Below are 42002 nucleotides of genomic sequence, written 5' to 3' on the forward strand. Positions count from 1 at the left end.
AACCAAAATTGGGACGTATTCTCCGCTTATAAAGCCAGTTTAGGCTTTGTTTGGGCTTAAAATTTGTTTAAGTCCCGTTATTACGACATTAGCAAACTGGTTGGTGACGGCATTTTAAAGCCGGGGGAACTGACATCAACCGATACGTTAAAGTTTTACAATCCTCAAGGAGTTCAGTTTAGTTACGATTTAGTATTTTTAAGCCAGTTAAATCAAGTTCCACAATTTAAGGCGACACCAAATACGGAAGCTTTGGTGGGTAAAAGTTACGTTTATACTGCAATTGCCGTTGATGCCGATGGGGATGCGCTGACTTATTCCTTGTTGGAAAAACCGTTGGGGATGGAGATAGATGCTCAAACCGGAATTATTAGTTGGAATCCGGTTGCCGGAGATATTGGAAATCACGCGGTGACGGTGGAAGTGGTAGATGGGAAAGGTGGAGTGGCTAAACAAAATTATACGCTTTCAGCTATTAATCCGCCGCCAAATCGACCGCCGATTTTTACTTCGACGCCTGTTGTCGATGCAGCCGTCAATACACCTTACCGCTACGATGCCGATGCCAAAGACCCAGACTCCGATACCCTAACCTACAACTTGGTACTCGGCCCAGAGGGAATGAGGGTCAACCCAGAAACGGGAATCGTCCAGTGGACGCCGCCAGCAGCAATGGTATTTGGCGACACCGTACTGGGGCGAATTGGCAATCAAGGAGAACAAGATATCTATACTTTCAGCGCTCTCGAAGGACAGCGACTGTACTACGACTCTCTTAGGAGCACTCCTGGACAGACATTAAAGTTGTACAGCCCCAGCGGCTTGCTGGTACTCGATAGCAATACAAGCTATCAAGGCACAAACTATCAAGGCCCTCCAATCAACCTGACCGAAACTGGCAACTACCGCTTAGTCATTGACGGTGCTGCGGGAGAATACGGCTTCAGCTTAATTGACATGGAGCAAACACCCGTTGCACCTTTCGACAGAAACGTGACGGGTGTGCTGAGTCCCGGCTCAGAAGATGACGCATATCGCTTCAACGGAGCCAAAGGACAAAGGCTGTACTTTGACCAACTCAGCACCAACTCCAACCTGAACTGGGTACTATATGATGGAGAGGGCAGGCAGGTAAGCTCCTGGGTTGACGGAAAACAAGGAAACTCTTGGTACGTAGGCTGGTACGACAACGAGATCGTCTTGCCCAGCGACAGCGAGTATACTTTGGTAATGCGGGGCAGCGCGCCCTTCTTCGGCAGCACTTCTTATACCTTCCGAATTGTTACACCCGACACGATTACTTATCCGCTACAGTTGGGCAACAACGCCAACCCCAACACTGTCAGTGCCGCGATTACCGAAAAAGGCGAACAGGATATCTATACTTTTGGTGGCACGAAAGGGCAGCGCCTTTATTTTGACTACTTGTCGAGTAATTCCCAAGTAAATGCCTCCGTAAAGCTGGTCAGTCCCAGTGGCTCCATTGTACCCCAGCTTAACAACATCGGCTTAGGCTCAGATACAGAACCATTTACTATCAACGAGACGGGCACTTACCGCTTGGAGATTGACGGTTACTCCGAAAGCACGGGCAACTACAGCTTCAACTTGCTGGATGTGGGTCAAGCCACACCCATTAACTTAGATGCAGATGTCACCGGACAGTTAAGTCCCGGTTTTGAAACCCACTTTTATTCCTTTACCGGGGACGCCAGTCAGCGCCTTTATCTCGATTCAGATATCAATCCGGGGGGGCAAACTGGACGCTTTACGGGCCTGGCAATCAGAGGATTGCTACGGACAGCAAGACAACCTTTGGCGGCTCCAACACTTACGAAGGCTACAACGGTAACAGTGTGGGTAGCGATTTTGAGGTTGTGCTGCCATCAGCCGGCAGCTACGTGCTGGCAGTCCAGGGGCGCAACGCTACTCCTGTGGATTACAAATTCCGGGTAATTACCCCCCAAACTCAATCAGCAGCAACGCTTACACCAGATGTGTGGGGCAACTTCAGCCTCTCTGGCAGCATCAGCGAAAAAGGAGAAAGGGATGTCTACACCTTCAGTGGCAGCGCCAACCAGCGACTGCTAATAGACGCCTTGGTAGAGACACCTAACACTTACGTTCGATTAATCAGTCCCAGCGGTATTGAAGTCTTTAATACCAATGCATCCAGTGATTGGGCGAAAACTGTCCCATATATTCTCCCTGAAGCTGGAAATTATCGGCTGATTGTAGACGGGTATGTCGAATCCACAGAAAATTACAACTTCCGGCTGCTCTCTTTAGCAACAGCACCGACATTGAACCTGAATGCTCCTACCAGCGGTACTTTGAGTCCGGGGTCGGAGACGGACGTTTACCAGTTTACAGGTACCGAGGGATCTCGCCTGTATTTGGACACCCTCCTTTCCTCGTCCCCGGGCGGTTGGAATCTCTATGGACCCGGCAACCAGTTAGTGACCTCTAATTACCTGTGGAGCGACATAGAGACAGTGCTGCCGGGAAGCGGAACGTACTACATAGTCTTGCGCGGGGACGGCACTCCCGCGCCAGGCGGCAATGGCACCGCCGCACCTATCAACTACAGCATCCAGCCATTTTTCTCAACTGCCAACCCTACCCCCCTCACCTTGGGTTCCGTCAACAGTGCCAGCATCAGCAAACCTGGAGAACAAGATGTTTACACCTTTACTGGCAGCGTCGGACAGCGACTGTACTTTGACCCCCAACTCGGCAACGGCAACATCACAGCTAAAATCACCAGCCCCAGCGGTCTGGAAATCTTCAGCGGTTACACAAGTGCTGACGGCCTGTCCAATACTCTCACCGAAAGCGGCACTTACCGCTTGACAATTGACGGCAATTATGATAGCTCCGGCAACTACAGTTTCCGCTTGGGGGATGCAACAGCAGCCCCAACCCTGTCTTCGGGAACGGCAACCCCAGGCAGCTTGCCCCCAAACGCAGCAGTGCTGTATCAACTCAGCGGAACGGCAGGAGAGCGAATCCAACTCGACAGCTTGTCACCTGCGGCATCGGGTGCAAGCTGGGCGCTGTACGCTCCCGGTTTTCCAAACTTTTCGTCACAGATAGGCGGCTCTGGGCTAAACAGCGATTTTGAAGTGTTGCTGCCCGTTACAGGTACTTACACCCTAGCGTTGCAGAACCCATCAAGCAGCAGCGTCAGTTACAACATCTCCGCGAACAACATCACCCCCCCGCCAGTGGCGAACTCGGGTTTGGGGATAGCACGCAGCGGTACGGTTTCGCCAGGAACCCCGGCCAACCAAACTTTTACTGCCAGTGCGGGTACGTTAGTTTACTTTGACAGCCTTGATACGGATGGCGATGCTGTCTCCGTCACGCTGTTGAACCCGAGCGGCTCTGTTGTCTCTGCCCTCAATGGCTCCAGCGCCAGCACAGATTCCCCAAGCCCGATTCAGTTGCAGCAAACGGGAACCTACACTTTGCGAGTAGAGGGAACTGGCGACTACGGCTACTCCTTGCTCGATTTGGCAGCATCCCAAACGCTGAATTTGAATACGACTGCGAGCATCCCGTCAATCCCAGCTTGGGGGACGACGGCTTACAAGTTTGATGGCGCGGTGGGTCAAAAGCTGTATTACGACGGGCTGACCAATAACCCAGGCGTCTCGCTTAAGTTAATTTCCCCCAGCGGCAGCCAAATCGCTAACTTTACAGCAGCAGAATATTGGACAAACTACGCAACAGATAGGCTCGACACCTTAACCGAAAGCGGCACTCACTACTTGCTGGTGTCTAACGACCAAGCAACACCAACCGCCAACGTCAGCTTCAGCCTCCTCGACAGAACGAGCGCTACCCCCTTGGTTCTGAACGCAGATATTGAAAGCACCTTTGCCCCCAGCCCCTTTGAAACCGACTTGTACCGCTTTAACGGGCAAGCCGGTCAGTATTTGTACTTTGACGCATTAGATGGTTCGTGGTCTAATACGTGGACTCTCTACGGGCCGGGAGGACAGACAGTCATTAACAGAACGCAGGCACTTAGCGACTTAGAGTTAGCGTTACCCGGTGATGGCGAGTACCTGTTAGCTTTGCAAGGATACAACGGCAGCCCGCCTACCTATAAATTCCAAGTCGTGACACCGACAATGCCCGTAGCATCCCTTCCCATTGGCACCCCAACCCCAGCAAACAGTACCATCAGCGAGCCTGGGGAACAAGACATTTACACCTTCAATGGAACGGCAGGCCAGCGTCTGTACTTCGACGGCATTGCAGATAGCGGTTCAAAAAACGTTCGGCTTCTAAGCCCCAGCGGTGTCGAAGTATTCCCCAACATATCGACATCCTGGAACCGCGACTTGTTCGCGCTTCTGGAAACGGGTACTTACCGCGCTGTTGTCGATACCCCTACTACAACATATATCCCAGACACCACCAAAACAGGCGCTTACAGCTTCCGCTTCTTAGACGCTTCTCAAGCAGCGCCAATGGTGCTAGACGCCCCCGCTCAAACTTGGACTGTAGCAGCAAACGAAACGCGGTTGTTGCAGTTTACAGGTACGGCAGGGCAAAACGTCTACTTTTTTAATGATGGCAGCAACTGGACGCTTTACGGGCCTGGCAACAGCATCCTGAAACCGAATGGGGCGGGCGATGCAGAATTAACCTTGCCTGCCGACGGCACTTACACCGTAGCGCTCGTTAACCCACATAACAGCAGCGTAAATTACCCATTCCAAGCAGTTACTTCTGAACGGACAACAGCCCCCATCGAATTCGGGAACGCGGCAACGGGTGCCATTGGGAAAATGGGGGAACTGGACACCTACACTTTCACGGGTACAGTAGGTCAGCAGCTAGTCGTAGATAGCCTCGTCGCTAATGACCCTTATTTGCGGACGAAAATTTTTAGTCCTAGCGGCAAAGAGATTTACCAACAGCAAACAACAGCAGAACAGAAACCAATAACCCTAGAAGAGGCGGGTGCTTACCGAGTTGAAATTGATGGGGATTGGAGAGGCACGGGCAACTACAGTTTCCGCCTCCTCGACACGAAGAGTACCAACCATCCCAGCGTCTTCGACTTGCCCTTTGACCAAAACCTGTCGGGTACTTTAGCTAATGCCCGAGAGCGACAAGTTTATCGGTTTGAAGGAACAGAAGGGCAACACCTGTATTTTGACCTAGCAGGAAGCTGGGACGGGAATAAGGGTACGGGTTGGACGCTTTACGGGCCTGACAACCAAGTGATACCTGCGCCCCTCAGCGGGCTGTCGCCGGACTTAGAAGTCAGGCTGCCGGGGAACGGCACTTACACTCTGGTGATGGGTGGCAGCACTAACGTTACCGCCCCAGAGAGTTACCAATTTAAAGTAACGACACCCGAAACAACTGTATCCCCTTTAACTTTGAGTTCGCCCGTCTCTAGCAGCATTAACGAACCTGGAGAGCGGGATATCTATAAATTTAACGGCAAGCCCGGTCAGCGGCTGTTCTTTGACCGCATCAGCGGCGACAGCAACTTCACTGTTAAGCTGTTCTCGCCCAGCCATCCTACCGATACGGTACTCAACGACCCCAACAGCCCCAGCATCAACAATTATTGGAGCATTCAGCCGACGTGGAGCAGCAATTTGAATGCTGACATGACCGCCCCTATGTTTCTGCAGGAGGCAGGCGAGTACCACTTAGTCATCGACGGTACCGACAATACGACGGGCAATTACAGTTTCCGTTTGGTGGATGTGGAAGACCCGCAAGCAGTACCGCTTTTAAATCTGGATGCCGATATTTCCAATACCCTCGCACCGGGAACCGAGATAGATTTCTACCAATTTAAACCTGCTGTTGGGCAGCCGCTTTATTTCGATTTAGCAGCCAGTACCGGCAGCGACGTTCGCTGGGTGCTTTACGGGCCGGACAACAAGCCTGTCCCGGCAGCGGGGTGGACTGGTTCTGACTTTGAAATAACGCCGTCAGTTCCCGGCACTTACGTCCTTGCCCTTCAGAACAATTCCGCAACTCCCGCTAACTACAGTTTTAAAGTTGCTACCCCTCCCATAGCTACCCCCACTGCCTTGGAACTGGGCAGTACCGTATCGGGGACTATTGCGGAAGCTGGGGAAAGAAACGAATATACTTTCGCGGGAACTCCGGGACAGCGGGTATATTTCGACAGTCAAGGTGCCAGCAGCGGCATCCGCGCTAAATTGATTAGTCCCAGCGGTGCTGAATTTACCAACAATACCTGGAACGCAGCCAGTCCCACTGGCAACTGGATTGCAGCCAATGCTGACTGGGTGCCGACAACTCTTACCGAGTCGGGAACTTACCGTTTGATTGTGGATGGGGATGACAGTGCGACAGGTAGTTACAACTTCCGCTTGCAGGATGTGGCAGCAGCAACTCCTCTACCTGTGGCAACCCCGACCCCAAGCAGGCTCGAACCGGGCAATGAAACCGAGCTGTATAAATTTACGGGTACGGCGGGACAAACGCTGAATTTTGACGCGGCTGTGCCTTTTAGCAGCAGCGCTAGCTGGATAGTCTACGGACCAAACGACCAAGTGGTTCCTCAAACTGGCGTGTCTGGGTCTGACTTTAACTTGATGCTGCCGGCAAACGGGGAGTATGTCTTAGCAGTTCGCGGTAACAGCGCAACTCCCGTTGACTACAGCTTTACGGTAACGGACTCTACACCGACACCCGTTGCCACAACTGGGCTCGGCAGCGTGCAAAGTGGAAATATTGCAGAGGGACAGGTTGTCAACCATACCTTCACAGCTAGTGCTGGCACTCGCATTTACTTTGACAGTCAAGACTGGGACAACGACCCAGTTGAGGTCAAGCTGTTCAACCCTGACGGCAGCCCAATCATCCACATTAACGCCAGCAACGACTGGGGTCACTATCAACTGCTGCAAACGGGGACTTACACTGTGCGCGTGCAGGGGAGCAATGCCACCAGTACGGGTGACTACCGCTACCGCATTCTAGAGTTGCCGTCCGTTACTCCTGACCCCCGCGACAATGAGAACTCCCTGCAAATGGGGGTGACGGTTAGCAAAACTCAAGACCCCGGGCGAACTGCTGAAGTTTACAGCCCACATTCCGCAGATGTGGGTTTGATTTTTTTTACCAGTTGTGAAAACTGGGAACCCAAAAACTTTTGGGTTGAACCTATGCGGTTTTAGGGGGTGCATCTCACTTTGGCAAATACATCAAATTGAAAGTTGACCGTTGAGATAGGCACAGCGAAGAGCAAGGATAGAGGAAACGTTCTCAATATTCCATTGCGCTCCCGATATTTTCACCCTTAATCCAATGCGTTTAATTATTGATTCAACTGTTCCCGAACCTATCGAGCTTATGGATTCTTCTTTGTAGTATTGGTAATTAACTATTCGGCAGCGATGGGTCTCTAAATAATTGCAAAACGTTTTAAATGCTTGACCTTTAAAGTCTTTAAATAAATTTATAACTTCATCAACTTTGCCTTGCCACAACATAGTTTCTGCTAATTTTAATCGTTTTATTGAACCCCCTACCTTGTAGAGATTTTCTTTCAGATGATACCAATCTAAGATTTCTTGTCTTTGTTCATTGTCTCCAATTTCTTTAAATATGTTCCAAATTCCAGCATGACCATCTCCTAAACAATACATAGGGTGTAGTAATTTTTGGGTATTAGTCCAATCAATTAAATCTTGATTATTTTGAAAAAATGCTCCCGAATAAACATTATCTAAACATACGGCTTTGTAGTCTTTCCAGTAACAGCTCTCGCCCTTGGTTTCGTTGCGTAGTCTAACTTTACCGCCATCTAATGTAATTTCTTTGACTCCTTGTTTAGATGTAGGCAATTCAAATTCTTGTCTCTTGACTAATCTTTGTAATGTACTGTGAGAAATTTTGATTCCCGTAAATTTCTCCAAATCTTTTTCTGCCATTTGATAAGATTCATTGGCACTTATTAAAAGACAACAATTTTCCATGAGTGGACTAAATTGACTGTAAGCTTTTAAGTCAAAATATTTTGCCTGATTATCTGTAATGTCGAGCGAGCCGATTATTGATTTTATTTTTCGGGGTTTTCCTGTTTGAATTCCTGATACTGCTGAAAAAAAAAGCTACCTAGTTCTGGACCAACTTCTGATAATATTTTATGGCGCAGGGATTTTTCTATACTTTCAAAACTTTTTAACTCGGTTGGATCTGTATTTCTGTAAAAAATTTCTGCTACCGCTTTTAAGTGGGCTTTTAGCTGTTGTTGGTCTGAGGGTGTCATTTTCTTTACCTCATTTTTATTTAACGATTTTACTAGCTTTTTCATTTTAACCCTTTTTTGACATATTCGCAAAAGTGAGATGCACCCACTCAAACGACTTAAGGTTGGCGAGACAGTTGTTGTCAGAAAACTTAAATTCAAAAAAGGAACAAATGCTTTTAATACCCAAGCATCAAATGATGTATTTGTTACTGAACTACAGGCTGATGCAACCAGCGGTCAACTTAATCAAGTTGGTGTATTTGGCGATAGGCAAAATTTCGTAATTCAGTTTTCCGGAGACGAAATGATGGAGAGAAATGGGATACTTGTAAGAGGAGCAATGCTTTCTAATGGTGGAAGTATCTTTTCAATACCTGCTGCTGGTCGTCAATTACATGGTCAATTTTTAGTTACTAAGGTTCGGGAATGAACAGATTCAATTTAGAGTTAGTTTTGGAAAATTTGGGTTCCAGCAAAATTGACAAGCAAGTTCCTGCTGTAGAGCAAGCTGCTGAAATTATTGATGCCCTTGCAGCCAAAGCTGTAGGTGCTTTAAAGAAAGGACCTCACCGTCTTCTTGTGGCGGAACGCCTATCTCGTCTTGGTTCAAGAGCCATACCGCATTTAGAAAAACTTTTCACCGTATCTAATGATTCAGAAACAAAAATTTTAGCTGCGCTCGTACTTTTAGGCTTGGGTTCAAGTTCTGGTGTTCCCATCCTTTTAGATGCAATCGTTGAAGATAATATCTATCACTTGATGGCAGCTCATCACTTAGCTTTAGAAGGAATTAAAGAAGTTATTGAACCTATTATAAAACGATTGCTAAAAACAGAAATAACTGAAGTTGACTCGATAACTTCTCTCCTAACTTCGCTAGAAGAAATAGGTGGTAATATTCCTCTTGAATTGAATTTACGATTAGATTCACCAGATGCTCCTTTAGGGATTCGTTTTGCTCTTTGGAAACTTCGCACGAATCACACAGGGGTTTGCGATATAAATGAATTTAAAAAGATGTTTGTCTCGCAAAATCATCCCTCAGAATAAAGTGAAAAGCGAGCGTGTTTTTTTAAAACTAATTATAGCCTTTCTCACCGAGATGAGGTACACCAGATGCTATGAATGTCGGGACTTTGGACTTTCGAGTTTTTATCTGTACCTCATTTACCTGATAAAGGCTATACCACAGATTTTGAGACCGAATGCGATGAAAGATTGTTACAACTACGCATTAATCAGAGACACAAATTAAGCAATAATAGAAATGCAAAATATTTTTATCTAACTGCTGCGTAAAAGATAATAAGGTAGGGGCGACAGCTTTAGCAACTTACCGGATGGACTCAAACATCTCCAACCAACCCCATTTATCAAGAAGTAACAGTCACCGCTAACAATACAAAGTTTGGAGTAGATTTTGCAGCCACAAATTCCAAACTAGCAGGCCCCAATATTGACCCCGAATTTACCAGTACCCCGCCAACAACAGTCAAAGCAGGAGAAAGATTAGTTTACAGGACATCTGCAACTGACTTAAACGACGACGACTTAACCTTTGAATTGGTACTAAAACCCCAGGGAATGGCAGTTGCCCCCAACGGCACGATTTCTTGGCGTCCCCCACTCAATGCTGTCGGAATTCACGATGTCATTGTCCGAGTCAATGACGGCAGAGGCGGCACCGACTTACAAGCCTTCAAAATCGAAGTTACCCCCGGAAACAACGCCCCCGTTTTTACATCCCAACTACCACAAAACATCAATCCCGCCGTCAACCAACCATTCCAATATCAAGCAAAAGCCGTAGACTTAGACGGAGACACAATTACCTACTCCATAATTCCCAATTCCAGCAAACCTGTCACCCCCACTAACGCCACAATCAACCCCACAACCGGAGTAATTAATTGGACTCCTACAACCGCACAGCAAGGAGGTGCATTCAATTGGGCATATGCCGGCGAAGTCGAACCTTGGGAAATCTTAATTAAAGCAACAGATAACAAAGGGGGAGAAGCATTCCAAAGAATCGAATTAACCGTCAGCCCAGCCGCCCCCAATCGCCCGCCATCCATCACCTCAACTCCCCGTACAAATACTCGTTTGGGCAAGACTTATTTCTATCAAGTAGAAGCCACTGACCCCGACGGCAACCCTTTAACATATACTCTATTAAATCCGCCCTCCGGCATGGCATTTGCAACGCCAGCTTCGACGCCCGCCGGCATGACATTCCAAGAAGGATTGATTAGTTGGACTCCCGAAGTATCGCAGCAGGGAACTTATCCAATAACGGTGAGAGTTAGCGACGGCTTGGGAGGTATTGCCACTCAAACGTTTAACTTAACTGCGGATAATGTCGCTTCAAATCGCGCCCCCAGTATCGATTCTACTCCCGAACAAATTACCAATCTCGCCAAGCTTTATCAATACAATTTGACGGGTAGCGATGCAGATGGAGACAGGTTGCTGTGGAGTTTGGACAAAGCACCATCCGGGATGATTGTTGACCCCCAATCTGGTTCTTTACGCTGGCAGCCTAACGCAGAACAAATTGGCGAACATACTGTTTCTGTAAGAACAATTGACGGCAACGGCGGTTATGCAGTCCAAGAATTTACGCTGGCTGTCAGGGGAATAAACACGCCTCCGGCTGTGGTTTCAACTCCTCCATCAAAGGCAGCAGTAAATCAAGTTTACGCTTATACAGTTGTCGCGACAGACTTGGAAAATGACCCGCTGACTTTCAGTTTGAGTAAGTATCCAGTCGGGATGGCAATTGATAGTAACGGTGTTATTCAATGGACGCCGAATGCTACTCAAATTGGGCAGCATTCTGTAGAGGTTGCCGTGACTGACAAGCAAGGGGCAATTGCTACTCAAACTTTTACTGTCAATGCCGCAACTACTGCTATCAACCTTTCTCCAGCAATTACTTCCACACCTGTATTTACAGCCTCACCAGGACGCCCTTATACCTACCAAGTAACTGCGGCCGATGCTGACGGTACTATCTCGCAGTACCAGTTATTGCAATCTCCTCCGGGAATGACAATTAATTCGGCTACTGGTGCGATTACTTGGAACAATCCTACTGCTGGAAACCATCAAGTGGTAGTCGGGGCTGTTGACAATTCCGGTACGGGTGCGGCCCAAGGTTTTGAGTTAAGTGCCAGGGCGAATTCTACGCCTGTTGTTCCTCAGATTCCGCCTCAATCTGCGTCGCCTGGTCAAAGTTACCGCTACGATTTGAAGGCGACTGATGCTGATGGAGATTTGTTGACTTTTGCTTTAATTCAATCTCCCAGCGGGATGACTGTTGATGAATTCGGCCGCATTAGTTGGAAGCCCTCGGCTACTAATATCGGCAATCATCCGGTTGAGGTTAAGGTGACTGATACTTTTGGAGAAAGCGTTACTGTTTCTTACAATTTAAGTGTTGTTGCCGATACTGTTGCGCCGAAAGTAAGTTTAATTGCTAGCAACAATACCGTCGATGTTGGGGATTATGTCACGTTTACTGTGAATGCTGTTGATAACGTAAAAGTCGAATCTTTGGGCTTAACTATTAACGGCACTCCTGTTGTTTTAGATGCACAAGGTCAAGCAAATGTCAAGTTAAATAATTTAGGCACTATTACGGCAGTTGCGACAGCTAAAGATGCGGCTGGAAATGTGGGGAATGCGACTGCTTCTGTGGCTGCAATTGATACTAGCGATGTCAACGCGCCAACTATCAACATCAGTTTAGAAGATGATGCAGAAATCACCGCGCCTGTCAATATCACCGGCACAATTAGTGACAGCAATTTAGCTTACTATACATTGGAAGTTGCTCCGGTTGGTGGCGGGCAATTTCCGGGCGATGGCGGAGGATTTAAGGAGGTTTATCGGGGAACTGCTGCTGTCAGCAACGGAACGATTGCGACATTTGACCCGACTGTTTTAGCTAACGGCGCTTACGTTCTCAAATTCACTGCTTTCGATACCAACGGTAACGGTTCGACTACTGAAAGGACGGTGAATGTTGCTGGTGATTTGAAGTTGGGCAATTTCCGGTTGTCGTTTACTGATTTATCTGTTCCAGTTGCGGGTATTCCGATTAACGTGACTCGGACTTACGATTCTTTGAATGCGAATAAGGGCGATGATTTTGGTTACGGCTGGCGGATGGAGTTCCGAGATACGGATTTGAAGACTTCGCTGAAAGCTGACCCGATTTACGAGGAGTTGGGGATTAATACCGTACCGTTTGACAGCAAGACTAAGGTGTTTATTACCTTACCGGGGGGTAAGCGGGAAACCTTTACTTTTAAGCCGACTCCGCATCATCTGAATCAGTATTTGGGGGCTGCTGGGCCGGGTGCTCAGATGTACAAGCCGGCTTTTGAGTCTCAGAAAGGTTCGACGATGACTCTGACGGTTAAGGATGCGAATTTGATACGGAATGAGAACGGGTATTACGGGGTGAACGGACAGCCCTTCAATCCTGAAAATCCGGCGTTTGGTGGGGTTTATGTGTTGACGACGAAGGAAGGATTGGTTTACGAGATTGATGCGGCATCTGGGGATTTGCTGACTGCTACTGATGCTAACGGGAATAAGCTGACTTTTAGCGATGCGGGGATTGCTAGCAGTTCGGGTAAGTCGGTGACTTTTGAGAGGGATGTTGCTGGGAGGATTGTCGGTGTTGTTGACCCGGATGGGAAGAAGGTTAAGTACGAATACGATGCGAAGGGGGATTTGGTTGCCGCCACCGACCAAGAACAAAATAAAACAGAATTTGTTTACAACACCGACCAATCTCACTATTTAGAAAAAGTCATCGACCCGCTAGGAAACACGGGAGTCAGAACTGAATACGATGACAAAGGTCGCTTGAAGAAAATAATTGACGCAGACGGCGATCCCGTAGAGTTGATTTACGACCCAGACAACTCAATTCAAACCGTCAAAGATGCTTTCGGCAATCCCACTACCTATGTCTACGATTTGCGCGGCAATGTTGTCAAACAAGTCAATGCGTTAGGTCAAGAAACTAACTTCAAGTACGACGATAACAACAATTTAATCGAAACAAAAGATGCCGCCGGATTGGTAGCAAAATACACCTATGACGCTAGCGGCAATCTCTTATCCCGTACCGAACCCTACTGCGGCTGTCCGGGTACGGTGCCTGGAATCACTAACTACACCTACAATAAATACGGTCAGCCTACCTCCATTGTCATGCCAACAGGGGCATCCATAAAAATGGAGTACGATCGCGCTGGCAATATGCTAAAAATGCAGGATGGACTCGGTAATGTCATCCAATCCTACGTCTACGATTCCCAAAGTCGAGTCGTTCAAGAAACCGATACCTTCGGCACTACTTATTACGGCAATTTCGATGCTTTTGGCAACCCCCGCTGGATAAAAGATGCTGAGGGGAACGAAACAACAATGACTTACAACGCTAAAGGTTTGTTGGAAACCATGACTGAAAATGGCGTTACTTCTACTTTCCAATATGACGGACTGGGACGGCAAACGAGAGCAGATTACGGTGGCGGTTTGTGGGTAGAATACGATTATGAAGGAGCTGGAGCCGATTGGACGAGCATAGAAGCCCCAACTATCGGCCGTATCGAACGCAAGTTTACGGATGATGGCAAGTTGGGAGGTTGGGTAACGAACGGTGGCGGCGAGATTAAATTTACATACAATGAAGCAGGTCAGTTGGAAACTGAAACTGACCCTAGCGGTAGCGTTACCCGGTACGGGTACGACCAAATTGGCAGGGTTAAAAGTGTCAAAGATGAATCGACGGGGGTGGAAACTATCTACCACTATGACACGCTGGTAGGCGTTGACCCAGATCCCGGCGTAGCAGATAATTTGATAGGCAAGCTAGCAGGAAAAACTGTCGTTTTGGATGCTAACACCCGCTACACGACCAGCTATACTTACGACTCTAACGGTCGGATGAAAACTACGACTGACCCGCGCGGTCATATCTGGAAATACCGCTACAATTCTAACGGAACGACAGTTATCGACCCGTTGGGAAGGGAGACAACTTCAATACAGTCTCCTAATTACTTGCCCGTTGAAACGATTTATCCCGACGGAACCAAGTCGAAAGTTGAGTATCTTTTCAGCAACAACTTGCAGGAAGCGAAAGACTATCCGACTCGAATTATAGACCGGGGCGGCAATGACCGCAAGTTTACTTACGATGATTTGGGACGGTTGAAGACGGTTACGGATTTGGGCGATGCTGTCTATACTTATCACTACGGTGAAAGCGGGTTGGAACGAGTGACCGGACCGAATCAAGCAACTTTGCTGTCCTATCAGTACGAGGATGGAAACCTCAAGAAAATTATCTATCCCGATGGCGGTGAAAAGGAATTTATTTACAATTCACTTACCAACCGCCTCGAACAAATGAAGTTGCCCAGCGGAGTAACTGTAAGTTACGAGTATGATGCGGCGGGACAGGAAAAGCGCAGGGTTTCCACATTGGATGGAGAAGTTGTTTCTAACTGGGATGCAGAAACCGGTCAGCTTTTAAGCGTGACGGATGCTGCGGGAACGACTGCGTATCACTACGACCCCGATACTGGTGCGTTTGCAGGCTTGGATTATCCTAACGGCGGCAGCATTCGCTACGAACGAGATGGTTTGGGTCGAGTTGAGAAGGTTGCGGTTAAAGCTGATAAGACTGCGCCTGATTCTACTGCTTACATAACTGAATACAGGTACGATGCGAATGGCAATGCGGATAAAGTGAAGGCAACTTCTCCCGGCGGTCAAGTGTTAGAAACTGCGATGGTTTACGATGCAGTAAATCGTCTCAAAGAACGGACTTTGCCGAATGGGGTGAAGACGGTTTACCAGTATCAGGATAAGACGGATTTGGTTGAGAAGATTACTCATTTTGCTCCTGATGGGGTGACGGTGTTGGCGTCTGTTGCTTACGAACGAAAAGGGATTGGGGAACCGACTAAGATTACAAGGGAAGATGGTTCTTACGTGAGGTTGGAGTACGATACTGCGCTGCGGGTGGATAAGGAAACTTATTACAGTGCAGCTGGGGTTTTGTTGCAGGAGATTGATTACGGTTACGATGCTGCTGGCAACCGTCAAGTTGTATCGAGTGGTTTGGCTGCGGGGACTTACAGTTACGAGAATGTCAATCAGCTTGCTTCGGTGACGAATGGGTCGAATGTGGATACTTATACTTATGATGCTGGGGGACGGGTGGATGTTGTTAATAGAAATGGGGTGATTCGGGATTTTGATTACAATACCGATAATTTGATTTCGCAGGTGAAGGATGCTGCGGGAAATGTGTTAGTTGAGTACGATTATGATAGTTCTGGTCGCAGGGTTGAGGTGAAGAGTGCGGCGGGTGAAAGGGATTATCTGGTTGCGCCTTCAATGGGTGATGGTTTGGAGTCGCCGCAGTTGGTGATGGATGGGAATGGTAATGCTTTGGGCGCTTATGTGTATGCAGGAAATCAACCGTTGATGCGGTTTGATGGCAGCGGGAATCCGGTTTATTATTTGACTGATGCGATGGGTTCGGTGATTGGGTTGGCGGGTGCTAGCGGTCAAGGTGTTGCTAAGTTTAATTATGATAGTTTTGGCAACCTAAAAAGTTCGTCTGGGACAGCAGCTTCTTTACCTGGGAATGCAGGTGGGGATTTCCGGTTCCAGGGACAGTGGTTGGATGATGCGACTGGTTTGTACAATTTCCGGGCGCGGTATTACGATCCAGAAACGGGGCGGTTTATGAGTTACGATCCGATCGATTTGATTGAGATGGAACCTGAGAGTAGCAATCCCTATCAGTTTGTTTACAACAATCCTCATGTTTATAGCGATCCTACGGGGATGTTTTCGATCGCTGAACTTAATTCAACAATAAATACACAAAGTGCCTTGGCTGCTATTAACACCTACGCAAGAGCTGAAGCAAAAGACTACGTTTTGGACAAATTGGGAGAAACCACAGGTAATATTGTAATGAGTGCGTTCGGCAATTTTATGCCGGGTACAAACCTGGCAAAAGATCTTCTTAAAGCCCGTGATGGTAACATATTTGAAGACTTCTTAGACGACACAATCTGCCAGTATTTTGATTTTGAGGGTCTTCCTTTAATAAAAAGTTTACGGTTTTTCCCACAAGTACAGACAAATGGAGATGCAAGGAGTGGCTTCGATTGTTACAATTATAACGACCCCCAGACTCGTAGAATCGTAGAAGAGAATAGGGGGGGTGGTTCTCGCCCAGACTTTGTATTTATAGAAGGTAACTATGCACCGAAAAATCCAAAATCATATCTCATCGGTGATATTAAATTGACTCAAGCTGCTGTACGAAAGGATATAAAAGAAAACGATAACCAATGGCAAGCTATGTCTAACTACGCCGCCAAGAATCAGCTTTTACCGTTTGTTTCTTATATCTCATTACTAGAAGCTATGCCGGGAGAATCTGGTGAGCGTGGTCGCGGTATCTCAAAAACAGATAAGCAAATGATGGCGAAAGAAGCATTGAAACAAGGAGTAATTTTAGTTCTTGCTAACTTTATTGACTGAATTTAAGTTTTTTGTTTTCAGGGTGATATCTAGATTGTTTGATGAGCAGAGTCCACACAAACTAATAGTTAAAAAAGATAATTGCTATCTTTTTAAATTATTGTTGTTAATAACACTTGTGATTTTATGCCTAATAATTACGACGAATATCATACATTTCAAATACCCGGTCTCGAAAAATATAGTTTTCATATCAACCGAGATTTGTCTTACGGATACGATCGTAAAGGGGTTATTTGGCAGGAGCCAGAACTTACAGAAATACGGAAAAAAGGAGCGATAGTCAAAGAATACCCTTATAAAGATATTTTGGGTAAAGGGGGATGTCTTGGGTGTATACAAGAATGTTTGGATGGGTCTTGGTTGGCAAGCACTGTATATTTTGAACCCATAATAGAAACTTTGGGCTTTATCAATCAATTTTATGCAGTGCGATTTCTCCATCAAACAATTAACGTAAAATACCCGCAAACAGCAGGCGATGTTCCTTATTTGCCTTCCGAGCTAGAAAAAACAGACCTAGCAGTAAAAAACGTAATAAACTTTACCCCAGAGCCTCTTGAAAATTACACTTTTACATTAACTCAAGAATTGGACTGCGGATATGACCGAGAAGGAGTTATTCGGCAGGAACCAGAGCTTGCGGAAATGCGTAAAAAAGGGTTAATAATTACAGCCATTCCTCGCGAAAGAGTTTTTTTTGAAAACATACTTTTGGGCTATTTACAAGAATGCCTAGACGGTACTTGGTTGGCGCATAGTCCCTATAATGCTTTCGATTTAGGAGATACAGCAGTTTTTGGCTTCATCAATAAGTTTTATGCCGTTCGATACTTGCATCTAGTAGTAAAAGTACAATATCCAGACGAGATAGGGGACATTCTTTATGTTCCTTGGGAAAACAAAGAAGATGAAGGATGCGGAAGGATAGGATATAATATGGCATCTCGTGGGTTCAAATTGTCTGTGAGCGATTTGCAATTGATGGGAGATTGATATTAGTAAGGTGTGGCTCAGTTAGTTAAAGAAGATAATTGCTATCTTTTTTAATTATTGTAGTTAATAATACTTGTGAGTTGATGCCTAATAATTACGACGAATATCATAAATTTCAAATACCCGGTCTCGAAAAATATAGTTTTAAGTTTTACAGAGAATGGTCTTACGGATACGATCGTAAAGGGGTTATTTGGCAGGAGCCAGAACTTACAGAAATGCGAAAAAAAGGGTCGCTCGTCAAAGAATACCCTTATAAAAACATTTCCTGTGAAGGGGTACGTCTTGGGTGTATACAAGAATGTTTTGACGGCTATTGGCTGGCATGCACTGCATATTTCGAGCCCATAATGGAAATGTTGGGCTTTATCAATCAATTTTATGCAGTGCGATTCCTGCATCAAGTAATCAAAGTAAAATATCCACAAGGAGTTTGCGATGTTCCTTCTCTTCCTGCAGAGCCAGAAAAAACAGACCTAGCAGTAGAAGACGTAATAAACTTTACCACAGAACCTCTTGAAGATTACACTTTTACATTGACTCAAGAATTGTCCTGTGGATATGACCGGGAAGGAGTTATGCGACAGGGGTCAGAGCTTACGGAAATGTGTAAAAAAGGGTTAATAATTACATCCAGTCCTCGCGAAAGCGTTTTTTTTGAAAACATACTTTTGGGCTACATACAAGAATGCCTAGACGGTACTTGGTTGGCGCATAGTTGTTATAATGCTTTCGATCTAGGAGATACAGCAGTTTTTGGCTTTGTTAATAAGTTTTATGCCGTGCGATACCTGCATCAAGTAGTAAAATCACAATATCAAGACGAGATTGGGGATTTTCTTTATCTCCCTTGGGAAGACAAAGAATTGGAAGGATACGGAACGATAGGAAATAATATAGCATCTCGTGGGTTCAAATTGTCTGTGAGCGATTCGCAATTGACTGTAGACTGATATTAGTAAGGTGTGGCTCAGTTTAACTACGATAGTTTTGGTAATTTGCGAAATACTTCGGGGACGGGTGCTTCCTTGCCTGGGAATGCTGGAAGTGCGACTGTTTTTGTAGCAGCAATTGACCCCACCGATGTCAATGCCCCAACTCTCAACATTACTCTAGAAGATGATTCAGAAATTAGTGCGCCTGTCAATATAATTGGTACGATTTCTGACAGCAATTTGGCTTACTACACTTTGTCTGTAGCCCCGGTTGGTGGCGGGGAGTTTAAGGAGGTTTATCGGGGAACGACTGCTGTCAGCAACGGAACGGTTGCGACATTTGACCCGACTGTTTTGGCTAACGGCGCTTACGTTCTCAAATTCACGGCTTTCGATACCAACGGTAACGGTTCGACTACTGAAAGAACGGTGAATGTTGCGGGCGATTTGAAGTTGGGCAATTTCCGGTTGTCGTTTACCGATTTGACGGTTCCGGTGGCGGGTATTCCGATTAACGTGACTAGGACTTACGATTCTTTGAATGCGAATAAGGGCGATGATTTTGGCTACGGCTGGCGGATGGAGTTCCGGGATACGGATTTGAAGACTTCTTTGAAACCTGACCCGACTTATGAGGATTTGGGGATTAATACTGTTCCTTTTCAATCGGGAACTAAAGTGTTTATTACGTTACCGGGGGGTAAGCGGGAGACATTTACATTCAAGCCACAATCGCATCATTTGAATCAGTATTTAGGGGCTGCTGGGCCGGGGGCTGCGATGTACAAGCCGGCTTTTGAGTCTCAGAAAGGTTCGACGATGAATTTGACGGTTAAGGATGCGAATTTGATACGGAATGAGAACGGGTATTACGGGGTGAACGGACAGCCCTTCAATCCTGAAAATCCGGCGTTTGGTGGGGTTTATGTGTTGACTACTCAAGAGGGGTTGGTTTACGAGATTGATGCGGCATCTGGGGATTTGCTGACTGCTACTGATGCTAACGGGAATAAGCTGACTTTTAGCGATGCGGGGATTGCAAGTTCGACTGGTAAGTCGGTGACTTTTGAGAGGGATGCTGCGGGGAGGATTGTCGGTGTTGTTGACCCGGATGGCAAGAAAGTCAAGTACGAATACGATGCGAAAGGGGATTTGGTTGCTGTTAAGGATAGGGAGAATAATGCAACTCGGTTTGAGTATGAAGATGAGGACAGACCGCACTTTTTAACTGAAGTTATTGATTCGTTGGGACGGAGTGGAGTTAAGACTGAATACGATGATTCCGGGCGTTTGAAGCAGATGGTTGATGCCAACGGTGCGGCGGTGGAGTTGATTTACGATCCGAATAATTCGATTCAGAAAGTTAAGGATGTTTTCGGTAAGGAAACGACTTACGTTTACGACAGTCGGGGGAACGTTTTGACTGAGATTGACCCGTTAGGTAAGCGGATTGACAGGACTTACGATGCGGATAATAACGTTTTGACTGAGACTGTTATAGCCACTGAGTTAAATGCGGCGGGGAATTCGGTTGAGGTGCGGCAAAAGACTGAGTGGACTTACGATGCTAAGGGGAATAAGTTAACTGAAAAAGATGCTTTGGGGAATGTCAGTCAGTGGACTTATAACAGTCGGGGACAGGTTTTGACTGAGACTGATGCTTTGGGGAATAGTGCGAGTTATACCTATTCTCCGAGTGGGAATTTGCTTTCGACTAAGGATGCGGCGGGGAATGTTACTAAGTATAGTTATGATATGAGGGGAAATATTCTAAGCCTCACCGATGCAGCTAATAACATCACCCGCTTTCAGTACGATGGTGGAGGTAACGTAACTAATTTAGAAGACGCATCCGGCAACAAAGCTACCTACACCTACGACAGCAACGGCAATATGCTGCGGGAGACAATGAAGGTAGCAACTCCCACTGGAGAAAAAGAATTTGTAACAGAATGGACTTACGACCAAGAAGGGAAAATTAAGTCAATTACCCAATCTGGGCGCACTACAACTTACGAATACGACAGCAATGGCCGCCAAAGTGCCAGCATTGATGGGAATCGCCGAACCGAGTACCGCTACAACTCCGAAGGTAAGTTAGTTGAAACTATTTATCCTGACGATACTCTCACCAACTCCGACAATCCCAGAACGATTACTGTTTACGATAAAGGTGGCCGTCAAAGGGCTACTATCGACGGTGACGGACGAGTTACTCACTACAAATACGACGACGCGGGACGGCTGACTGAAACTGTTTATCCCAACGAAACAGCCAATCAAGTACAGCAATTGCTGAACGCTATTTCTCCGGGTACAACTCTTCAATCTGTTGACTGGACAAATATCGTTTATCCCGAGAGTACCCCAGCTTATTTAGCCACCAATTCCCGTACTAAAACTGAATACTACAAGAACGGGCAAGTTAAAGCAGAAATTGATGTTGATGGCAACCGTACCGAGTACGAATACGATGCAGCAAATCGCGTTACCCTCACTCGTTTTGATGCCAACAATTACATCACCTATACCTACGATGCAGTTGGCAATCGAAAAACTGAAACTGTTTTTGCTGGGGGAACTTCGACTACTACTACTTATGATAGTAAAGGTCAGGTAACAGCAACGACTGACCCGAATGGCAAAACTACTAAGTTTGAATACGATGCTAACGGACAACTGAAAGCTGTTGTCGATGCTTTGCAAAAGCGTACTGAATACGGTTACGATAGTGCGGGCAATTTGACAAGTGTTAAGGATGCTTTGGGTCAGGTAACGGCTTATGAATACGATGAGAAAGGTCGCCGCAAGGCGGTAATTCGACCGGATAGCAAGCGTTCTACTTTTGTTTACGATGATGTTGCTAACACTGTCACGATTACGGATTTCAATAACAAGACGGTTAAGTATACTTACAACGACCAAAACCAAGTTATTGCTAAGCAGTATCAGAATGTTAGCGGTGCAACTGTTAGCGTTACTTACGCTACAAATGGGTTGGAAGAAACTATTACTGACAGTCGGGGTGCAACTGTTTATAAGTATGACAGTTTGGGGCAGGTAATTTCTCGTAAAGACCCGGTTGGTCCTTATCTTGCTAGCGGGAATTCGATTGAATATAAGTATGAATCCGGGCAAGTTAGTGAGGTTAAGACTCCGACTCGCACGACTGGCTATACCTATGATTCAGAGGGGCGTTTGAAGACGGTTAGTACGCCGGATCTGGGGACGGTGACGTATGATTACGATTCTCTGGGGAATCTCTGGAAAACTTCGTATCCGAACAATTTAGTTGAGACTCGCATCTACGATAGTTTGGGTCGTTTGGATTTGGTGAAGACTGTTAAGGTTGACCCGATTACTCAGCAGGAGTTGCAGGTAATTTCTAGTTTCGATTATGCAGTCGATGCTGTTGGCAATCGCAAGGAAGTAGTCGAACAAAATGGGCGGAAAGTTGAGTACGAGTATGACGATTTGAATCGGTTGTTGGAGGAGAAGGTTTCTAACGATCCGAATGGCAACAATCGGGTTCTGGGTTACACTTACGATGCTGTTGGCAATCGGCTGACGAAGACTGATTCTGTGAGTGGGGTAACGACTTACACTTACAACAATTTGAATCAGCTTGACTTCTTGAATGCGTCGGGGGTGGTTACTGATTACACTTACGATGACAGTGGGAATTTGATTTCTGAGGTAACTGGGAATAATTCTACTGTTTATCGGTGGGAGAATGATGGCGAGAATCGGTTGGTGGGAGTGACGGTTACTGAGGGTGGAATTACTCGGAATGTTGAGTATAAATATAACGATCGAGGGATTCGAGTTGGTAAGGTTGTTGATGGGGTGGAAACTCGGTATTTGATTGATGAGTTGCAGCCTTATTCTCAGGTTGTGGAGGAGTACGATGCTGCGGGGAATCCGAAGGCGTCTTACGTTTACGGGTACGATTTGGTTGGGAAGTTGCAGGGGAATCAGCCGTCGTTTTATCATGCTGATGGGTTGGGCTCGACTCGGTTGCTGACGAATGGATTGGGTGGCGTTACTGATAGCTATTCTTATGATGCTTATGGCAATTTAATTGCTGCAACGGGTGGTTCTAATAATGCTTATTTGTTTGCCGGAGAACAACGGGATACTGAGACTGGGTTGGATTATTTACGGGCGAGATATTATGACCCGTTTTTAGGGCGGTTTGTTTCGGCTGATGCTTATGAGGGCACTCTGAATGACCCGATGAGTTTGCATGATTATCAGTACGCTCATGCTAATCCGGTTGTTAATACTGACCCTAGCGGGTACATGACCAACATAGGCGAATTCTTGAGTAATATTGCGACTCAAGCTGTGCTGGCAAGCATGGCTTATGTTACCGGGTACGCTACGGGAACTCAAATTATAGGTGGGGATGGACTCGCAATATACGATCGATTTTTAGCTGGGTTTGCTGATGGAGCTAGCGGGGGACTCAGCACCCAATATCGGGCGCAACAGTACGGGGAGGTAGCGACAAGAAATCACCGGGGAGCATTCTTTAATCTGGGTCGAGTGATGGGGAACGTGGCTACTATTGGGCTGGGTTGGGGAGCGCCTCAATCGTTGGCTGGGGTTAGCTGGGGACAGAGGGTGGCGCAACTTTACTCAATGTTCTCGACAGCAAGTGGATCTTACCAAAGCACGCGGGAAATCTTAGAAGGCCGTTCTACTGTATGGGATTGGTTAGTTTTCTTGCCTTTGCTTACCAAAGCTGGCGCAGTTTTTTGGAAAGAGTTAGCTAGAAGAAGTCTACGAATACGGTCAAACGTTAATATATATGATGGAGAAGGCAAACTAAGAATTCTTGAAGTAGAAGAGTTAGATTCAGCAGCCAAGCAACTGAGGGAACAGTTCATAAATCGCCGAAATGTACTTGCAGTGGGTCGGATTGAAAATCCAGATGGTACTGTAACAATGGTTGTATCCGTTAACCGTGATGGGGCGTTGGGTACACGGTTGCGCGAATTAGTTAATAGGTCTGGCTGGGAAGCACCTCCTAGACTAGGTAGTGACTTTTTTCATGCAGAAACAAGGATGATCAGATGGGCTGAACTAAATAACAAAAAGCTCGCGGCAATTGGAGTAAGCCACGGCGATGGTATTTGCCTGTCTTGTTATACAGATATGTGGCTGAGAGGCATATATCCAGCGAGTCCTATTAATTTAGTTTTTTCGATAGATGATATATTACAGAAAATGGAGCAATGGCAGCAAACAAACAGGGAGTAGTGAGACTATTTAGTTTCCGGTCTATCGCGACAACCAATATTATTAACAACTTTGCTTATGATTGAGGTAGCTTATTATGAATCTAGATATTTATAACTTGGATGCTATGGAACAAGCTCTAGCAAAACTTTCTACTTTTCATCAATTAGCTTTTGCAGCATCTTGTTGCGAGAGACTCTTACCTAATTACAGAGCTTTTTACCGAGAAAATCAACATGGCAATCCAGATATACTTAGAATTGCGCTAGATGAAGTGTGGCAATTTATTCAAGAAACTTCAATGGACTTTACCAGGATTCGCCAGCTAATCGCAGATTGTGATGACGCAGTACCTGACATAGATGGAGGAATTTATATTTACCAAGCAGAGTGTGCTGCTATGGCTATTTACTACACTCTGCAAGCCTGCCTCGAACCAATGAATATCAAGTTAATGGTCAAGGTAGTAGAGTGCGTCGGGAACACAATTGATGAATTCATTAGGCTCCAAAAAGATATTACTGAGCCTAGTTGGTTTGAAAAGTCTTATGAAGAACAGAAAGAAGAAATTGCCCATCATCCTTTTACAGTTCGAGAAACAGCAAAGCAAATTGAAGACTTGCATCGGTTGAAGGAGGTGGGAATCTTAGATCGGAGCTTTCTGGAGTCGTTACGCACCTCTTTCGACAACGGTGGTAGAAGTTTAATCGACCTATCTTGAGTAAAAGCTTGCAGGCTATGGCAAACATACTTTCCAATTCTGAAAAAGTGGAAGATATCGAAGCAGTACCAATCGATAATTGTCCACTGCACGATCGCTGCCATTACGTAAAATTAAGTCACCCGCAGAAACCGACATTCCCATGAAACCAATCCCGCAATTTGAAGAACTGGCGATCGCCCTTATCGCCCCAAACCTCAACCCCACTCATTTTACCCCTGAATTCCTCTCCTACAGCGGCATCGTCCCTCCTGATTGGCAACTAGCCCAACAGCCTGAGGGCGACTCCCACATGACAAAAATTACCTTTACCAACGGCGCGATCGCATCTTTTCACAACGTGACAGCCACTTTCTCCGAAACCCTAGAATCCAAATCTCTCAAAGACGTACAAATACCAACAATGGTTCGCAAATATGCGGATACTTTACCCAACGCTAACTATCAAGCTGTAGAAATCAACCCCAGTATATTCCTAACTTTTGATGCTGGTACCAACTCAAATGCGTACTACATAACCACCGCACTGTTATCAAAGGGTGCTTGGCAAGAATTCGGCAGCACTCCTGTCAGGAGCACGCTCCAACTAGCATATACTATAGGGAACCGCCAACTGAACTTAAAAATCGACGATATTCTGTTGAGAGGGGCTAACAACCAACCCGAATTTGGTGCCTTATTTTCTGGCAATTTCTATTATCCCTTAACAGGCAATACTCTCGGACAGCGGCTGCAACAGTTGCACCGATTGGTAGATAATTGGTCTGATGACCTCAAGGTTTTTCGAGAATTAGTTAAAGGACGGTTTTTGGGCATATCGGTTAACTAATTTTAACTCGTAAGTGCTATTTGGAATAGGGTAAATTTGCTCGCGCGGCATACGTTTATAAAAATGGAGGGACCGGGACGATCGCACTTTCAGAAACCGCGGCTCGATCGTTCCTAACGGAACTTCCCTTTTTTGGGGGTCGTTCCGTTGGCTGTATTTCTTTTGGAATATAAGTTTGGGCGATTTGAGCGTTAGACATCTGCAGTCATGTATTTAAGATTTTCTTAATCTGTGTCACAGACCTCTTGTGGGATAGTGGAATTGAGCCAAAATCCCGCTGCATAAAGGTTTCCAGAACTTGTAGATATGTATTTTTTTTCCCAAACCGGGAAAGTCTTACTCCCGTATTGGTTTGAACCGGAACGATAGCGAGCAAGGGGGGTAAGTTCCCTCATAACCAGAATCGGCGATCGTCCGATTATGTTCGAGCGATCGCTAATAACTAACTGTGCCTTAAAAATCTTGTTCTTGAGCATGGCGTGCACGCGCTACCAGCATCCAAGTACAGCCGATTTGAACCGCCGACAAACGAGCGAGCATAAAATTTTACCTTTAAATACAATTTTTCAAGGTTCCTCAGCAAATGCTGGCCATCCTCGAACGCTCGCAAAAACTCAATATTCAACGCAAACTAACCTTCGCCTTCCCCCCTGTACAAAGACAACTTGTACAGTATAAAATTTAACATAATACTGCTCTACCAACAGTCATGATACCCACACTAACCATCCAAGAACTAGCCTTAACCCTAACAGCCAAAAACCACTCCCCAACCCTCCTCAACTCAGACTTCCTCAAATACAGTGGCATCGTTCCATCCGATTGGGAAGTCGCTCGCCCCCCCATTTTCAGTCCCCAAATCTCTCAAGTCGCCTTCACCAACGGCATCAATATCGTCGCTCAATCGAACGCCATCACCTTCATCGAATCCCTGAGTGCAAAGTCAACAGAAGACACCAAAATTCCCGCCATCATCCGCAAGTACGTTGAAGCTTTACCCCGCACAGACTACCAAACTTTAAGCATCAATCCCAGAAGCTTCGTCACCTTTGAAGGGGGAGATGAAAATGCAGCCTCGGAGTACATTACCTCCACTTTACTCTCGAAAGGCACATGGTTTGATGTTGGGAAAGCTCCGGTAAAAGCTGCTGTCAATTTAGTTTATTCTCTAGGACGAGGAGAACTCAACTTAAGCGTTGCCGAAGCTTTATTGCAACTGCAAGATGCTGACCCAACTCCCGCAGTATTGTTCTCTGGTAGCTTCCAGTACGAGGTTGCAGGAGAATTAGAAGGCGACAAACTGCAGCACTTGTACCAGCTTCTAGAGAATTGGCAGCCTGATTTAGAGGCTTACAGAGAAATCGTCAACCAACGGTTTTTGGGCAAAGAAGTTGAAAAGTTGCCGTCTGTTGCATAGAGGATAAGACGCTAGGGGCGATCGCACAGCACAAACAATTTCCAGTTGTGCGATCGTCCGAACGAGGGGTGACTGAATAATTCGTAATTAAAGGTACAAGCTAATGGTTAAATAATTCAGAATTAAAGAACTCGATCGCTAATTACGAATTTAGTGCCAGTAAACGAGAGCCTCATTATAAAGCCTGCTCGATCGCCCGCCGCGCCAATTCCACCTGTTCTACAGCATCCAGATAAGCTAGCGCTGCTGCATCCCAAACCACTTTTCTCTGCATCCTGTTCAAGACGATTTTCCCAAACTCGTACACCGTGCCAAAGCTTTGCAGCCTAAGAATTCGCTCAGCCCGATGAGCAAAAACTCGGCGTTGGGTTCAATATCGCCACCACATCCGAGTGAAAGAGCGACACCACCTCTGAACCCATATCGACTTTCAAAGTCGCTCCAACTTCCACAATCCGGCCCCAAAATCCATTCCACTTCCTTTGGGCTATTTTTTATTTAGGAATAAAAGGGATTTTGACAATAACCCAGGAAAGAGCGCTTTACGTCAAGTAGGCTAGCTGGCTTCTATTCTTTGATGGCAAACAAAATCTGGCTCAATCTTTTTCTGGACAATCGGAGGCGCTTGTTGCAACTCACTTCCCGCTTATTGCTATTCAACTGACTCGAATTCTCAGGAAAGTTGATAAGCGGCAAGGTAGCGATCGCGTCGATGAGGTCTCTGAAGGTAACAGGTTTTTGGGCGTTCATAACACCGCGCCACCAAGAAAATTATTAGTAACTAATCTAATTATACTATTGTTTGATTCTACCTGCAACCTTTTTTGCTGGCTGGTTATATTCTGAAGAACAAGTCATCAATATTCTCTAATAGTTCTTCTACTTCCCGGTGTGGTTCGATTTGGAGACGTTTGTCGATCGTCGCACCTCGCTGACGAAAGCAACTACACCTTTACTATACCAGTCTGCTGCAACCGGACTTGACATCAACGCGATTGGGCGGTATCTCAAAAAACTGATAGCCTAGCCAGAGTAGGGCTTTGAGAATAGTTGGTCAAATATAGATTCCAATTGATTGATTTAAGGAAATATCGCGCTGCAATTTCTTTATCAAGAAATTGGCCTAAAAACCTATCAAAACAAATCTGTTGCAGTCGATGCACAGTTGAGAACTCATGTCAATCTCAAAAGGAAAGCGAGATTTGATTTCGGGCCTGCCACTAAAACAGTTGAAGGATATACCACCTTCAACTGAGTTGCCTGCAAATTTTGCCCAAATTCATCCCCCGCGCTTTGAGTGTGGCGAGATGGTGCGCTGGACTGATGTTGGTGAAGAAGGTGACTGGGGAATAGTTATTGGCAAATTTTACAACTACGAACAGCGCCGTTGCTGTTGGATGTGGTGCTACGTAATTTGGCTGGCTCCTAATTCCAAGAGTACAGCTTGGTGTCAATTTGACACGGCGTGGGAAGAAGATTTAGAGAGGTATGAGGTTGACACTCAAGCGGGCTGAAGCCACTGAGATTCTGCTGACAGAATAGCTTTAGTTATTACTAAAGTCTGATTCTCGCTACGGTGGCCAAACACCGTCTACCCAGTCGGTTAAGTTTTACACCTAACTTACTGGCTACTTTTCTAAGAATATTAGCCGACCCATTTAGGTCTGCATTGATTACAGTTCCATCAGCAGAGCGATACAGTCCACGTTTAATTCGTTTTCGAGATGCTTTCCACTCAGGCGGTTTTTCACCGTACCTGGGTAGGGAGTCTCCATCAAGAAAACTACTTTTGGACGTATATGCTTCTTCTGTTTCGGTGAACTTAATGCCGTGCAAGTTGCACAGTTGGCTCAAGCGATCTTTCAACTTTCCTAGTGGCATTTGAACAAATTTTTGATTGTTCAGTTTACCCATATCGACATTATTAGACTTAAAGCCTTGGTTCCATCCAATTACCAGATTGCCGATACCGTGTTTCAAACAATGGTCAACAATTAGCTTCGCAGCTTTATTGATGCCATCGCGCATCTGGTGATTGCGCTTGCGGGTTACGCGGTCTAGCCAACTATCCCAGTAACCGGCAGGCTTTCCTTCCTTTCTAGTTGCTACTTTCTTGTTCCAAAGCTGATTCATCGCTTTCATGGCGCGAGCATCAATCAAGAAGGAATTTCCGAGCGTATCAACGCAAGCTGCTAAATTGTCAGCAGTTCCCAAATCGATTGATAAAGCTTGGCTGCGATCGAAATCGGGCTGCTGCAATTCTACTTCGTAAGACATTTCCAAGTAGAAAGCACCATTCTTAGGAAGGATTGTAAATTCTTTAACCTTTGAATAGTCAATATTTGACGGCATGGGCAGAAAGAATTCAGAAATTCCAAACCAGCGCCTAACTGTCAAACCCAAAGAAAATCTTAACTGGTTGCCGACAAGTGCTGGCTTTAATCCTCCAGAATTTGGGTAAGCAACTTTGAACAACTTCGAGCCTTTTAAATACCCCGGAGGTTTAGGTCTAAAATGCAATTGACCTTCATTGTATAAGGCTTTTAGCTCTTTGAAGCTCTTAAACGCTTCCGTGACCGACATCAAAGTTTGCTGCATGGGTGTTGAAGGCAACGACTTCGCAACCATCGACTTTGCGATTGACGGTTCAAAGGATAAATCGAACTTCCCTGTCAGCAACTTTCCAGTTTTGAAAAATGTTTGTCGAGCAAAATAGACAGCGCTATTGTAGAGCTTTCCAGATTGCCGACAAAGATAGTGCAATACTGCCTCAACTTCTTTGGTGGGAGACAGTAATACTTGCTGCACTCCCATTGTTTTTTTAAATTTAGCCACCTCTTTTTCCTGAAAATTAGTGGATTTGTTTAGTTTAGGTCAGTATAGTGGACGAGTCAAGCCACAACAACAAAACTTTATGTTACCTCTTCCAGAATATCAAGCCCATAACCACGTCAAACTTTCCAGAATTAAAAAAGTTGCCGTCTTTGTGGACGAGCGGCTATTTTGTTAGTACCGCAGGCAATATTAGTAGTGAAGCTGTTAAGAGATACACAGAAGATTCACATCGCTCTGTAAATCAAGAAAGACACGGGGGTTGAAATCCCCGCGTCGCTTTCCACGAGCGGGCTAAAGCCGCTGAGTTTCCCGCTTCCCGTATTGTTTTTATGAAAAAGCCGCATACTTTGACAGATAGAGAACGCAATTTGATTGCCATTTACAGCCAATGCCAATTGGGAATGACGCCGAAACAGTTTTATGTCAAGTGGGGGGTAAGTTACGAGCAAATTGCCTCCATTTGTTCCCGCTCTGATTCGACGGTACAGGGTTGGTTTAAGCGGGGAAAAAATCGAAGATTTCCTACTGCTGTTGATTTGCGCCATTTGGCAGTAATGGATTTTCTGCTGGAACACTTTGAGGAGATTCCCGACGTACTGGCGAACTTGCTGTGTCCGCATTCCGAAGATAAGAAGGTGCGTTAGAAGAGAATTTGAGCAGGTGAAAGCACAAACCTAATTAATTGTCAAGGTCAGCGTGACCTGTCTTGAAGAATATTCTCTCAACTAGCGTAATGGCAAGCAAGGAAAAAAGAACGCAACCTGTTACTGTCGCTGGTGAGGTTAAAATGACTTATTTTGAGAGATTGCATCCGTGGTGCATCATTAAGCTGCTTCCTAATTGTCAGCGTATTGTTGTGGCACGATTTCGCAGGAGGAGGGATGCAGACGATCATTTTCGGGTTTTGCAGCGGTTTGTCAAAGAATTCACATTTGTGATTGTTTTTGACATCCCACCAAAGCCTACTTTGCCTAAAGAATAACGACGCAGCTCTGTTTGAAATCGAATTAATCGAGATACCTGCGTTAGATTAATATATCCGCTTTCGGGCGAATTACCCCAGCTACAGCTCCTACTGATAGCTGGGGTAATTTTTTATCGACTGAAGGCTGTTAACTGGAGTAATAGATTGTCAAAACCGGGGTTATTAAAGTGTACTAACTAGAGCTTGTTATTAGACTTTTAATTGACGCAAAGGAGCCATCGCATTTTGTATCGATTTCTCTAACTATATGAGTAATAATCCTCATGTTGATAGCTGTGCGAGCGTTAATCTGGCTGATACCAGTATAGTTGGCGATTGCAACAGAGTCTCCCCTCTAACAACAGCTAAGTCATTTCCGGCAATTGGAGCAAGAACCATTGGTTGAGCAAATCTCTAAATTAATTAAAAGCTATTCCCTAGCGGGAGAAGTTGAGGGATAACCAACTTCTTGCTGTTATGAACGCTAACAAGTCTATTATAAACCCCCACAAGACTTTTCCTGAATCAGCTAGCCAGCACTTCCCTCAAGCCAAAGAAGTAGTTGCAGTAATTTTTCCTTTCCTCATTCCCGCACCTGCTGAAGAACATCCCTTCAGGTTAAACGATATCGTAAAAACAGGCAACCAATACGGTATTGTTACTTCTCTCAACAAAACTGAAAAACCTGTGACAATTACTTGGGACGCAAGTCCCGGCGAAGATTCATTTTCTTGGACTTATAACCTCGACGAAATCCGCGCCCTCACAATCTCCATCGTGCCTCAGTTTATCCCTCAAAAGACTGCTGGAAAACTTCCAGCTTGCACAACAATCGTACTCGCTAATTCCGAACAGATACAATTTAGTAACGCAACTCGTTTCAAAGTAGAATCGCTCACTGAACAGCACATTATTATCTCTACTATTGACCAATCTTATCTCTTTCCCATCAACTTGTTTCCCGGTTACCCGACAATTTGTACCATAGATATCCCGACACCCCAGCAATTAAAAGCCGCCAGCTATTTATCTGTTACCGATATCAGAATCAGAGCTAAAACGCATTTAGCTCTCGAAGTACCCGACAACTTTTTAGAATTCGCTATGCCAATCTACAAACAGCAGTTAAAAGAAAAAATAGCTCAACAATTGAGCGAAGAAAATTACCAACTTCTCGACTTTGACATAGCTTGGGAAGAAGCCTGGAAGCAGCAGTTAGAAAACCTAACAAAGAAACAAGGCTTCTACGGATTTAGAGAGGGAGATTGCATTTTACAGCACCGAGAAGGATTTCAACGAATGGGGAGAGTCCAACACTTGAACGTTGAAGAGCCACGTCCATTTCACATCCAGTGGAACAGCGGAGAACTCCTAAGTTACAGCTTGAGAGAACTCAAAGGTTTGGGTATTGCCCGCATCGAACCTATTGTTAAATTATCGCCCAATGTGGCTTATCAAATTAGCGAAGACGGCTCCTACTTTACAGCTTGGATTGGGTTTCGTACTAAAGCACTAGCTAAAGCGTGGCTAATACCTGTCAAAAAGCTAGTCGGCCACCTTAGCAATTTAATTGATTGCCAAATTTCGGAACTTCAACATACAGGTTATAAATACGAGTATGCTGTAGAATGTCCCCGACATAAAACATTAAACAAGCGTTTAGAAGCTCTCGCCAAAGTTGCTGAACTTGATTTAGAAAGGACGCCATTTAGGAGATGAGTGGGAAGTAGCAAGCATTTCGTAGGGTGTGGACGGTTCTTTTTTGCTGGGACAAAACACAGAAAAATTTCCTATTTGTCTTAAAAGTTTTATTAACAAGACTTAGGAATCTTCCTTGCCCGGAATCTAAAAAACCTACTCTTGAAAGACTCCCCCGTCAAGCTAACGCTTAATCAGAGGTTGAGAAAATTAGTAATGGACGCTAACTAATGATTCAAACCTTACTCGAACAACCCCAGAAACTTACACAATTTCCCTTCACGCTCAAACCGCAACAGCAGCAAGCCATCGACAAATTAAGAAGCTTTCTAACCACTACCGAGTCATTCTTCTTGCTGTGCGGCTACGCAGGAACTGGAAAATCCACAATCGTCTTTCAAATTATCCAAGAACTCTTGAGTCAAAGCAAACGCATTGCCCTCACAGCACCTACTAACAAAGCAGTCGGCATCCTCAGAAAAATGGCAGCGTCTCAAGGCATTTTCGGAGTTGATTTTATGACAATACACCAACTTTTAGGATTAGGCATGGTCAAAAAAGAACAAGAAAAAGCCTTGTCACAGACAAGTTCCAGCAGCCTTCACCTCTACGATATCATCTTCCTCGACGAATGTTCGATGGTTGGAAGCGAATTGTGGAAATGGATAGAACGCAATTTTGAACGCACATTCTTCAATCACCGCAAGCTAATTTTAATGGGCGACCCCGCTCAACTCAATCCTGTAGGAGAAAAAAAGTCGCCTGCTTTCAGCATTACCAATAAAGCTGTACTGACCAAAGTTGTCAGGCAAGCAGGGGAAAGCCCCGTGCTCGATTTCATAACAGAATGCCGCTCTTTTGTCAATAGCAAAACCGACATATTTTTACCGCATTCCAAATACAAAAAAGGAGACAAGTCAAACGGTGCATTCAAAGTTAAATCAGAAACGCTGCTACAATATGCTGTCAAAACGATCGATCTAGAATTTAGTCAAAATCCCGATCGTTTCAGAATTCTGTGCTGGACTAACAAACGAGTCAGATACTACAATCAGCTTATCAGAGAACAAGTCTACGGTCAAGCTGCACCCCAATTTGTACCGGGAGAAAGGCTAATTACCAAAAAACCCGTCATGGCACCTGACGGCAAAACCGTAATTTTGCCGACTTCAACGGAATTTACCGTCAAGGAAGTTGAGATTAACCAGCACGGAGGCTATCGAGTTTGGCTGCTAAAAATTGTGACTGATGACGGTTTATTTCGGCAAATCTTTGTCCTGCACGAGTCCGAAAATAAGCGCTACCAGGCTGAACTTAAAGAAAAGCTCAAGAGTGCTAAACGCAATGGATTTCTTTGGAGGAAATATTACTGGTTCAAAGATGACTTGTTTGCTGAAATTAACAATTGCTTTGCTCTGACTATTCACAATTCGCAAGGCAGCACTTTTGATGAAGTTGGTGTTGACGGAAGCGACCTTTTCAGCAGATTGTTAATCGGTCAAGATTTGAGCAGGCAACAGAAACTTAAAGAGTACCATCGACTTTATTATGTCGGTGCAAGCCGCTGCCGATATCGAATATTATTTGTTGCCCCCAATGACTTGTACTCAAACAATAAACTTCTCAACCAAGAGGTAAACTTTTCAACCAAGAGGTAAAGTCCTCAACTATAGCAGAAGGAAGAAGGAAGAAGGAAGAAGCAGTAAGAGCAATGGTTTCAGCGATTAAGAAGGTGCTAACCGTCTTGGCTGTTGCTATAACAGGTAAAGTCCTCAACTAACAGGTAAAGTCCTCAACTAACAGGTCCATACCTTTCTAAAAAACAGTCACTAACGCTCAACTTTCAGAAAGCTTCTCCATCGGGACTTACGCTGCATAAGTCAATTTTCACACTATCTGTAGTAGTAACGTGTGCCCTCAGCACCCTACAAGTAGAGTCTGTGCGTAAGTCCTATAGCAATCCGATCTGAGTCTCACAACACAACGCCCTCTTGTCTTCTTAGACTTGTTGTATAGCAAGACTTTCAGATTTTACATATCTAGAAAATCACTTAGGATTGCTATATTTATAAAATAAGAAGAAAGGGAAACGGAAAGGCAAGGCGAAGCAGAAGGTAAAAATGGAGAAAAAAACTTTAGTTTTGGGTTGATAGCAACGCTAAAAAAATTAATAATTGTATCGATACCCACCGAGTTAGATACAAAATGTCTACCCTTCAATCCTATGCTTTTAAGCGTGGGTTCCTTCCCCTTCTCCTTCCCCTTCTCCTTCTCTTTCTCCTTCTCCTTCCCCTTCCCCTTCCCACTCCTCTTTCTCAACAACCTGAATAAGTGCTGCTACCGCAGCGGCCAATCGCACCCCTGACACCAGGCTAATTATGGCAAAATCTCGACTAACAGGAACACCGCCTCAAGAGGAAAATTTGGAGATAACAGTTAAGAAAAAACGCTCGACTGCCACAGCACGTAATTCTGCCAAAACTGTGAAGAAATCAGTCAAACCAACAACTGAAACTGACTCGGTTTGCGAACCCTTAACAATCTCTCCACAAAAAGTAGAAGCCTTGCAAACTTGCACGAGTTTTGCAGAACTTCCAGCAGTCGATTCTTCTTCTCTAGAAACATTCTCAAATGAGGCAATATTGCCTTCCCCTTCTCCTCTCCCATCAGCTATTGAAGTTGCCTGCAATTCAAGAGAATTCAACGATTATATACAAGCCCTGAAAGGCATCATTCCCAGCAATAGCAGCCATCCCATTTTGTCCAATATTTTGATTGAAGCTGATGCAGAAACTCAACATTTGCATCTGACTGCTTACAACTTAGAATTTGGAATGCAAGTGAGCTTTGGTGCGAATGTCAATCAATCTGGAAAGCTTACCCTCCCCGCACCCATACTTGCTGACATTCTGGGAAAATTTCCTAACGGCAGCCTCACCTTAAAGAGTTCTTCTGAAATTATTAAAGGAAGCCACGTTCCATCAGTCAGTGCCACTCTGAGTGCGTCAAGAAGCAAGCACGCCATTCGCGGGCTAGCTGCGGACGAATTTCCGGCTATCCCCAGCGTTCAACAGAAACTTGTAACGCTTCCTGCTAGCGTATTAATTTCTGTCCTAAAAGCTAGCTTATTTGCTGTAAGTTCTGAGGAAAACAAACGCATTTTAACAGGAGGCAATTTTCAACTCAGTCACGACGCAGACAGAGGACTCGATCAACTGAGAGTTTGGACGACAGATGGGCATCGGGTAGCAATGGTTTTAGGATTGAACGAAAGCAGCAATTCCCATCTTTTGAGCAGTCAAGTAGTTAATTTTACTGTCCCTGCTAAGGTACTCCGGTTATTGGAGCGTTCTTTGAATTCTGCTGACAAAGTTACGATTTACTATGAAGGTTTGCCAGAGCAACCTAGTAATTTTGTCGCATTCGAGTGGAATAATTGGCGGTTGACCACGAAGTTGCTAGAAGGGCAATATCCGGTTTGTGACCAAATTATCGCTCCCTATCGACCTGAATTTAGCCATCAAGTGGTGGTTGAGAGGCTGAGCTTTTTAAAAGCCTTAGAGAGGTTAGCTTCTCACAGCGACAAGTCTCACCTAACAGCTATTTTAGAATTCGATTTAGATGCCCAACAATTGCGAGCATCACTCAACAATACTCTCAGTTCAGGAACTGAAACAGTTGATGCTAAACTCTGGGGCTGTGAGTTTTGTCTCAAGTGCGACATCCGCTATTTGATTGATACAGCCAAAGCGATTTCCAGCTCTGATTTGCGGGTGTTAATGGCAACTCCTACTACTCCCCTACTGATTGCACCGTTTGGAACGCCTGCGTCGGGTACAGAGGCTAAGGAGTGCGAATATATTGTCGCTCCGCAAGAATAGTCGTGCATGTGGGAGTGGCATCTAAATTTGATGCCCTCTCCTGCAAAAAATATGAGTTTAATTTCAGGCACGGCTCACGCCTCCCCTATCGGGGAATAGTTACCAGAAGTATTCTAACGACTCAAAATGTACCAACCACTGCACCTCAAATACCGACCCAAAAACCTGCAAGAATTAGTGGGTCAAGACACCATCAAAACCACCTTGACCAATGCCATCACCTCCGACAAAATTGCTCAAGCTTACCTGTTTACTGGCCCCAGAGGAACAGGCAAAACCTCAACCGCTCGCATCCTTGCTAAATCACTCAATTGTTTGAATAACAAAAAGCCAACCGCCACTCCTTGCGGGGAATGTTCAAGCTGCAAAACCATTGACTCCTGTTCAAGCTTAGACGTAACTGAAATCGATGCTGCCTCTCACAATGGCGTAGATGATGCCAGAGAATTAATACAACACAGCAACTTTGCGCCAGCGATGAGCCCTTACCGCATCTGGATTTTAGATGAGTGCCACCAACTCAGTACCAGCGCTCAAAATGCTCTCCTCAAATGCCTTGAAGAACCTCCGGCTCATGTGGTGTTTATTCTCTGTACGACTGAAGCACATAAAGTCCTGCCGACAATTATCTCCCGCTGCCAAACTTTTAACTTCCGAGCCTTGTCAGTTGATGCTATTGTCGGACAATTGCACAAAATTAGCTCCACTGAATCTATTGCGATCGCAAGTGAGGCGATGCGGGCGATCGCTCGCACCTGCGACGGAGGGTTAAGAGATGCCTTGCAATTACTCTCTCAGCTTTCACTGCTAAACTCAGAGATTACCCTAACTCAAGTTGCAGAAGTATCTGGCAGCATCAGCGAGCAAGAGTCGATCGCCCTTCTCAAAGCCATTCATTCTGCCGATACCTTAAGCGTACTGCAATCTTCGAGAACGCTCATTGACAGCGGCAAAACCCCTAAACTTATTCTCAGCAGCTTGCTAGCAGCAATGAGAGATTTGCTCATTGTCAAATCAACGCGCCACTGCCAGAATTTAATTGCAGGGCCAGTAGGCTACTCACAACTGCGCTCGCTCGCTCTTCATCTCGATTTTGAAACAATTGATGCGGCTTGTGCACAATTGCAGAAATCAGAATTTCAATTGAGAACTAGCACCAATGCAGCTACGTGGTTAGAAGTTTGCCTGCTGAACTTGATGCTGTCAAGCAAACCTGTAGCCAAGGAAATGCGATTGCCGGCAACTTTCCCATCTAATCAGCCCGACAAATTTGATAAAACCCCTCAAAAAATAGAGGCATATTCTCCTGACTTTGAGACAACTTGGGCGCAAGTAGTAGCAGCAGCGAAACCAGGCAATCGTAGCCTCTTAAACCGCGCTCAAATTGCCGAACTTTCTGCTGATTCATGTGTGTTAGTAGTAGAAAGAAAATACGCCAACAAGTTTCAGAGTCACCTTGAATGCGTGCAGCGGATCGTTACTAAAGCTTTAGGCCGCTCTGTTACTGTAACTGTCAAACAACAGGAGGAGTTAGCAGCATGATTAGCATCCTAATTGGGAATGACACCTACGCAATTGAACGAGAAGTTGAAAATTTTAAGACTCAAACTCATCCTCTCTGGCGAGATTTCAACATCCACCGCTTCGATGCTTCTTCCCTGGATGCAGCCCTCTCTGCTGCTGCTTCAGTTCCTTTCGGCGGAGGAAACAAACTTATTGTCGTTGAAAATTGCGATTTCAAGCAATTTGGAGAAATGGGGCTAGAATTGCTGCAAATTTTGCCCCAATTACCTGTTACAACGCACTTAGTCTTCACTGCTGCTGTTATCGACAAACGGCTCAAGGTAGTCAAGCATTTATTGCTGTTTGGTAAACTTAAGGAGTTTACTCTCATTCCTCCTTGGCGTACTGATTTGATTGAAAGTGCGATCGCTGCTACTGCTAAACAGATGAATCTCTCAATTGCCAGAGATGCTGTCAGTTATCTAGCGGTAGCGATTGGCAACGATTCTGCTAGAAGAGTCAGTGAACTAGAGAAATTAGCCATTTATGCTGCGGGCGATCGCATTACCAAAGAAGCTGCTAAAATCCTCGTTCCAGCTACCACAGCCAACTGTTTTCAACTTGCCGAAGCTCTTTTAAAAGGTCAAGCAGTGGCGGCTATTAAGGTGCTTGATGAATTGCTATCTCGGGCAGAGTTTCCTTTAGCAATTATTGCCACTCTCCAAACTCAGTTTAAAACTTGGCTGTGGGTAAAAGCTACTATCAATTCCGACCAACAACGTTCTGATAGCGAAATTGCTAGTATGTGCGGAATTAGTAACCCCAAACGGCTGTATTTCCTTAAGCAGGAGGTTAAGGAAGTATCTGCGAACTTCTTAAGTCGATCGCTCTCCATTTTGTTGGATTTAGAAATTGCTCTCAAAACAGGAGATAAGCCTGACTCGATGTTGCCTGCTTTGCTCAGCATCACTCAACTCACTCACCTTAAATAACAGGAAAGCGCTGCCGAGTTAATTCGGCAGTCTTTCATTAACAATCTTGGAGGCAAAAACTGCTTTGCAACACTATTAGTATCGGTAAGGTGGGCGGCGGTGTACCATACAGATAGAGTTTATGCGTCCAGAACTAATTAAGTGTAGTTAGGGCTTACGCAACGATGTTGGGGCGCACCGCGGGGGGTTGCCCCTACATTCACATCATATATGGACATTGTGCGTAAATCCTAATGAATTTGTCAAACTATTTTTGACTTTATTTATTGCAGCAGTAGGTTGCTATTTCTGTTTAATAGCAGCTCATCTTTCCTGCATCATCCAAACCAGAAACCCCAAGATTTGCTCAACAGGAGGTAGTGGATAATCTTTGACACTCCCACCCCTAAAGGGGATGGGATTCTTTAGAGATTTCGCTCTAAATATCCCAAAGAGACAATTGCTTACCCTGTGGGTTCTCGCCCACACGCCGTTTGCCTTTTAAAGGCAGCGTGTTAACTGACGAGCGTTCGTATAATTCAACCTCAAAGAGATTCAACTGTACTGGTTTCGACGAGTCCCGCCGTACCATTTTCGATTTAATCTTTTTGACAATATTCAACTTGTAGGTTTCTATCGCCTTAACTTTCACATTCCTTGCAGCTTGCAAATTTGCATCATCAATATGCCCACAATTGGTACAGATAAACTTTTCACCATTGCGGCTATCTTTATCAATATGCTTACACTTGCTACAAGTTTGACTGGTATGCCTTGGGTTAACTCGGTACAGCTTCTTGCCTGACTTCACAGCCAAATATTCAAGTTTTTGAGTTAACGCATACCAACTCGCATCAGCGATAGAACTATTTAAACCACGTTTAGCCGATTGACCGTTGGGGAGAAATCTACCAGATTCAGATTTAACAGGTTTGCACCGCTTCATCATGTTTTGTATCTGTAAATCTTCAACTACAACTGCATCGGATCTTTTAATAATCCGATTAGCTACATCCCACTGGTAAGATTCGCGACGCTGTTGAATTTTATTGTGCAGCTTGCTCACTCTAAGTTGAGCTTTACTGCGATTCTTACTACCTTTTTGCTTACGGCTAACCCGTCGCTGTCTGATTCGCATCAAACGCTTAGCTTTCTTGTGGGTAGCAAATCGCGGATTATCAATGGCGCTGCCATCAGAGAGATAAACCAATTTACCTAACCCCATATCGCAGCCAGTGATAGTTTTGATTTCACTATCTGGAATTACTGGGAAGCCTGGTATATCTTTGTTTTCTATCCTGACCGAGATATACCATCCATCAACTTTCTGTCTGATGGTTACGGTTTTAATCTCAAATCCTTCGGGGATAAGGCGAGAGTTGTAGAAACGCAGCCACCCAATTTTAGGGAGGTAAACTTTGTTACCTTTAATCTTGATTCTTCCTGGTTTGTAGCTAAACGATTTGAAATCGTGACGGCGCTTAAACTTCGGAAACCCTGCGCCCTTAAAAAACTTATTAAAGGATTCATTAACTCTGGCTGGAATTGACTGCAATACTCCAATATCAATACTTTGATACCAAGGTCTTGCCTCTTTTAACTCTTGCAGATTTGCATCTTGCATTAATGATGCTGACCGCTTAGGAGATGTATCTTTATATCCTTCTTTTTGGGCTTTACCGCCGCCCTCCTTCCAGGGGTTGGCGAGTTGGGTTCCTTTAGTAATACCGCAAGTCAAAGGCGTTATTTCTACCTGAGTCCTCAAGTCGCAATAATCACCGCAAATAAACTGCTGATGCCAACCATCAATCCTGTCACGCAAGCACCAATTGTAATTCGCTCTCAACATATCGAGCCACTGGATTAGTTTTTGGGATTGCTGCTGATTAGGTCTAAGTTTGTATTTGAAGCTTAAAAGCAAATTGCACCACCTCCTTAAATTATTGTACGAGGTTATTGTAGATGTTGACGACTTAACGACAATCAATATGCAAGATAAATACAGACTAAAGATTACATCAGTAACGCTTATTAGATACCATTTTATTTGGATTCCAGCTAGACGCAAGAAGGTGTTGATTGGTGCAGTGGCCGAACGCTTAAAACAACTACTGACAGAGAAGTGTAATTAGCTCGTTGTAATCGCGCAGTGAGGTGGAAGTCTACCGCTTTGTTGGTTCCTGAACCCAAACCCATAATTGCTACCAAAATCAGTCCGACTCCCAGTTTTTTTATTAATTTCTTCTCTCGTTCTTTTTCCTACCTATCGGTAGTAAGAGAGAAAAGATTCATTCATAGAGTGACCAATGCCTCCCAATTATATCAACCTTCTTTCCCAACTAATAGCCCGACATGATTTTCACCAAAATAACTTCCCAGAAGCAAGCCATTTGCAGCCAACTGCAACAGCCGATTTGTGTGAGTTTTTAGGCGAAGAGGTTATTTATCAGACAATCGCGACTGCTACAACTCCTAAGCTCTACAAAATTCCTCAAGACTTGCCGCCTTCAATAATTTCTGCTTTGCACAGCCAAGGCATTCAACAGCTTTATTCGCACCAAATTAAAACACTCAAAGCCGTGCGCCAGGGCAAAGATGTCATCCTCAGCACAGCAACAGCTTCTGGCAAATCTTTAAGTGCGTACTTGCCTATTTTAGAGGGCATTCTCCAACATCAATTTACTGCACTCTCTATTTATGGCTTGAAAGCTTTAACAGCCGACCAAAGTCAAAAACTTGCCGATTTGCTCCAACTGATTCCTGAGCCTGCGCGCCCGCGCCTTGCCCTTTTAACTGGGGATACTCCTCCCAAAACCAGAGAACAATTATTAGCTGCAAATCCTAGCATAATCACCGCCACACCAGAGTTAATTCACTATGCGCTGAAAGGCGTTCACTGGAGTCAGCCTTGGCAGCATTTTTTAAGTCGCCTCCGCTATATTGTCCTAGATGAAGCTCACACTTTTAACGGAGTTTACGGAGCTAACATGGCTAGCTTAATTCGCCGCTTAAAATTGGCAGTAGACGAGCGCGGAGGTTCTTCTCAAAAACTGCAATTCCTGATGTTAAGTGCTAAGCTGTTGTGCCTTTAAATAGGGTATCATAAAAAATGAGTTTAATCAATATATACAAAAATGCCAGCTAAAAACC

28 protein-coding genes and 1 pseudogene are annotated in these 42002 nt (G+C 45.1%); 22 read left to right on the plus strand and 7 right to left on the minus strand.

The genetic code is table 11. The annotated features are described in order from the left end of the window. Positions 1–63 precede the first annotated feature (63 nt). Positions 64–1956: a putative Ig domain-containing protein gene (locus tag QUB39_RS25790; protein WP_333211851.1), complete on the plus strand. Its 1893-nt coding sequence runs from the start codon at positions 64–66 to the stop codon at positions 1954–1956. Then, the gene (locus tag QUB39_RS25795) at positions 1857–7187 is read left to right on the plus strand and encodes a hypothetical protein (protein ID WP_333211853.1); all 5331 of its coding nucleotides are present in this window, start codon (positions 1857–1859) and stop codon (positions 7185–7187) included. Before QUB39_RS25790 ends, QUB39_RS25795 begins: the two co-directional genes overlap by 100 nt. 27 nt (positions 7188–7214) lie before the next feature. On the opposite strand, the gene QUB39_RS25800 is transcribed toward QUB39_RS25795, so the two are convergent. Further along, positions 7215–8281 (minus strand): ISKra4 family transposase gene (locus QUB39_RS25800; protein WP_333211878.1). Its coding sequence is split into 2 segments (ribosomal slippage): positions 7215–8113 and positions 8113–8281, totalling 1068 coding nucleotides; the frame shifts between segments, so codons are not numbered across the junction. A 79-nt stretch (positions 8282–8360) separates the two neighbouring features. Here QUB39_RS25800 and QUB39_RS25805 point away from each other — a divergent pair. From QUB39_RS25805 to QUB39_RS25840, 8 genes are all read left to right on the plus strand, one after another. Continuing rightward, positions 8361–8693, plus strand: coding sequence for a hypothetical protein (locus QUB39_RS25805; RefSeq protein ID WP_333058377.1), 333 nt, complete (start codon positions 8361–8363; stop codon positions 8691–8693). Continuing rightward, a complete protein-coding gene (locus QUB39_RS25810; RefSeq protein ID WP_333058378.1) occupies positions 8690–9313 on the plus strand; it encodes a hypothetical protein in 624 nt (207 codons plus the stop codon). The genes QUB39_RS25805 and QUB39_RS25810 overlap by 4 nt, the downstream gene beginning before the upstream one ends. A 534-nt stretch (positions 9314–9847) precedes the next feature. Next, on the plus strand, positions 9848–16858 hold the full coding sequence (locus QUB39_RS25815) for a putative Ig domain-containing protein (RefSeq protein ID WP_333211856.1): 7011 nt from the start codon (positions 9848–9850) through the stop codon (positions 16856–16858). A gap of 126 nt (positions 16859–16984) precedes the next feature. Further along, the gene (locus QUB39_RS25820; RefSeq protein ID WP_333211858.1) at positions 16985–17854 is read left to right on the plus strand and encodes a hypothetical protein; all 870 of its coding nucleotides are present in this window, start codon (positions 16985–16987) and stop codon (positions 17852–17854) included. An 83-nt stretch (positions 17855–17937) separates the two neighbouring features. After that, on the plus strand, positions 17938–18807 hold the full coding sequence (locus QUB39_RS25825) for a hypothetical protein (RefSeq protein WP_333211860.1): 870 nt from the start codon (positions 17938–17940) through the stop codon (positions 18805–18807). Between the two features lie 12 nt (positions 18808–18819). Continuing rightward, positions 18820–24054 (plus strand): RHS repeat-associated core domain-containing protein, encoded by a 5235-nt coding sequence (locus QUB39_RS25830; protein ID WP_333211862.1) that lies wholly within the window; start codon positions 18820–18822, stop codon positions 24052–24054. 76 nt (positions 24055–24130) lie between these two features. After that, positions 24131–24754: a DUF416 family protein gene (locus QUB39_RS25835; protein ID WP_333058383.1), complete on the plus strand. Its 624-nt coding sequence runs from the start codon at positions 24131–24133 to the stop codon at positions 24752–24754. A gap of 79 nt (positions 24755–24833) precedes the next feature. Then, positions 24834–25583, plus strand: a complete 750-nt coding sequence (locus QUB39_RS25840) for a hypothetical protein (protein ID WP_333058384.1) — start codon at positions 24834–24836, stop codon at positions 25581–25583. 224 nt (positions 25584–25807) lie between these two features. Here QUB39_RS25840 and QUB39_RS25845 read toward each other — a convergent pair whose 3' ends face one another. Then, positions 25808–26059, minus strand: coding sequence for a hypothetical protein (locus tag QUB39_RS25845; protein ID WP_333058385.1), 252 nt, complete (start codon positions 26057–26059; stop codon positions 25808–25810). A 233-nt stretch (positions 26060–26292) separates the two neighbouring features. Between QUB39_RS25845 and QUB39_RS25850 the strand changes: the two genes are divergently transcribed. Then, complete coding sequence (locus QUB39_RS25850; RefSeq protein WP_333058386.1) at positions 26293–27000, plus strand: hypothetical protein; 708 nt, start codon at positions 26293–26295, stop codon at positions 26998–27000. Between the two features lie 279 nt (positions 27001–27279). Here the strand turns inward: QUB39_RS25850 and QUB39_RS25855 are convergent, their stop codons facing one another. Both QUB39_RS25855 and QUB39_RS25860 read right to left on the minus strand, forming a co-directional pair. Further along, complete coding sequence (locus tag QUB39_RS25855; RefSeq protein WP_333058387.1) at positions 27280–27477, minus strand: hypothetical protein; 198 nt, start codon at positions 27475–27477, stop codon at positions 27280–27282. A gap of 90 nt (positions 27478–27567) precedes the next feature. Further along, positions 27568–27750: a hypothetical protein gene (locus QUB39_RS25860; RefSeq protein ID WP_333058388.1), complete on the minus strand. Its 183-nt coding sequence runs from the start codon at positions 27748–27750 to the stop codon at positions 27568–27570. A gap of 425 nt (positions 27751–28175) precedes the next feature. Here QUB39_RS25860 and QUB39_RS25865 point away from each other — a divergent pair, with 425 nt between their 5' ends. Next, positions 28176–28514 (plus strand): hypothetical protein, encoded by a 339-nt coding sequence (locus tag QUB39_RS25865; protein WP_333058389.1) that lies wholly within the window; start codon positions 28176–28178, stop codon positions 28512–28514. A gap of 40 nt (positions 28515–28554) precedes the next feature. Here the strand turns inward: QUB39_RS25865 and QUB39_RS25870 are convergent, their stop codons facing one another. Continuing rightward, on the minus strand, positions 28555–29835 hold the full coding sequence (locus QUB39_RS25870) for a transposase (RefSeq protein WP_333058390.1): 1281 nt from the start codon (positions 29833–29835) through the stop codon (positions 28555–28557). 122 nt (positions 29836–29957) lie between these two features. Here QUB39_RS25870 and QUB39_RS25875 point away from each other — a divergent pair. The 5 genes and pseudogenes from QUB39_RS25875 to QUB39_RS25895 form a co-directional block, all read left to right on the plus strand. After that, positions 29958–30098, plus strand: a pseudogene (locus tag QUB39_RS25875) (transposase); the annotation flags it as partial. A gap of 66 nt (positions 30099–30164) precedes the next feature. Then, the gene (locus QUB39_RS25880) at positions 30165–30479 is read left to right on the plus strand and encodes a helix-turn-helix domain-containing protein (RefSeq protein WP_333058391.1); all 315 of its coding nucleotides are present in this window, start codon (positions 30165–30167) and stop codon (positions 30477–30479) included. 143 nt (positions 30480–30622) lie between these two features. Further along, a complete protein-coding gene (locus QUB39_RS25885; protein ID WP_041623899.1) occupies positions 30623–30817 on the plus strand; it encodes a hypothetical protein in 195 nt (64 codons plus the stop codon). A 459-nt stretch (positions 30818–31276) separates the two neighbouring features. Beyond that, positions 31277–32518, plus strand: coding sequence for a hypothetical protein (locus tag QUB39_RS25890; RefSeq protein ID WP_333485190.1), 1242 nt, complete (start codon positions 31277–31279; stop codon positions 32516–32518). Positions 32519–32727: 209 nt separating this feature from the next. Continuing rightward, on the plus strand, positions 32728–34155 hold the full coding sequence (locus QUB39_RS25895) for an AAA family ATPase (RefSeq protein WP_333211868.1): 1428 nt from the start codon (positions 32728–32730) through the stop codon (positions 34153–34155). A gap of 572 nt (positions 34156–34727) precedes the next feature. On the opposite strand, the gene QUB39_RS25900 is transcribed toward QUB39_RS25895, so the two are convergent. Then, the gene (locus QUB39_RS25900; RefSeq protein WP_333240807.1) at positions 34728–34865 is read right to left on the minus strand and encodes a hypothetical protein; all 138 of its coding nucleotides are present in this window, start codon (positions 34863–34865) and stop codon (positions 34728–34730) included. Between the two features lie 10 nt (positions 34866–34875). On the opposite strand from QUB39_RS25900, the gene dnaN reads away from it, so the two are divergent. From dnaN to holA, 3 genes are all read left to right on the plus strand, one after another. Next, positions 34876–36378 carry a DNA polymerase III subunit beta gene (dnaN, locus tag QUB39_RS25905; protein WP_333211872.1) on the plus strand — a complete coding sequence of 501 codons (1503 nt, stop codon included), beginning with the start codon at positions 34876–34878 and terminating at the stop codon, positions 36376–36378. Between the two features lie 126 nt (positions 36379–36504). Beyond that, on the plus strand, positions 36505–37920 hold the full coding sequence (dnaX, locus tag QUB39_RS25910; protein WP_333211874.1) for a DNA polymerase III subunit gamma/tau: 1416 nt from the start codon (positions 36505–36507) through the stop codon (positions 37918–37920). Next, positions 37917–38873: a DNA polymerase III subunit delta gene (gene holA, locus QUB39_RS25915; RefSeq protein ID WP_333058553.1), complete on the plus strand. Its 957-nt coding sequence runs from the start codon at positions 37917–37919 to the stop codon at positions 38871–38873. The genes dnaX and holA overlap by 4 nt, the downstream gene beginning before the upstream one ends. 418 nt (positions 38874–39291) lie before the next feature. Here the strand turns inward: holA and QUB39_RS25920 are convergent, their stop codons facing one another. Beyond that, positions 39292–40773 carry a transposase gene (locus tag QUB39_RS25920; protein ID WP_333058552.1) on the minus strand — a complete coding sequence of 494 codons (1482 nt, stop codon included), beginning with the start codon at positions 40771–40773 and terminating at the stop codon, positions 39292–39294. A 67-nt stretch (positions 40774–40840) separates the two neighbouring features. On the opposite strand from QUB39_RS25920, the gene QUB39_RS30690 reads away from it, so the two are divergent. Beyond that, complete coding sequence (locus QUB39_RS30690) at positions 40841–40984, plus strand: transposase (RefSeq protein WP_445243121.1); 144 nt, start codon at positions 40841–40843, stop codon at positions 40982–40984. Positions 40985–41158: 174 nt separating this feature from the next. Then, positions 41159–41944 carry a DEAD/DEAH box helicase gene (locus tag QUB39_RS25925; RefSeq protein WP_333211876.1) on the plus strand — a complete coding sequence of 262 codons (786 nt, stop codon included), beginning with the start codon at positions 41159–41161 and terminating at the stop codon, positions 41942–41944. The last annotated feature ends 58 nt before the right edge of the window (positions 41945–42002 follow it).

This window comes from Microcoleus sp. AT8-B5 (assembly GCF_036705565.1).
In the GTDB taxonomy this organism is placed as follows: Bacteria; Cyanobacteriota; Cyanobacteriia; order Cyanobacteriales; family Microcoleaceae; genus Microcoleus.

What these genes read in the sequence shown, in the direction of transcription:
- QUB39_RS25805 (WP_333058377.1), top strand. Translation starts at nt 8,361, where the DNA reads ATGCACCCACTCAAACGACTTAAGGTTGGCGAGACAGTTGTTGTCAGA.
- QUB39_RS25810 (WP_333058378.1), top strand. Translation starts at nt 8,690, where the DNA reads ATGAACAGATTCAATTTAGAGTTAGTTTTGGAAAATTTGGGTTCCAGC.
- QUB39_RS25815 (WP_333211856.1), top strand. Translation starts at nt 9,848, where the DNA reads ATGGCAGTTGCCCCCAACGGCACGATTTCTTGGCGTCCCCCACTCAAT.
- QUB39_RS25820 (WP_333211858.1), top strand. Translation starts at nt 16,985, where the DNA reads ATGCCTAATAATTACGACGAATATCATACATTTCAAATACCCGGTCTC.
- QUB39_RS25825 (WP_333211860.1), top strand. Translation starts at nt 17,938, where the DNA reads ATGCCTAATAATTACGACGAATATCATAAATTTCAAATACCCGGTCTC.
- QUB39_RS25835 (WP_333058383.1), top strand. Translation starts at nt 24,131, where the DNA reads ATGAATCTAGATATTTATAACTTGGATGCTATGGAACAAGCTCTAGCA.
- QUB39_RS25845 (WP_333058385.1), bottom strand. Translation starts at nt 26,059, where the DNA reads ATGCTCAAGAACAAGATTTTTAAGGCACAGTTAGTTATTAGCGATCGC.
- QUB39_RS25850 (WP_333058386.1), top strand. Translation starts at nt 26,293, where the DNA reads ATGATACCCACACTAACCATCCAAGAACTAGCCTTAACCCTAACAGCC.
- QUB39_RS25860 (WP_333058388.1), bottom strand. Translation starts at nt 27,750, where the DNA reads ATGAACGCCCAAAAACCTGTTACCTTCAGAGACCTCATCGACGCGATC.
- QUB39_RS25865 (WP_333058389.1), top strand. Translation starts at nt 28,176, where the DNA reads ATGTCAATCTCAAAAGGAAAGCGAGATTTGATTTCGGGCCTGCCACTA.
- QUB39_RS25880 (WP_333058391.1), top strand. Translation starts at nt 30,165, where the DNA reads ATGAAAAAGCCGCATACTTTGACAGATAGAGAACGCAATTTGATTGCC.
- QUB39_RS25885 (WP_041623899.1), top strand. Translation starts at nt 30,623, where the DNA reads ATGACTTATTTTGAGAGATTGCATCCGTGGTGCATCATTAAGCTGCTT.
- QUB39_RS25890 (WP_333485190.1), top strand. Translation starts at nt 31,277, where the DNA reads ATGAACGCTAACAAGTCTATTATAAACCCCCACAAGACTTTTCCTGAA.
- QUB39_RS25895 (WP_333211868.1), top strand. Translation starts at nt 32,728, where the DNA reads ATGATTCAAACCTTACTCGAACAACCCCAGAAACTTACACAATTTCCC.
- dnaN (WP_333211872.1), top strand. Translation starts at nt 34,876, where the DNA reads ATGGCAAAATCTCGACTAACAGGAACACCGCCTCAAGAGGAAAATTTG.
- dnaX (WP_333211874.1), top strand. Translation starts at nt 36,505, where the DNA reads ATGTACCAACCACTGCACCTCAAATACCGACCCAAAAACCTGCAAGAA.
- holA (WP_333058553.1), top strand. Translation starts at nt 37,917, where the DNA reads ATGATTAGCATCCTAATTGGGAATGACACCTACGCAATTGAACGAGAA.
- QUB39_RS30690 (WP_445243121.1), top strand. Translation starts at nt 40,841, where the DNA reads ATGCAAGATAAATACAGACTAAAGATTACATCAGTAACGCTTATTAGA.
- QUB39_RS25925 (WP_333211876.1), top strand. Translation starts at nt 41,159, where the DNA reads ATGCCTCCCAATTATATCAACCTTCTTTCCCAACTAATAGCCCGACAT.